General features: G+C 70.4%; 54 protein-coding genes (1 of these 54 cut by a window edge). 24 read left to right on the top strand and 30 right to left on the bottom strand.

Features of this window, described 5'->3' with window-relative positions:
* Nucleotides 1-958 carry the 5' end (the start) of a TonB-dependent siderophore receptor gene (locus CIW48_RS25835; RefSeq protein ID WP_149313307.1) on the bottom strand. The gene continues 1,385 nt to the left of window position 1, outside the view, so 958 of the gene's 2,343 nt are visible here — the first part of the coding sequence; the start codon lies at nt 956-958; its stop codon lies beyond the left edge, outside the window.
* Nucleotides 959-1,544: 586 nt separating this feature from the next.
* On the opposite strand from CIW48_RS25835, the gene CIW48_RS25830 reads away from it, so the two are divergent.
* The 3 genes from CIW48_RS25830 to CIW48_RS25820 all read left to right on the top strand — a co-directional run bounded on the left by CIW48_RS25830 (nt 1,545) and on the right by CIW48_RS25820 (nt 3,259).
* Nucleotides 1,545-2,066 (top strand): VOC family protein, encoded by a 522-nt coding sequence (locus CIW48_RS25830; protein WP_149313306.1) that lies wholly within the window; start codon nt 1,545-1,547, stop codon nt 2,064-2,066.
* A gap of 29 nt (nt 2,067-2,095) precedes the next feature.
* Complete coding sequence (locus tag CIW48_RS25825) at nt 2,096-2,920, top strand: hydratase (RefSeq protein WP_149313305.1); 825 nt, start codon at nt 2,096-2,098, stop codon at nt 2,918-2,920.
* A gap of 102 nt (nt 2,921-3,022) precedes the next feature.
* Nucleotides 3,023-3,259 carry a hypothetical protein gene (locus tag CIW48_RS25820; RefSeq protein WP_149313304.1) on the top strand — a complete coding sequence of 79 codons (237 nt, stop codon included), beginning with the start codon at nt 3,023-3,025 and terminating at the stop codon, nt 3,257-3,259.
* 10 nt (nt 3,260-3,269) lie between these two features.
* On the opposite strand, the gene CIW48_RS25815 is transcribed toward CIW48_RS25820, so the two are convergent.
* A complete protein-coding gene (locus CIW48_RS25815) occupies nt 3,270-3,977 on the bottom strand; it encodes a response regulator (protein ID WP_149313303.1) in 708 nt (235 codons plus the stop codon).
* A complete protein-coding gene (locus CIW48_RS25810) occupies nt 3,974-4,480 on the bottom strand; it encodes a MarR family transcriptional regulator (RefSeq protein WP_246695424.1) in 507 nt (168 codons plus the stop codon). Before CIW48_RS25810 ends, CIW48_RS25815 begins: the two co-directional genes overlap by 4 nt.
* Nucleotides 4,481-4,695: 215 nt before the next feature.
* Between CIW48_RS25810 and CIW48_RS25805 the strand changes: the two genes are divergently transcribed.
* Complete coding sequence (locus CIW48_RS25805; RefSeq protein WP_149313301.1) at nt 4,696-6,063, top strand: 8-oxoguanine deaminase; 1,368 nt, start codon at nt 4,696-4,698, stop codon at nt 6,061-6,063.
* 283 nt (nt 6,064-6,346) lie between these two features.
* Here the strand turns inward: CIW48_RS25805 and CIW48_RS25800 are convergent, their stop codons facing one another.
* From CIW48_RS25800 to CIW48_RS25790, 3 genes are all read right to left on the bottom strand, one after another.
* On the bottom strand, nt 6,347-8,020 hold the full coding sequence (locus CIW48_RS25800; protein WP_149313300.1) for a formate--tetrahydrofolate ligase: 1,674 nt from the start codon (nt 8,018-8,020) through the stop codon (nt 6,347-6,349).
* A 328-nt stretch (nt 8,021-8,348) separates the two neighbouring features.
* Complete coding sequence (locus CIW48_RS25795) at nt 8,349-10,217, bottom strand: tetratricopeptide repeat protein (protein ID WP_149313299.1); 1,869 nt, start codon at nt 10,215-10,217, stop codon at nt 8,349-8,351.
* Nucleotides 10,218-10,434: 217 nt separating this feature from the next.
* Nucleotides 10,435-12,108: an electron transfer flavoprotein-ubiquinone oxidoreductase gene (locus CIW48_RS25790; RefSeq protein ID WP_149313298.1), complete on the bottom strand. Its 1,674-nt coding sequence runs from the start codon at nt 12,106-12,108 to the stop codon at nt 10,435-10,437.
* Between the two features lie 412 nt (nt 12,109-12,520).
* Between CIW48_RS25790 and CIW48_RS25785 the strand changes: the two genes are divergently transcribed.
* A complete protein-coding gene (locus CIW48_RS25785) occupies nt 12,521-13,408 on the top strand; it encodes a uracil-DNA glycosylase (RefSeq protein ID WP_149313297.1) in 888 nt (295 codons plus the stop codon).
* 143 nt (nt 13,409-13,551) lie between these two features.
* Nucleotides 13,552-14,466, top strand: coding sequence for a neutral zinc metallopeptidase (locus CIW48_RS25780; protein WP_149313296.1), 915 nt, complete (start codon nt 13,552-13,554; stop codon nt 14,464-14,466).
* Between the two features lie 147 nt (nt 14,467-14,613).
* Here the strand turns inward: CIW48_RS25780 and CIW48_RS25775 are convergent, their stop codons facing one another.
* The gene (locus CIW48_RS25775) at nt 14,614-14,874 is read right to left on the bottom strand and encodes a hypothetical protein (RefSeq protein ID WP_149313295.1); all 261 of its coding nucleotides are present in this window, start codon (nt 14,872-14,874) and stop codon (nt 14,614-14,616) included.
* Nucleotides 14,875-15,049: 175 nt separating this feature from the next.
* Here CIW48_RS25775 and CIW48_RS25770 point away from each other — a divergent pair, with 175 nt between their 5' ends.
* Together CIW48_RS25770 and CIW48_RS25765 are read left to right on the top strand one after the other, a co-directional pair.
* Entirely contained in the window at nt 15,050-16,672 is a 1,623-nt protein-coding gene (locus CIW48_RS25770) for an ABC-F family ATP-binding cassette domain-containing protein (protein ID WP_149313294.1), read from the top strand.
* 181 nt (nt 16,673-16,853) lie between these two features.
* Nucleotides 16,854-17,333 carry a hypothetical protein gene (locus CIW48_RS25765; RefSeq protein ID WP_149313293.1) on the top strand — a complete coding sequence of 160 codons (480 nt, stop codon included), beginning with the start codon at nt 16,854-16,856 and terminating at the stop codon, nt 17,331-17,333.
* Nucleotides 17,334-17,373: 40 nt separating this feature from the next.
* On the opposite strand, the gene mnmE is transcribed toward CIW48_RS25765, so the two are convergent.
* Nucleotides 17,374-18,699, bottom strand: coding sequence for a tRNA uridine-5-carboxymethylaminomethyl(34) synthesis GTPase MnmE (gene mnmE / locus CIW48_RS25760; RefSeq protein WP_149313292.1), 1,326 nt, complete (start codon nt 18,697-18,699; stop codon nt 17,374-17,376).
* Between the two features lie 123 nt (nt 18,700-18,822).
* Between mnmE and bla the strand changes: the two genes are divergently transcribed.
* The 5 genes from bla (at nt 18,823) to CIW48_RS25735 (ending at nt 23,097) form a co-directional block, all read left to right on the top strand.
* Nucleotides 18,823-19,701, top strand: a complete 879-nt coding sequence (gene bla, locus CIW48_RS25755) for a class A beta-lactamase (protein ID WP_149313291.1) — start codon at nt 18,823-18,825, stop codon at nt 19,699-19,701.
* 11 nt (nt 19,702-19,712) lie between these two features.
* Entirely contained in the window at nt 19,713-20,198 is a 486-nt protein-coding gene (locus CIW48_RS25750) for a YbaK/EbsC family protein (RefSeq protein WP_149313290.1), read from the top strand.
* Nucleotides 20,199-20,264: 66 nt separating this feature from the next.
* Nucleotides 20,265-20,621, top strand: a complete 357-nt coding sequence (locus tag CIW48_RS25745; RefSeq protein WP_149313289.1) for a hypothetical protein — start codon at nt 20,265-20,267, stop codon at nt 20,619-20,621.
* A gap of 132 nt (nt 20,622-20,753) precedes the next feature.
* Entirely contained in the window at nt 20,754-21,602 is an 849-nt protein-coding gene (gene panC, locus CIW48_RS25740; RefSeq protein WP_149313288.1) for a pantoate--beta-alanine ligase, read from the top strand.
* 208 nt (nt 21,603-21,810) lie between these two features.
* Nucleotides 21,811-23,097 carry a porin gene (locus tag CIW48_RS25735; RefSeq protein ID WP_149313287.1) on the top strand — a complete coding sequence of 429 codons (1,287 nt, stop codon included), beginning with the start codon at nt 21,811-21,813 and terminating at the stop codon, nt 23,095-23,097.
* Nucleotides 23,098-23,133: 36 nt separating this feature from the next.
* Here CIW48_RS25735 and CIW48_RS25730 read toward each other — a convergent pair whose 3' ends face one another.
* Complete coding sequence (locus CIW48_RS25730; RefSeq protein WP_149313286.1) at nt 23,134-24,594, bottom strand: EAL domain-containing protein; 1,461 nt, start codon at nt 24,592-24,594, stop codon at nt 23,134-23,136.
* A gap of 279 nt (nt 24,595-24,873) precedes the next feature.
* On the opposite strand from CIW48_RS25730, the gene CIW48_RS25725 reads away from it, so the two are divergent.
* Both CIW48_RS25725 and CIW48_RS25720 read left to right on the top strand, forming a co-directional pair.
* Nucleotides 24,874-25,752, top strand: a complete 879-nt coding sequence (locus tag CIW48_RS25725) for a MipA/OmpV family protein (RefSeq protein WP_149313285.1) — start codon at nt 24,874-24,876, stop codon at nt 25,750-25,752.
* A gap of 69 nt (nt 25,753-25,821) precedes the next feature.
* Nucleotides 25,822-26,043, top strand: a complete 222-nt coding sequence (locus CIW48_RS25720; protein WP_091786813.1) for a heavy-metal-associated domain-containing protein — start codon at nt 25,822-25,824, stop codon at nt 26,041-26,043.
* Between the two features lie 225 nt (nt 26,044-26,268).
* Here CIW48_RS25720 and CIW48_RS33495 read toward each other — a convergent pair whose 3' ends face one another.
* Nucleotides 26,269-26,418, bottom strand: a complete 150-nt coding sequence (locus tag CIW48_RS33495) for a hypothetical protein (RefSeq protein ID WP_164706362.1) — start codon at nt 26,416-26,418, stop codon at nt 26,269-26,271.
* Nucleotides 26,419-26,840: 422 nt separating this feature from the next.
* Between CIW48_RS33495 and mnmG the strand changes: the two genes are divergently transcribed.
* The 4 genes from mnmG to CIW48_RS25700 all read left to right on the top strand — a co-directional run bounded on the left by mnmG (nt 26,841) and on the right by CIW48_RS25700 (nt 31,180).
* Nucleotides 26,841-28,739: a tRNA uridine-5-carboxymethylaminomethyl(34) synthesis enzyme MnmG gene (gene mnmG, locus CIW48_RS25715; protein WP_149313284.1), complete on the top strand. Its 1,899-nt coding sequence runs from the start codon at nt 26,841-26,843 to the stop codon at nt 28,737-28,739.
* Nucleotides 28,736-29,371: a 16S rRNA (guanine(527)-N(7))-methyltransferase RsmG gene (gene rsmG, locus CIW48_RS25710; RefSeq protein ID WP_149313283.1), complete on the top strand. Its 636-nt coding sequence runs from the start codon at nt 28,736-28,738 to the stop codon at nt 29,369-29,371. The genes mnmG and rsmG overlap by 4 nt, the downstream gene beginning before the upstream one ends.
* Complete coding sequence (locus tag CIW48_RS25705; protein WP_149313282.1) at nt 29,368-30,225, top strand: ParA family protein; 858 nt, start codon at nt 29,368-29,370, stop codon at nt 30,223-30,225. The genes rsmG and CIW48_RS25705 overlap by 4 nt, the downstream gene beginning before the upstream one ends.
* Before the next feature lie 61 nt (nt 30,226-30,286).
* Nucleotides 30,287-31,180, top strand: a complete 894-nt coding sequence (locus tag CIW48_RS25700; protein WP_091786816.1) for a ParB/RepB/Spo0J family partition protein — start codon at nt 30,287-30,289, stop codon at nt 31,178-31,180.
* A gap of 669 nt (nt 31,181-31,849) precedes the next feature.
* Here CIW48_RS25700 and CIW48_RS34615 read toward each other — a convergent pair.
* The 10 genes from CIW48_RS34615 to CIW48_RS25655 form a co-directional block, all read right to left on the bottom strand.
* A complete protein-coding gene (locus tag CIW48_RS34615) occupies nt 31,850-31,984 on the bottom strand; it encodes a hypothetical protein (RefSeq protein ID WP_281407391.1) in 135 nt (44 codons plus the stop codon).
* Between the two features lie 347 nt (nt 31,985-32,331).
* On the bottom strand, nt 32,332-33,369 hold the full coding sequence (gene holA / locus CIW48_RS25695; RefSeq protein WP_149313281.1) for a DNA polymerase III subunit delta: 1,038 nt from the start codon (nt 33,367-33,369) through the stop codon (nt 32,332-32,334).
* A gap of 6 nt (nt 33,370-33,375) precedes the next feature.
* Nucleotides 33,376-33,921, bottom strand: coding sequence for an LPS assembly lipoprotein LptE (lptE, locus tag CIW48_RS25690; RefSeq protein WP_149313280.1), 546 nt, complete (start codon nt 33,919-33,921; stop codon nt 33,376-33,378).
* Nucleotides 33,922-34,090: 169 nt separating this feature from the next.
* The gene (locus CIW48_RS25685; RefSeq protein WP_149313279.1) at nt 34,091-35,050 is read right to left on the bottom strand and encodes an AEC family transporter; all 960 of its coding nucleotides are present in this window, start codon (nt 35,048-35,050) and stop codon (nt 34,091-34,093) included.
* A 107-nt stretch (nt 35,051-35,157) separates the two neighbouring features.
* Nucleotides 35,158-37,389, bottom strand: coding sequence for a TonB-dependent siderophore receptor (locus CIW48_RS25680; protein WP_149313278.1), 2,232 nt, complete (start codon nt 37,387-37,389; stop codon nt 35,158-35,160).
* 129 nt (nt 37,390-37,518) lie between these two features.
* Nucleotides 37,519-38,397, bottom strand: a complete 879-nt coding sequence (locus CIW48_RS25675; RefSeq protein ID WP_149313277.1) for a phosphatase PAP2 family protein — start codon at nt 38,395-38,397, stop codon at nt 37,519-37,521.
* Nucleotides 38,398-38,561: 164 nt separating this feature from the next.
* Nucleotides 38,562-39,416 (bottom strand): alpha/beta hydrolase, encoded by an 855-nt coding sequence (locus tag CIW48_RS25670; RefSeq protein WP_149313276.1) that lies wholly within the window; start codon nt 39,414-39,416, stop codon nt 38,562-38,564.
* Nucleotides 39,417-39,441: 25 nt separating this feature from the next.
* Nucleotides 39,442-40,287, bottom strand: coding sequence for a 2,3,4,5-tetrahydropyridine-2,6-dicarboxylate N-succinyltransferase (dapD, locus tag CIW48_RS25665; protein ID WP_091786819.1), 846 nt, complete (start codon nt 40,285-40,287; stop codon nt 39,442-39,444).
* A 51-nt stretch (nt 40,288-40,338) separates the two neighbouring features.
* Nucleotides 40,339-40,830, bottom strand: a complete 492-nt coding sequence (locus CIW48_RS25660) for a Crp/Fnr family transcriptional regulator (RefSeq protein ID WP_149313275.1) — start codon at nt 40,828-40,830, stop codon at nt 40,339-40,341.
* 65 nt (nt 40,831-40,895) lie between these two features.
* Nucleotides 40,896-41,582 carry a response regulator transcription factor gene (locus CIW48_RS25655; protein ID WP_149313320.1) on the bottom strand — a complete coding sequence of 229 codons (687 nt, stop codon included), beginning with the start codon at nt 41,580-41,582 and terminating at the stop codon, nt 40,896-40,898.
* A 382-nt stretch (nt 41,583-41,964) separates the two neighbouring features.
* On the opposite strand from CIW48_RS25655, the gene CIW48_RS25650 reads away from it, so the two are divergent.
* The gene (locus CIW48_RS25650) at nt 41,965-42,522 is read left to right on the top strand and encodes a L,D-transpeptidase family protein (RefSeq protein ID WP_149313274.1); all 558 of its coding nucleotides are present in this window, start codon (nt 41,965-41,967) and stop codon (nt 42,520-42,522) included.
* A 3-nt stretch (nt 42,523-42,525) separates the two neighbouring features.
* On the opposite strand, the gene CIW48_RS25645 is transcribed toward CIW48_RS25650, so the two are convergent.
* Nucleotides 42,526-43,233, bottom strand: a complete 708-nt coding sequence (locus CIW48_RS25645) for a YggS family pyridoxal phosphate-dependent enzyme (protein WP_173009400.1) — start codon at nt 43,231-43,233, stop codon at nt 42,526-42,528.
* 227 nt (nt 43,234-43,460) lie between these two features.
* Here CIW48_RS25645 and leuS point away from each other — a divergent pair, with 227 nt between their 5' ends.
* The gene (gene leuS, locus CIW48_RS25640) at nt 43,461-46,043 is read left to right on the top strand and encodes a leucine--tRNA ligase (protein ID WP_149313273.1); all 2,583 of its coding nucleotides are present in this window, start codon (nt 43,461-43,463) and stop codon (nt 46,041-46,043) included.
* A gap of 188 nt (nt 46,044-46,231) precedes the next feature.
* Here leuS and CIW48_RS25635 read toward each other — a convergent pair whose 3' ends face one another.
* Genes CIW48_RS25635 through CIW48_RS25625 form a run of 3 tightly spaced genes read right to left on the bottom strand, consistent with a single transcriptional unit; the run spans nt 46,232 to nt 48,754 of the window.
* Nucleotides 46,232-47,017: an ABC transporter substrate-binding protein gene (locus CIW48_RS25635; protein ID WP_149313272.1), complete on the bottom strand. Its 786-nt coding sequence runs from the start codon at nt 47,015-47,017 to the stop codon at nt 46,232-46,234.
* Between the two features lie 16 nt (nt 47,018-47,033).
* Nucleotides 47,034-47,804, bottom strand: a complete 771-nt coding sequence (locus CIW48_RS25630) for a TerC family protein (protein WP_149313271.1) — start codon at nt 47,802-47,804, stop codon at nt 47,034-47,036.
* On the bottom strand, nt 47,801-48,754 hold the full coding sequence (locus CIW48_RS25625) for a lipid kinase (protein WP_149313270.1): 954 nt from the start codon (nt 48,752-48,754) through the stop codon (nt 47,801-47,803). Before CIW48_RS25625 ends, CIW48_RS25630 begins: the two co-directional genes overlap by 4 nt.
* Before the next feature lie 293 nt (nt 48,755-49,047).
* Here CIW48_RS25625 and CIW48_RS25620 point away from each other — a divergent pair, with 293 nt between their 5' ends.
* The 3 genes from CIW48_RS25620 to CIW48_RS25610 all read left to right on the top strand — a co-directional run bounded on the left by CIW48_RS25620 (nt 49,048) and on the right by CIW48_RS25610 (nt 52,390).
* Complete coding sequence (locus tag CIW48_RS25620; protein WP_246695421.1) at nt 49,048-49,902, top strand: hypothetical protein; 855 nt, start codon at nt 49,048-49,050, stop codon at nt 49,900-49,902.
* A 171-nt stretch (nt 49,903-50,073) separates the two neighbouring features.
* Nucleotides 50,074-51,345 carry a nuclease gene (locus CIW48_RS25615; protein WP_149313268.1) on the top strand — a complete coding sequence of 424 codons (1,272 nt, stop codon included), beginning with the start codon at nt 50,074-50,076 and terminating at the stop codon, nt 51,343-51,345.
* A 4-nt stretch (nt 51,346-51,349) separates the two neighbouring features.
* Nucleotides 51,350-52,390, top strand: coding sequence for an aldose epimerase family protein (locus CIW48_RS25610; protein WP_149313267.1), 1,041 nt, complete (start codon nt 51,350-51,352; stop codon nt 52,388-52,390).
* 248 nt (nt 52,391-52,638) lie between these two features.
* On the opposite strand, the gene CIW48_RS25605 is transcribed toward CIW48_RS25610, so the two are convergent.
* From CIW48_RS25605 to CIW48_RS25580, 6 genes are all read right to left on the bottom strand, one after another.
* Entirely contained in the window at nt 52,639-53,358 is a 720-nt protein-coding gene (locus CIW48_RS25605) for an NADH dehydrogenase ubiquinone Fe-S protein 4 (protein WP_149313266.1), read from the bottom strand.
* A gap of 24 nt (nt 53,359-53,382) precedes the next feature.
* On the bottom strand, nt 53,383-53,655 hold the full coding sequence (locus CIW48_RS25600) for a hypothetical protein (RefSeq protein ID WP_246695420.1): 273 nt from the start codon (nt 53,653-53,655) through the stop codon (nt 53,383-53,385).
* 87 nt (nt 53,656-53,742) lie between these two features.
* Entirely contained in the window at nt 53,743-54,162 is a 420-nt protein-coding gene (locus tag CIW48_RS25595) for a hypothetical protein (RefSeq protein ID WP_149313264.1), read from the bottom strand.
* 130 nt (nt 54,163-54,292) lie between these two features.
* Nucleotides 54,293-54,811, bottom strand: coding sequence for an Hsp20/alpha crystallin family protein (locus CIW48_RS25590; RefSeq protein WP_149313263.1), 519 nt, complete (start codon nt 54,809-54,811; stop codon nt 54,293-54,295).
* A gap of 118 nt (nt 54,812-54,929) precedes the next feature.
* Nucleotides 54,930-55,424, bottom strand: coding sequence for an Hsp20 family protein (locus CIW48_RS25585; protein ID WP_149313262.1), 495 nt, complete (start codon nt 55,422-55,424; stop codon nt 54,930-54,932).
* Between the two features lie 352 nt (nt 55,425-55,776).
* A partial coding sequence (locus CIW48_RS25580; protein WP_281407390.1) for a DNA translocase FtsK occupies nt 55,777-56,173 on the bottom strand: 397 nt, incomplete at its 5' end.

Here is a 56,173-nt window from a genome sequence, read left to right as displayed (position 1 = left end):
GGCCGAAGACGCCGTTGCCGAAGTTGCGCGGGAACACCGTGCCGACGGCCGGGAAGCCGCCGTAGAAGCCCGAGAACGGGTCGCGCTGGTAGTTGGCGATGATCGTGAGCGACGTGTCGGCGGAGGGCCGCCACGTGAGGCTCGGGTTGATGAAGGCGCGCTCGACCTTCGTGGTCACGGCTGGCCCATCGCCGTTCCAGCCGAGGCCGATGACCCGGTAGGCGAACTGGTCGGCGAGCCCCGGCATGTCGGATTCGATCGGCCCGCCGATATCGAAGCCGCTGCGGACTTCACTGAAGCCGCCGCCCTGGACGAAGATCTCGCCGTGGCGAACGAATTGCGGGACCTTCGAGACGAGGTTGACGAGGCCGCCCGGGCCGGACTGCCCGTAGAGGACCGAGGCCGGCCCCTTGATGATGTCGACCCGCTCCAGGCGGTAGGGATCGACGCTGGGGAAGGCGTCGCGGTTCGCGGGCAGCGCCATGTTGTCGAGGAAGATCGGGGCGGTGAAGCCCCGGATGTAGAACTGCTCCAGGCGCGTCGAGCCGGCGCCGCCCCGCTGCTCGGTGGTGACGCTCGGCGTGTAGCGCAGCGCCTGATTGATGGTCAGCGCGTTCTGATCCTCGATCTGCTGGCGCCCGATGACGGAGACCGACTGCGCCGTCTCGACGATGGGCGTGTCGGTCTTCGTGCCGACCGCGCTGCGGCTGGCGACGTAGCCGGGAACCGGTCCGGTCGGTCCGCCGCGTCCGTAGAGATCACTGTTCAGGCTGCGCCCACGTGCCTCGCCCATGACGCTGAGTTCGGAGAGTTCGATCTCCGTGACCGGCGCGGGTTGGGCGATCGCGGCCGCCCCCAGGGCAAGTAGAGATGTCGACGATATAAACCCGATTCGGATCAGCCTCTCCGCATGATCGGACGCGCAAGACGCGACCCGGCCACCAACATATCTCGACATTACACTGACTCTAAACTGGAATTACTAGGCGAAGATACGTGCCAATCCCCAGCTATCACGGATCCGTGAGCGGTATGTGCCTCTAATGACACATATTACAGAATCGTATCTTGGTATTGATCTAATGAAAATATGTGACGCCAAGCGGGGCCGATCGGTGCAGCCGCCGCGGCGGTCGCTGCCGGTCCAGCATGGTCCTGAGCCTCGTGCCAGGGACAGCCTCGCCGGCCATCGCGGTTCCGCCGCGAGCGATCGGCGATCTGGAAGCCGAGAAATCGCCGATTTCAGCGCCTGGATTCGTACTGTCGATCAAAACGGGACGACACGCGTTGCAGCGCTCGATTTGTTTCGCCCGCGCGACACGCCTGTCCGCAGGGATGATGCGGATCCGGGGCTTCCCCGAGCAGCCGCATCGTCTGCGACTGAGATCAGGGAAGGGCGTCACGCCGCACAGCCGAGATGCCGGCGGCGGATCTCCGCTGTGCGCCTTTGCAGACCCGACGCCTCATGGTTGTATGAGGCGTGCGGCAGCATCTGCAGACCGGTGGCGATGCCCGGTCGCCGGCACGGCAGGGGAGGAGCCGCCATGGCCGCCGAGACCGAGGTCGCGAAGAACGACGTAGCCAAGAACGACGTCGCCAAGAACACGATCTGCCTCTGGTACGACACGGGGGCCGAGGCGGCCGCCCGCTTCTACGTCGCGACCTTTCCGGACAGCACCATGGGCGCGGTTCACCGGGCGCCGGCGGATTACCCGTCGGGCAAGGCGGGAGACGTGCTGACGGTCGCCTTCACGGTGGCCGGCATCCCCTGCATCGGCCTGAACGGCGGCCCCGTCTTCCGGCACAGCGAAGCCTTCTCGTTCCAGATCGCCACCGACGATCAGGCGGAGACGGACCGGCTCTGGAACGCCATCGTCGACAATGGCGGGCAGGCGAGCGCCTGCGGCTGGTGCAAGGATCGCTGGGGCATCGCGTGGCAGATCACGCCGCGCGTGCTCACCGCCGCGCTGGCGGCCGGCGGCGCGGAGGCAAAACGCGCGTTCACCGCGATGATGACCATGGGTAAGATCGATGTCGCCGCGATCGAGGCGGCCCGGCGCGGATGACGCCCCGTCGGATTCGAACCTGATCACGCATGACCGAGTCCCCATCCGCCGCGGCCCACGCCCGCACCATCCTGGCCGCGCACGAGCATCGCCGTCCGATCGCGCCGCTGACCGGCTGGGATCCGACCCTCGACCTGCCGGCGGCCTATCGGGTGGCCGAGGCGATCCGGGCCCTGCGCGCGGAACGCGGCGAGCGGACGGTCGGCTACAAGATCGGCTTCACCAACACGACCCTGTGGGAACGGTACGGCGTCCGGGCGCCGATCTGGGGGCATGTCTACGACACGACCGTACGCGACCGGGCCGCGCTGTCGGGACCGGTGCCCCTCGCGGCCTTCGTCGAGCCCCGGATCGAGCCGGAGATCGTGTTCGGGCTGGCACGCGCGCCGGAGCCCGGCATGGATGCGGAGGCGCTGATTGCATGCCTCGACTGGGCCGCGAGCGGCTTCGAGATCGTGCAATCGCTCTATCCGGGCTGGCGCTTCACAGCGCCCGACACCGTCGCGGCCTTCGGACTGCACGGGATGCTGGTGGTGGGCGAGCGGGTGCCGATTCCGGCGGGCGCGCGGCGCGCCTGGATCGGCGACCTCGCGAACTTCACCGTCGACCTGCTGCGGGACGAGGCCGTCGCAGACCGGGGCGGCGGTCGCAGCGTCCTCGGGACGGGGCCCCTTGCCGCCCTCGCGCACCTTGTCGATGCGCTGGCTAACGATCCGGCGGCTCCGCCGCTCGCGGCCGGCACGATCGTCACCACAGGCACGCTGACGGATGCGCTTCCGGTCGCCTCCGGTCAGCTCTGGCGCACGCGGCTCGACGGGCTCCGGCTTCCCGGCATCGACCTTGCCCTGATCTGAAACGTCCCGCGCGTGTTAACGTGCCGGGATAATGCGGTTTCCCGGACCGGCTCCAGGACTCAGGCATTGGTGATGCTTAGCCGACATGCCAAATGCTGAACCATGCCTGGACGCCTGCGGCGACGCTACACGACCTTCCTCGTCTCCGTCACCGCGCAGGGCTCCGGCCCGTCATCCGGCGCGACGGTCTACGCGGTGATGAAGCCCAGTGCCGAGGATGCGCTGGAGGCCGTCCGCGGCCTGGCCGACCCGTCGGCCACCCTTGCCATCGTGGGCAGCCTGTCTACCCGGATCGCCAAGGCCCTCAAGCTGAAGCCCGACGAGCCGCGGCTGGTCTGAGCCGCTCGGCTCAATCCACCGCGAGCCGGTAGCCGACGCCCCGCACGGTCTGCAGGAAGACCGGGTTGGCGGGATCGACCTCCGTCTTGCGGCGCAGGCGGTTGATCTGGACGTCGACGGTGCGCTCCGCCGCGGCCCCGCCGGGACCGGCGAGCTGCTCGCGCTCGACATTGGCGCCGCCTGCCACGGCCAGGATCGTCAGGATCTCGCGCTCGCGCTCGGTGATGCGGATCAGCTCGTCGTCCCGGCGCAGCTCGCCCCGGTCGACCCGGAATGCGAACGGCCCGAAGGTCACCGCCTCGACGGCCGCGGCGCCGGGCCGCACGCTGCGCTTGATGATGTTGTTGAGCCTCAGGGTCAGCTCGCGGGGCTCGAAGGGCTTCGGCAGGTAATCGTCGGCGCCGATCTCCAGGCCCATCACCCGGTCGTTCGGGTTGGAGCGGGCGGTGAGCATCAGGATCGGCACCCGCGAGGTCTCGCGCACGCTGCGGGCGTAGTCGAAGCCGTTCTCGCCGGGCATCATCACGTCGAGTACCATGGCGTCGAACACGACGCTCTGGGCCCGGGCCCGCGCCTCCGCGGCGCTCGCCGCCGCGGTGACCCGGAAGCCCTGATCGGTGAGGTAGCGGGCCAGCAGCTCGCGCAGGCGGCGATCGTCGTCGACCACGAGGACGTGCGGCGCCTCGTCGGGCAGATCGGCCCGGGCAGCATGGCTCACGCGCGCTCCTCCCCGCCCCCACGCCGCGCCATCAGGCGCTGGACCGCCGGACGGTCCTCCGGCTCGATCATCGCCATCAGGAAATCCTCCGGGGAGCCCCGGGCATCCGGCGCCGCGAGCGCCCGGGCAAGGCGCCGGGCCTGGACCCGCGTGAGGTCGGCCGCGAGGCCGGCGCCGGCCTCGGTGCAGTACAGGAGGCGCTGGCGCCGGTCGCTGGAACCGGGCTTCTGGGCGATGTAGCCCTGCCCGATCAGGTCCTTGAGCACCCGGTTCAGGCTCTGCTTGGTGATGCGCAGAATGTCGAGGAGTTCGGCGATGGTCAGGCCCGGGTAGCGATCGACGAAGTGCAGCACCCGGTGGTGGGCCCGGCCGAAGCCGTAGGCGGCCAGGATCCGGTCGGGATCGCCCACGAAATCCCGATAGGCGAAGAACAGGAGTTCGATCAGGTCGTCACTGCCGAGGGCGGCCGGCGCGGCGCCCGGGACGGGTTTCGCCGCGAAGATCGCCTCGTGCGGGGCTGTCCGTGTCACGGCGCGGCCGCTCCCAACGGTGATAGGTCAGTCCCCGTGACGTTTCTCAAGGCGGCTCCGGCCCGTCAACCCTGGCCGGTCCGGCCGGGGCGTCGACCGCCGGTGATCCGTAAGCGGGATCGAGCGGGATTGCCGGCGGCCCGACCCCTCCGCTACGCAGGATCATCGAGCGACGGGAGCGGACGCGCATGGCCGAGGCAGCTGAACCGGGAGCAAGCCGCCTCTGGATCCGCGATCCGCGCGCCATCCTGGCCGGGGGCGCCGGGGGCGGGATCGTCGTGGCGGGCACCCGGATCGTCGAGTGCGTCGCGGCGGGCGCGAAGCCCGCCGGGCCCGTGGACGAGACCTTCGACGCGTCGCGCCACGTGGTCATCCCGGGGCTGATCAACACCCATCACCATGCCTTCCAGACGCTGACCCGCGCCCATCCGGCGGCGATCAACAAGCCGCTCTTCCCCTGGCTGAAGGCGCTCTACACGGTCTGGGGACGGATCACCCCGGAGGCGTTCCGGCTCGCCACCCGGGTGGCTCTCACCGAGCTGCTCCTCTCGGGCTGCACCACGGCGGGCGACCACCACTACCTGTTCCCCAAGGGGCTGGAAGAGTCGGTGGATATCCAGGTCGCGGAGGCCCGCGACCTCGGGATCCGGGCGGCGATCACCCGCGGCTCCATGAGCCTGTCGGATCGGGAGGGCGGGCTGCCGCCCGAGAGCCTGACGCAGGACGACGACACGATCCTCGCCGATTGCGAGCGGGTGCTGAACCTGTTCCACGATCCCGCCCCCGGCGCGACGGTGCAGATCGGCCTCGCCCCCTGCTCGCCCTTCGCGGTGACCCAGCGCCTGATGCGCGAGAGCGCGGAGCTGGCCGCCCGCCACGGGTGCCGCCTGCACACCCATCTCGGCGAGACGCTGGACGAGGATTCCTACTGTCAGTTGATGTTCGGCTGCCGGCCGGTGGATTACCTGGAGGAGGTCGGCTGGCTGAACGATCGGGTCTGGCTGGCGCACGGTATCCACTTCAACGATGCCGAGGTGGCCCGGCTCGGCAAGGCGGGCGTCGGCATCTGCCACTGCCCGACCTCGAACATGACCCTGGCCTCGGGCCGCTGCCGCACCTGCGAGCTGGAGGCGGCTGGCTCGCCGGTGGGGCTCGGGGTCGACGGCTCGGCCTCGAACGACAGCTCGAACCTGATGGAGGGCGTGCGCCACGCCCTGATGATCAACCGGCTGACCTACGGGGCGGAGGCCGTGACCCATCGCGACGTGCTCCGCTGGGCCACCGAGGGCTCGGCGGCGTGCCTGGGCCGCTCCGATATCGGCCGGATCGAACCGGGCCGCGAGGCGGATCTCGCCCTGTTCACCCTGGAGGAGCTGCGCTTCTCCGGCGCCCACGACCCGCTGGCCGCGCTCGTCCTGTGCGGTGCCACCAGGGCCGACCGGGTGATGGTGGCGGGACGCTGGCGGGTGATCGACGGCCAGCCGCTCGGGGTCGATACGGGGATGCTGCGCGAGGCGCATTCCCGTCTGGCGGTGGATCTGTTCGGAGGAGCGTAGAGAGCTGAGTTCTGCAGGGTGACGGTGAGCCTGACCCGACCCGTCCCGCCCTCGCGAGCGCAGCGATTCAGGGCAGCGGGACATCCGCGAGCGTGGCGTCCCTGGATTTCTTCGCTGCGCTCGCAGAGACGACAGGGCGGCATTCGAAAGCGGTCGCCGAACGGAGGACGCAGTCCCAGGGACGGCGTCCTCCCGTCCGACCCCAACCTGGGCGCCCGTCGCACCGCACGCGCGACGGGCTTGAACATCATGATCCGGTAAGGGCGTGCCAGCGCGACAATTCTCAGAACAGCCCGTCGATCTGCCCGTTGGCGTCGAGGCGGATCGTGTCGGCGGCGGGCACCCGGGGCAAGCCCGGCATGGTCATGATCTCCCCGCAGATCGCCACCACGAAGCCGGCGCCGGCCGAGAGCCGGACGTCGCGCACGCCGACGATATGGCCCTCCGGCGCACCCATCAGGCTCGGATCCGTGGAGAACGAGTATTGGGTCTTGGCCATGCAGATCGGCAGGTGGCCGTAGCCGTCCTTCTCGAACGTGGCGAGCTTGCCCGCCGCCTTCGTCTCGATCTGGATGTCGGCAGCCCCGTAGAGCTTGGTGGCGATCGCCCGGATCTTGTCGGTGAGCGGCGCCTCGGTCTCATAGGCGTGGTGGATCGGCGCCGGCTCGGCCTCGGCGAGCTTCACCACCGCGCGGGCCAGCTCCTCGGCGCCGGCGCCGCCCTCCGCCCAGTGGCGGCAGGTGATCGCCTCGACGTCGAGCCGCTCGCGGCACAGCTCCTTGAGCCGGGCATGCTCGGCATCGGTATCGGCGTGGAAATGGTTGACGCCGACCACCACCGGTAGGCCGAAGCCGCGGAGGTTGGTGACGTGCCGGGCCAGATTCGCGAACCCCTTCTCCAGGGCGTCGATGTTCTCGCCCCCGAGATTCTTCTTGTCGACGCCGCCATGCATCTTGAGGGCGCGGATGGTCGCCACCACCACGACCGCCGAGGGGCTCAGCCCCGCCTGCCGGCACTTGATGTCGAGGAACTTCTCGGCGCCGAGATCGGCACCGAAGCCGGCCTCCGTGACCGTGTAGTCGGCGAGCCGCAGGCCGGCCCGGGTGGCGATCACCGAGTTGCAGCCATGGGCGATGTTGGCGAAGGGGCCGCCGTGGATCAGCGCCGGGTTGCCCTCCAGCGTCTGCACGAGGTTCGGCTGCAGGGCGTCCTTGAGCAGCACCGTCATGGCGCCGGTCGCCTTCACGTCCTTGAGGGTGACGAGCTTGCGGTCGCGGGTCTCGGCGATGACGATCCGGCCGAGGCGCTCCTCCAGGTCGGCGAGGTCCTTGGCGAGGCAGAACACCGCCATCACCTCGGAGGCCACGGTGATGTCGAACCCGTCCTCGCGCGGGAAGCCGTTGGCGACGCCGCCGAGCGATTGGGTGATCTGGCGCAGCGCCCGGTCGTTCATGTCGACGACGCGGCGCCAGTGGATGCGGCGGACGTCGATGTTGAGCTCGTTCGCCCAGTAGACGTGGTTGTCGATCAGCGCGGCCGCGAGGCTGTGGGCCGCCGTGATGGCGTGGAAGTCGCCGGTGAAGTGCAGGTTGATCTGCTCCATCGGCACGACCTGCGCCTTGCCGCCCCCGGCCGCGCCGCCCTTCATGCCGAAGCACGGCCCGAGCGAGGGCTCGCGCAGGCAGATCATGGTCTTCGCGCCGATGCGATTCAGCGCGTCGCCCAGGCCCACCGTGGTGGTGGTCTTGCCCTCGCCCGCGGGCGTCGGCGAGATCGCGGTGACCAGCACGAGCTTGCCGGGCTTCCGGCTCTCCAGCCCGGCGATGTAGCCGTGGTCGATCTTGGCGATGTGCTTGCCGTAATTGTGGAGCGCGTCATCCGGGATGCCGAGTTTCTCGGCGACCTGCGCGATCGGCTTCAGGGTCGCGGCACGGGCGATCTCGATGTCTGACGGCATGGGCCTTCCTCCCTGACTCGCGGGCACGATGCCCGCCCGCCGGCTCTTGCCGTGCGAAACTCTTGCCGTGCGGGCTGCGGCGCGGCCGCCCGCGAACGGCTGCGCACTGTGCGTCAAAGCCCGCGAAAATGCGCGTCGATTTTTATGAGCTGGCCGACAAAATACTCTTGTCGCTCCGGAGAGGGACCCACTCTGCGCCGAAGCTCGAACCCGCCACCGTCCTTGCGAGCGGAGCGAAGCAATCCAGCTGCGCCACGCTCATTGAGGTCGCCCTGACCTGGGTCACGTCGCTGCGCTCGCGATGGCAGGGTGCCACGTGGAAGCCGGCTCAGCCCCCCGATTTCTTGGCCTTGTCGGCGGAGCCCGGCGCCTCGTGCGGCTGAGGGGCACCCTTGGGCAATTCCGGATTCTCGGCGTTGTGCGGGGCGGCGACCGGGGCCGGCACGGTCTCGGCGGTGGCGGTGGGCTTCTCGATGTCGGGCAGCCCGTCCTTCAGCTTCGCGTTGATCTGCGCGAGGTCGTCCGGCTCGGGGTTCAGGTCCTTGGCGTGCTGCCACTGGAACTTGCCCTCGAGGCGGCGGCCCGAGCGCCAGTAGGCGTCGCCCAGGTGGTCGTTGATGGTCGGATCCCCGGGCTTCAGCTCGACCGCCTTCTCCAGCTCGCGCACCGCATCGTCCCAGCGGCCGAGGCGGTAATAGGCCCAGCCGAGGCTGTCGACGATCATGCCGTCCCGGGGGCTCGCGTCGGCAGCCTGCTGCAGCAGCTTGAATGCCTCGTCGATGTTGGTGTTCTGGTCGACCCAGGAATAGCCGAGATAGTTCATGACCTGCGCCTTGGCGGCCGGCTGGCTGGCCGGCACCAGCGACAGGGCCTTCTTCAGGTCGGCCTCGGCCTTCGGCCACTGCTTGGCGCGCTCGTAGGCCGTGCCGCGGAAGTAATAGGTCGTCCAGTAATTGGATTGCGGCCGGTCGCCGATCAGCCCGATGGCGCGGGTGTAGGTGGCCGCCGCCTCCTCGTATTTCTTGCGCGCGCGTTGCACGTTGCCCAGCGCCGTGATCACGTCGATGTCGTCCGGATGGGCCTTCATCGCCGCGTCGAGATGGGCCAGGGCCTCGTCGCCCTTGCCCATCTGCTCCAGGTTCAGCCCGATCTGGATGTCGGCGTTGAGCTTGAGCGGCGAACTGGCCGGGATCTGCGCGTAGGCCTCGTTGGCGCGCTCGGGCTGCTTCATCCGGTCCAGCGTGTCGGCGAGGGTCAGCCGGGCGAGCGCATGGTCGGGGGCGAGATAGAGCGCCAGCCGCAGGTAGATCACCGCGGGCAACTCGTCGCCCTGCGTCGAGCCGGCGGAGCCGAGCCCGTACAGCACCTCGGCGGCGCCTTCCTGGGCGGTGCCGATCAGGCGGGTCAGCGGCTTGCCCTCCTTGAGCTTGTCGAGGGCGTCGCGCACCAGCGGATGGCGGGGCGAGAGCTGGTCGAAGTCGGAATAGGCCTGGATCGCCAGGTCGGTGCGGCCGAGGCTCGCCTCCATCCGGGCATAGGCGTCGACGATGCGCAGGGTGTTGCGGTCGGCCTCGTAGGCCGCCTTGAGGCGTCGCTCGGCCTCGGCATTGTCGCCGGTCACCGACGCGATCAGGCCGGCATGGTAGTCGCGGAAGGTGTTGTAGTAGCGCTCGCCGCGGAGCTTGTTGACCGTCTCCAGCGCCTTCTTGCCGTCGCCCGCCCCCGCGTAGGACCAGGCGGTGAGCAGCGTCGCGGTGAGATCGGTGGCGGCGCCCCGGCCGCTGCGGGAAAAGTTCTGGCGGGCGGCGGCCCACTGGCCGGCCTTGATCTGGCGCACCCCGAGGGAGAGGTTGGCGAGGCCGTTGGTCGGATCGCGGGCGATCAACTTCTCGGCGGTGCGGAACGCGTCCGGCAGGGCGCCGTCGGCGAGCAGCGAGATGAAGGCGCGCTCGACCAGCTCGGCGTTGCGCGGGTCGGCCTTGACGGCCTCGCGGTAGAAGGTCGCCGCCGCCGCCGTGTCCCGGGACGCGCCCGCGATGTAGGCGGAGAGGAAGTTGCCTTCGAGCGAATCCGCGGGCTCGTAGTCGAGCACCGGGGTCGATTCCTTCGGCTGCGCGGCCAGCACGGTCTGCGGGAGCCCGGCGGCGAGCAGCAGGGCGAGCGCCGAAACGCTCCGGCGGGCGCGTGTCATCATCATGAACCGATCGCGGCTCCTGGGCGCCGGCCCGTCAGGGGCCGGGCGCGAGAATGGCGGGGCATCCCCGAAAAAACGCTGGGGACACTGAACCCATCCCGCCAGCCCCGCAAGGCGAAAGGATGGCGCGAAGCGGACGACCGGGTCGGCTGCCCTACCGTCATCGCTCCGCTGCGCTCACGAAGACGGCGCGTCCCGGCTCTTAAGCCGAGACCGGTCCTCACATGTTCGGGTAGTTCGGCCCGCCCGGCCCCTCCGGCGTCACCCAGTCGATGTTCTGGTTCGGATCCTTGATGTCGCAGGTCTTGCAGTGGACGCAGTTCTGGGCGTTGATCTGGTAGCGCACGCCGTCGCTGACGGACGCGTCCTCCACCCACTCGTAGACGCCCGCCGGGCAGTAGCGCCCCGAGGGTCCGCCGTAGACGTCGTGCTCGGAGCGCTTCTGCAGCTCCAGGTCGCGGACCTTGAGGTGGGGCGGCTGGTCCTCCTCGTGGTTGGTGTTCGACAGGTAGACCGAGGAGAGCCGGTCGAAGGTCAGCTTGCCATCGGGCTTCGGGTAGACGATCGGCGTCACCTCGGAGAGCGGCTTGAGGCAGGCGTGATCCGGCTTGCCGTGCTTGAGCGTGCCGAACGGCGAGGCGCCGAGGATGCTGGTCGCCCACATGTCGATGCCGCCGAGCCCGACGCCGACCAGCGTACCGTATTTCGACCAGAGCGGCTTGACGTTGCGCACGGCCTTCAGGTCCTGCCCGATCGGGCTGTCGCGCCAGCCGGCTTCGTAGGCAATGAGCTCATCGCCGGCGCGGCCCGCCTTCAATGCGTCCGCGATGGCGTCGGCCGCCTGCATGCCGGAGAGCACCGCGTTGTGCGAGCCCTTGATCCGCGGCACGTTGACGAACCCCGCCGAGCAGCCGACCAGGCAGCCGCCGGGGAAGACCAGCTTCGGCACCGATTGCCAGCCGCCCTCCATGATGGCGCGCGCGCCGTAGCCGATGCGCTTGGCGCCCTCGAAGGTCTCGGCGATCAGCGGGTGGGTCTTGAAGCGCTGGAACTCCTCGAACGGCGACAGGGTCGGATTCTCGTAGTTCAGGTGCGTGACGAAGCCGACCGAGAGCAGGTTGTCGTCGAAATGGTAGAGCCAGGAGCCGCCGCCGGCCTTGTTGGGCAGCGGCCAGCCCATCGTGTGGCGCACGAGCCCCGGCTCGAACTTGCCGGGCGCGAGCTGCCAGAGCTCCTTCACGCCGAGTCCGTATTTGAAGTGATCGCTGTGCCGGTTGAGGGCGAAGCGCTGGATCAGCCCCTTGGTCAGGTTGCCCCGGGCGCCCTCGCCGAACACGGTGTACTTGGCGCGCAGCTCCATGCCGCGGGTGTAATCCTCGCGGGGCTCGCCGGACTTGCCGATCCCGAGATCGCCCGTGGCGATGCCCGCCACGGCGCCGTCGCCGTCGAACAGCACCTCGGAGGCCGGGAAGCCCGGGTAGATCTCGACGCCGAGCGCCTCGGCCTGGGCGCCGAGATACTTGCAGACGTTCGAGAGCGAGCCGACGAAGTTGCCGTGGTTCGACATGAGCTTGGGGAAGAACAGGTTCGGCAGGGTGATGCCGCTGTTCTTGGTGAGCATCATGAACTCGTCGCGCTGAACTTCCGTCTTGAGCGGGCGCTCCGGATCCTGGCGCCATTCGGGCAGGAGCCGGTCGAGACCGATCGGGTCGATCACCGCACCCGACAGGATGTGGGCGCCGACCTCCGAGCCCTTCTCGACGACGACGACCGAGATCTCCTCGCCGATCTCGGCGGCGCGCTGCTTCAGGCGGATCGCGGTGGCGAGGCCGGCCGGGCCGGCGCCCACCACGACCACGTCAAAATCCATGCTCTCGCGTTCGGGCAGCGCCATCCTCAGCCTCCTTTTCTTGTTCCGGTTCTTCTTCCAGCACCCGCTTCGTCGACGGGCCGGCCTTCCCGATGCCGTCTCAAGCGATTCCAAGCTAGAAAGGCAAGTTGCCGACGCCCAGGGTTATGGCAAAGTTCCCTTTGCCGCACGGCTCGGTTTCACGGGACGAGCCATGCGGGTCATCCCGCCCTCATCCCGAGGTGCCGGAGCGCAGCGGAGGCCTCGAAGGAGGGCTCCAGGGATCTCGGGGTCCGCTGGAGACCTCCTTCGAGGCCCGCTGACGCGGTCACCTCAGGATGAGGGGGTGGGTCGGACGATGGATGTCCCCGCGCCGTGGGCACCGCGCTGTTCGGTCACGCAAGTCCTTGGTGGCGGGCCGCTTTCGAGAGTTGTCCACAGGCCTCGGCCGCCCCACATGCTTGATCCCATGCCGAGCCCCACCGACGCGCAAGCCGACCTGATCGCCTATCTCGACTTCCACGTGGAGGCCGGGGCCGACGCGGCGCTCGACGAGCAGCCGCACGACCGCTTCGGCGAGACGGATTCGCCGGCGCCGACCCTGCGCGTCGCGCGCCGGCCCGCCGTTCAGGCCGATGCGACCGCCAACACGCTCGTTCCGCCGCCCGGATCGCCGCCCGCAGGATCGCCGCCGGCCGCGCCGTCGCGCACCTTCGGCCGCGCCGCCAGCGCCCAGCCCGACGAGGCCGCGAGCGACGCCCGCGCCCGGGCGCGCCAGGCCAAGACGCTCGACGAGCTGGAACAGATCCTGGCCGAGTTCGACGCTTGCCCGCTGCGCTTCACCGCCAAGAACCTCGTCTTCGCCGACGGCAATCCGGAGGCGCGGGTGATGTTTCTCGGCGAGGCGCCCGGCGCCGACGAGGACCGGATCGGCAAGCCGTTCATGGGCCGCTCGGGCCAGCTCCTCGACAAGATGATGAAGGCGGTCGGGCTCGACCGGTCGAGCGCCTATATCGGCAACATCGTGCCCTGGCGGCCGCCGGGCAACCGCAACCCGACCCCCCAGGAGGTGGCGGTGTGCCGGCCCTTCGTCGAGCGCCAGATCGAGCTGGTCGACCCCGACATCATCGTCTGCCTCGGCGCACCCGCGACCCAGACGCTCACCGGCAGCAAGGATGGCATCCTGCGCACCCGCGGCCGGCTGTTCCCATACAGGCTGCCGAACCGCGAGGTGAAGCTGCTGGCAACGCTCCACCCGGCCTTCCTGCTGCGCCAGCCCGTGCAGAAGCGCCTGGCGTGGCGGGATTTCCGCGCCCTGCGGTCGTTGCTGGACGGGAAAGCTTGACCGCGCGGGCGGAACCGGGTCTCCCCTCCCGCCATTAGAGCTTCGTTCCCGCTGCTGGTGCGCCATCGGCCGGACAGAACGACGCATAGCCAATCCCAGCCTGCCCGAGGCGGCCGGCGCAGAATCGATGGCGGGACCCAACCATGCGCTGGGAAGATCTACGCAGCTCCGACAATGTCGAGGATCGCCGCGGCGAAGGCGGTGGTGGCGGCGGCGGCATGGGCTTCCCCGGCGGCGGCGCCGGCGGCCTCGGCATCGGCACGATCGTGGTGCTGCTGATCATCAGCTATTTCACCGGCATCAACCCGGCGATCCTGATCGGCGGCGCCGAGCGGATCGGCGGCGGCCGCGCTCAGCAGGAACAGCCCGCGGACCCGCAGACGCAGGCGAAGCGGCGGCAGGCGCCGACCGACGAGAGCGGGCGGTTCGCCTCCAAGATCCTGGGCAACACCGAGGACGTGTGGAGCCAGATCCTGCCGCAACAGACCGGCAAGCAATACACCCCGACGACGCTGGTGCTCTATACCGGCGGCACCCGCTCCGGCTGCGGCTCGGCTCAGGCCGCCATGGGGCCGTTCTACTGCCCGCTCGACAAGAAGGTCTATCTGGACACGGGCTTCTTCAAGGAGATGGCCTCGAAGTTCGGCGTGAAGGGTGACTTCGCCTACGCCTATGTCATCGCCCATGAGGTCGGCCACCACGTCCAGGACGTGTTGGGCATCCTCGGCAAGGTCCAGGCCCGTCAGCAGCAGGCCTCGAGCAAGACCGAGGCGAACGCCCTGTCGGTGCGGATCGAGCTGATGGCCGATTGCCTCGCCGGCGTCTGGGCCAAGAACTCCAACGACAAGTATGCCGAGCTCGATCAGGGCGACATCGACGAGGCGCTGAACGCCGCCGCCCAGATCGGCGACGACGCCCTCCAGCAGCGCTCGCGCGGGTACGTGGTGCCGGATTCTTTCACGCACGGTTCCTCAGCCCAGCGCCAGCGCTGGTTCATGGCCGGCTACAAGAGCGGCCAGACCAAGGCGTGCGACACGTTCCGGACGGCGAACAACTGAGGCAGAGGCGTCGCGAGCGCGCCGGCTTCCGTCCTTGCGAGCGTCCCGACGCAATCCAAGGGCGCGACGCTGATCCAGGGCGCGCTGCCCTGGGTCGCTGGCCTGCGCTCGCGGTGACGCGGCGGCCCCTCGGTTGGGGCCGCTCCCTTACCCCTGGCTCAACCGCAGCGCGTTGGCCTGGACCTTCCGCCGGTAGCTGCGGATCACCTTGCCGTTCGAAGCCCCCGTGGCCAGCATCATGGCCGCCTCGCCGGCGGCCAGCATCTTCTCGGTCACCATGAGCTGCGCCTCGGCCTGGGCCGCTGGGCCGCCCAGGGCGAACATCGCCATGCGCTGGGCGATCACGCCCTGAGCCTCCAGGCCGAGCATGGCCATATCCATCCCCGTCATCCACCAACCGAACAGCATCGCATTCCTCGTGTTGCGCGGGGTAACGGCCGAGCCTCGGCTTCGGCTCCCCGGGTCTGGCTTCGCCTGCACGCAGCGCAAGCCCGTCCCGCGAGGCCCATCCCGTCTTTGCGCCGTCTCGATCCATGCCGTAAGCGCCCCGGGAGATTCCTTCCGGATACCGCGCCCGCTCTCCATGATACGCCTGGACAAAATCACCAAGCAGAACGGGCGGCAGCTCGTCTTCATCGAGGCCTCGGCCGCCCTGCAGCGGGGCGAGAAGGTCGGGCTCGTCGGCCCGAACGGGGCCGGCAAGACCACCCTGTTCCGGATGATCATCGGCCAGGAGCAGCCCGACGAGGGCCAGGTCGCCGCCGACCGGGGCATCACCATCGGGTATTTCAGCCAGGATGTCGGCGAGATGGCCGGCCGCAGCGTCGTCACCGAGGTGATGGACGGCGCCGGCCCCGTGAGCGCGGTGGCGGCCGAACTCGCCGAACTCGGCGCGGCTCTGGCCGACCCGGACCGCGCCGACGAGATGGAGGCCCTGATCGAGCGCTACGGCGAGGTCCAGGCCCGGTTCGAGGAGCTCGACGGCTACGCCCTGGAGGGCCGGGCCCGCGAGGTGCTCGACGGCCTCAGCTTCAGCCAGGAGATGATGGACGGCGATGTCGGCGCCCTCTCGGGCGGCTGGAAGATGCGCGTGGCGCTCGCCCGCATCCTGCTGATGCGCCCGGACGTGATGCTCCTCGACGAGCCGTCGAACCACCTCGACCTCGAGAGCCTGATCTGGCTCGAATCCTTCCTGAAGGCCTATGACGGCGCCCTGCTGATGACCTCGCACGACCGCGAGTTCATGAACCGCATCGTGACCAAGGTCATCGAGATCGACGGCGGCGCGCTCACCACCTATTCGGGCGACTACGCCTTCTACGAGGGCCAGCGGAAGCTCAACGAGGCGCAGCAGCAGGCCCAGTTCGAGCGCCAGCAGGCGATGCTCGCCAAGGAGATCGCCTTCATCGAGCGCTTCAAGGCCCGGGCCTCCCACGCCGCCCAGGTGCAGAGCCGGGTGAAGAAGCTCGACAAGATCGAGCGCGTCGAGCCGCCCCGGCGGCGGCAATCGGTCGCCTTCGAGTTCCAGCCGGCGCCCCGCTCCGGCGACGATGTCGTGATGCTGAAAGGCGTCCACAAGCGATACGGCAGCCGTACGATCTACGAGGGCCTCGACTTCTCGGTGCGCCGCCGCGAGCGCTGGTGCGTGATGGGGATCAACGGCGCCGGGAAGTCGACGCTGCTGAAGCTCGTCACCGGCACCACCACACCGGACGACGGCTCAGTCACGGTCGGCGGCAGCGTCAAGCTCGGCTACTTCGCCCAGCACGCCATGGATCTGCTCGACGGCGACCGCACTGTCTTTCAGACCCTGGAAGAGGCCTTCCCGCAGGCGGGCCAGGGGTCGCTGCGGGCGCTGGCCGGCTGCTTCGGCTTCTCGGGCGATGACGTCGAGAAACGCTGCCGGGTGCTTTCGGGCGGCGAGAAGGCCCGGCTGGTCATGGCGCTGATGCTCTACGATCCGCCGAACTTCCTGGTGCTCGACGAGCCGACCAACCACCTCGACATGGGCACCAAGGAGATGCTCATCACGGCGCTGGCGAATTACGAGGGTACGATGCTGTTCGTCTCCCACGATCGGCACTTCCTGGCGGCCCTGTCGAACCGGGTGCTTGAGGTGACGCCGGAGGGCATTCACCAATACGGGGGCGGCTACACCGAATACGTGGCCCGCACCGGCCAGGAGGCGCCGGGCCTGCGGGGCTGATGCGCCGTCACCGCGAGGGCGGCGAAGCGACTCCGGCTGCGACGTCTCCAGACCTCGGCACGGGATCGCATCGCGTCGCTCGCAAGGGTGGACGCCGTCCCGACGCCCTGCGACTGGCGCGCCGCTATCTCCCCGGAACGCCCCGCGCTAGGCTTCGCCGAAACGGCCCGGGTGAGACGCCGTGCGACGCCTGCTGAAATTCCTCCACACGATGGGGTCCGCCGGGCTGCTGGGCGCGATGGCGTCCCTGGTGGTCATGCTGAGCCTCGCGCCCGCGCCGTCCGCCCTGGCAGGATACGCGGCGATGCGGGGGGCGATGGGGGCCGTGGCCACCTGGATCTTCCTGCCCGCCCTGGCCATGACGCTGATGTCCGGCCTGCTGGCGATGGCCCTGAACCGCGCCTTCCTGAATGCCGGCTGGGCGTGGCTGAAGCTCGCCACCGGGATCCTGATGTTCGAGGGCGGCCTGGTCTACATACAGGGACCGATGAAGCAGGAGGCCGAGCTGAGCGCCCGCGCGCTGGCCGGTCTCGTCGATCCTGCCCTGCTCGCCGTATCGCTTCCCGGCGAGCGCGGCACGCTCTGGGTACTGCTGGCGGTCGCGACCGCGAATGTCGCGCTCGGCATCTGGCGGCCGCGGATCCTCCGAATCCCGCAATAGGTCAGCACGCCAAGGAATGTCATGTTAGCCGGCAATAGAACTATTTTCCGATACAGAAGCCGCTGAACAGCCGATCGAGCACATCCTCGACGCCGACATGGCCCGCGACCTCGCCCAGCGCCCGGACGGCGAGCCGCAGATCCTCCGCTGCCAGCTCTGGCAGACCACCTGCGCCCTTGAGGAGGCGGTCGAGATGGGTGACGCAGGCTTCGAGCGCGGCCCTGTGGCGAGCGCGGGTGATCAGCGCGTCGCCGGTGCCGAGGCCGGATTCGGCCGCGGCTTGGATGTCATCGAGCAACGTCACCAGCCCTTCGCCCGTTCGGGCCGATACAGCTACAAGGTCCGCGTCTCGCGAGTTTTCTGAGCCGGCAAAAAGATCGGCCTTCGTGTGGACCCATAGGATCGGATTACGGGTTGGCCCAAGCTCGGGGACCGTCCCATCCGGGGGCACCAGCGCGATTACGAGATCGGCCGTGTCGATCCGCGCCCGGGTCCGCGCGATGCCCTCCGCCTCGATCGGCTCCGCGGTCTCGCGGAGGCCGGCCGTGTCAACCAGGAGGACGGGAAGGCCGCCGAGATCGAGCCGAACCTCGATGGCGTCGCGGGTCGTTCCGGGACTGTCCGAGACGATCGCCACGTCCCGTCGACTCAGCGCGTTCAGCAGGGTCGACTTCCCGCTGTTGGGCGCCCCCGCCAAGACCACGGTGAATCCCTCGCGCAGGCGTTCGCCCCTTTGCCCATCATGCAACGTCGCGGCGATTGCCTCCCGAAGGCGCGCGGCGCGGTCGAACAGGGCGGCATCGAGCCCGGCATCGTCCACGTCGCCCTCATCGGCAAAATCCAGCGCGGCCTCCGCGGCGGCGAGGCAATCGATCGCCTCCGCACGCCACGCGGCGACTTGCCGGCTGAGGGCGCCATCGAGCTGGCGCAGGGCCTGGCGGCGCTGACCCTCGGTCTCGGCATCGATCAGGTCGGCGACGGCTTCGGCCTCAGCCAGATCCATTCGACCGTTGAGAACGGCACGGCGCGTGAAGGCCCCCGGCTCGGCCGGGCGGCAGCCCGGAAGCCGGGCGAGGGTGGCGAGAACGCGCATCCGCACCGCTGCGCCGCCATGGAGGTGCAGTTCTCCCATATCCTCGCCGGTATACGTGTCCGGCCCGGGAAACCACGCCACCAGAGCCCGGTCGAGTTCGGCGCCGTCGGACGGATCGCGAAGGCGGCGCAGCGACAGCCGTCGGGGTGTCGGCAGCCTTCCGCCGAGGGTGACCAGCACGTCGTGCGCGGCCGGGCCGCTGATGCGGATCACCGCGACGGCGGCCCGGCCGAAGCCGCTGGCCGGCGCGAAGAGAGTCTCGGTTGCATTCATGGTCCGACAGGGCCGCGCGGTAGGGCAGAGTTTCACGTGAAACAAGCGCTGGTGCCCTATACCATCCCGGCGTCGCGCTGCTGCGCCGGGTCGAGGCGTCGCGACATCGAACCGGGATGCGTCATGCTTTTCAGGACCCGCCGCGCCGTCAGCCTCGGCCTGCTCGCCGCGCCCTTCGCCCTCCCCCTCCGCGCCGCCGAGGCGGAGCCGGATTGGGGCGCCATCGAGCGTCGGCTCGACGGCCGACTGGGGATCTCGGCCGCCACCGCGGACCGCGTCCTCAGCGCCTACCGTGCGGACGAGCGGTTCCCGATGTGCAGCACCTTCAAGGTTCTGGCTGTGGCGGCGGTGCTGGCACGGGTCGATGCCGGCCGCGAGACCCTCGACCGGATCGTCGCCTACGGTCCCGGCGACCTCCTGAGCTATGCGCCGGTGACCCGGACGGCGCTGGAGGCCGGCGCAGGAAGCGGGCAAATGCGGGTCTCGGACCTCTGCTCGGCTGCGATCGTATGGAGCGACAACACTGCCGCCAATCTGCTCCTGGCCAGCCTAGGCGGCCCGGAGGCGCTGACCGCATGGCTCCGTGGGACCGGCGATCCCGTCACGCGCCTGGACCGGACCGAGCCGACCCTCAACACGGCGCTCCCCGGTGACCCGCGCGATACGACCACGCCGGGCGCCATGCGGACGACCCTGGGCCGGATCCTCTTGGGCACCGTTCTGTCATCGGCCTCGCGCGGCCGGCTGGACGCCTGGATGGGCGCCTGCGAGACCGGTCGCAAGCGGTTGCGGGCCGGGCTGCCGTCCGACTGGATCGCGGGCGACAAGACCGGGAGCGGCGATAACGGTTCGGTCAACGACGTGGCGATCCTGCGGCCGCCCGGGCATGCGCCGGTGTTGGTGGCGGTCTATCTCACCGGATCGACGGCCTCCGCGGAAACCATCGCGGCGGCCTACGCGGAGATCGGCCGGATCGTCGCCGCGCGAGTCCATTCCGCCTGACCGGACCAACCATGAAGACGCCCGCCAAGACGACCCGTGCGACGCTCGCCCTCGACAGAGCCGGCATCCGCCACAGCCTCCATGTCTACGCCTACGATCCGGACGCCCCGCGCATCGGCCTGCAGGCCGCGGAGGCGCTCGGGGTCGCGCCCGGACGGGTCCTGAAGACCCTGATGGCCGCCGTGGACGGGCGGACAATCTGCCTGCTCGTGGCCTCCGACAAGGAGGTGTCAATGAAGCGGGTCGCCGCCGCCTTCTCGGGCAAGGCGGCCGCCATGCTCAAGCCCGCCGATGCCGAGCGGCTGACCGGCTACCATGTCGGTGGCATCAGCCCTCTGGGGCAGAAGCGGCCGGTCCCGACTGCGATCGATGCCGGGTCCCTGACGGAGCCGGGGGCCGACATTCATGTCAACGGCGGCGGCCGGGGATTGCAGATCCGCCTGACCGAGGGCGATCTCGTCGCCGTCCTGAAGGCTCTCGTCGTGCCGCTCACGTGACGGCGCGGTAATCGTCCGTTTACCCTGCCGTCGCACGGTGCCGCCTTTCGGCGGAGGTGAGGCGGCATGCGGGCGACGGGGCGCAGGGCGGTCACGGCGCTCGGATTCGTTCTGCTGCTCGCGGGAGCCGGCCACGCGGCGGATCTCGACATCCGCGGCACCGCCGAGATGGGCGTGCGGGCCAGCCCGCGCTTCTTCCCGCGCAATGACGGGCTCGACCGTCGCCCGGTCTACGCCATCCGGTCCCGTGTCGTGCCGGTGGGCTGCACGCCCAGGCGGGTGCCGGTGCCCACCAACGCGCCGGACGATCCGAGCTATGTCGGCTCCGAATACGGCCTCGGGCATCCGAGCTATTACGGCTTCACGCCGCCGCTGGGCGTCGACGATCCGTTCGGGCGCTCCCTCCTGCCCTACTGCCCCTGACGCCGAGACGCGCGGCGCGCCAGATCTCGCGACGCTCCCAGGCCGTACCGCGCAGGCCGTTCCCGGATTGCCGGATTCCACCTGCCCGCATCATGCTCTAGACCGGCCCTGCCCTCCCCCGGAGCCCGTCCCGTGTCCGAGCCGACCCTTCAGTCCTTCCGTGACCTCGCAGCCCTGCGTGGATGCGTGGCCGCGTGGCGCGCGGCGGGCGAACGCATCGTCCTGATCCCGACCATGGGCGCCCTGCATGACGGGCATCTCGCTCTCGTGGCCGAGGCGCGGCGGATCGGCCGGCGGACGGTGGCGAGCATCTTCGTCAATCCGACCCAGTTCGGCCCCAACGAGGATTTCTCCCGCTATCCGCGCGATCTGGAGACCGATCTGGCCCTGCTGGCGCAGGCGGGTGCGGATGCAGCCTGGACGCCCGGCATGGAGACCATGTACCCGCCGGGCTTCGCCACCCGGATCGAGGTCGCGGGCCTGACCGAGGGATTGTGCGGACCGTTCCGGCCCGGCCATTTCGCCGGCGTCGCCACGGTGGTGACCAAGCTCCTCAACCAGGTCCGGCCGGATGTCGCCCTGTTCGGCGAGAAGGATTTCCAGCAGCTTCGCGTGATCCAGCAGGCCGTGGCGGATCTCGACCTCGCGGTGGAGATCCGCGGCGTGCCGACGGTGCGGGAGCCCGACGGTCTCGCCCTGTCGTCGCGCAACCGCTACCTGTCGGCCGAGGAGCGTGCCGTCGCGCCGAAGCTTCAGGCCGTGCTGGCTGAGATCGCGGCCGCCTCCCGCAACGGCACCCCCGTGGCCGGCCGGATCGCCGCCGGACGGGCCGCGCTCGAGGCGGCAGGGTTCCGGGTCCAGTATCTTGCGGTCTGCGACGCCCGGACCTTGGCGCCGGTGGAGCGGGTGGACGGCCCGGCCCGCGTGGTCGCCGCCGCCTTCCTGGGTCGGACCCGGCTGATCGATAATCTTGCCGTGTAGGCCGGCCGGGCCCGGACCGGACAGGCAGGGCCGGCCCAACCATGCCCGGGCATGATTGCGCCTCAGCCCTCGACCCGCTCGTCAACCACCTCCGTCATCCGGCCGCTCACCGGAGGTTGTGGCCGCCGGGTCACGGCGCCCCGGCGTTTCGGATTTTGCTACGTCATGTGATTGGCGCCGCCCCGCCGACCTGCTCTCTGCTGGTGCCGTGATCGGAACGCGCACCGCACCGGCCGTCCTGGCCGCATCCCTCGCCTTGGCGGTCCCCGCCGGCGCCGGGGAGGACGCGTTCGAGGGCATGGCCGGTCCTTACGGCGAGCGCCTGCGCTACGACGCGAAGGGGCTGACCCTCACTTTCCCCGAACCGGACGTGGAGCTCCAGATCGGTGGCCGGCTGCACATCGACGGCGGCACCGCCGGTTTCAGCCGGCCGAACCTGCCCGAGGCCTTTCCCGACAACGTCGCCGTGCGCCGCGCCTGGATCGAGCCGACGCTCACCATCGGCCGCGACTGGGTCATCGCCTTCCAGTACGATTTCGCCGACCCGATGCTGCCGATCAACGATGCGTTGGTCGCCTGGAAGGGACTGCCGGACACGATCCTGACCCTCGGCAACATGAAGGAGCCGTTCAGCCTGGAATGGCTGCAGAGCAACAACGACATCCTGTTCGTCGAGCGTTCGGTTGCCAATGCTCTCGTACCGGAGCGCCGATTCGGCGTCGCGGCCGGGCATCACGGGCAGGCCTGGACCGCGGTGGCCGGCGTGTTCGGCAACGCCGCCAGCAGCGGCATCGCCGGGGACGGCGTCGCGGTGGCGGCCCGCGCCACCGTCGCGCCGATCATGACCGCCGACGAGACCCTCCATCTCGGCCTCGCCGGGATCGTCCGCAGTCGGTCGCGGTCCGACGGCGCCTTCAGCTTCTCAAGTCCCGCCGGAGCCTTCCTGTTCACACGCCCCCTGGTGGATACCGGCGATCTCCCCGACGCCGCCACGGTATCGCGGGTCGGCGCCGAATTGGCCTATCGCCGCGGTCCGTTGCTGGTGCAGGCGGAGTATGTCCGCGCCGCGTTGCAGCCATTCCGCGGCCCCGGCCAATCCGGCTCCGGGCTCGACTTCCAGGGCGGCTATATCGAGGCGGCCCTGGTGCTGAATGGCGAAGGCCGCGGCTACGCGCTGACGCCTCAGAGCGGCACGACCTACGCGACCTTCAGGGGCGTAACGGTCCCGGAGGCGCAGCGGGTCTCCCGGGGCGGGATCGGCGTGTTCGAACTGGCCGCGCGCTACAGCGCCGTCGACCTGAACGCCCGCGGCTTCCGCGGAGGCCGCGAGCGCGACGTGACCCTCGGCCTGAGCTGGTATCCCGAGCCGAATCTGCGGCTGATCGGGAACATCGTCCACGGGCGCGTGCAACCGGGAGAGGCCCAATCCGAGACCCTGGGCACGGCTCCGTTCTCGGTCGACACGGTGATCGCGCGCCTGCAGATCTACTGGTGAGGGGCGAACGGCCGGCCGCTTCCTCGTCCGATGGCCTTACACGGCGCGGCGCAGAACCGATCGGAACGGGCGCCGCTCGGGCTCCGGGGGTGGCGTCGGCTCCTCGGACGGCGGAGTCGCCAGGACCTCCGCTCGCACCGGACGCGGTGCCGCGAAGGCCGTTCCCTGCGCGAACGGCACGTCGAGGTCGATCAGGTCCGGAACGTCGGCCTCGTCGGCGACGCCGGTGGCGACGACGCGGATCCCGGCCCGGCCGAGGGCCGGTGCGGTGTCCTCGATGGCGATGTCCGACAGGCGGCCCCGGTTCGCGCCCGGCCGCAGCAGCATCTCCGCCGGCACCTTGACCTGACCGATGCCGAGCGCCGCGAGTTCGGCCGCTTCAAAGCGCAGGTCGTCCGGGCGGTCGAGGCTGAACCCGATCCGGCCCTGCAGGGGCGCGAGCAGGCCCCGCTGGCCGGCGTCGAGGCGGCGCCAGCTCTCCTGCGGCAGGGCGATGGTCAACCCCGCCAGGGCCGGATCGTCGGCGGCCGTGCGGGCCAATTCGCGCAGGAGGCCGGGCTCGAACAGCGACAGCGGCGACAAGCTGTAGGTCAGCAGGGTCTCGCTGCCCCGCCGGGCGAGGTGACGCGCCACGATGGAGGCGCGCTGGAGCATGCGGCGATCGAGTTCGGTGGTACGGCCGTAGCGCTCAAGCACCGGCAGGAAGGCGTCGGGTTCGGCCGGCGGCGTCCCAGGACCTCCGATCCGCAGCCGGGCCAGCGCCTCGTAGGCCACGACCTTGCGCTGGGGCAGGGTGACGACGGGCTGCAGGTGGATTTCCAGGCCCTCCCCTTCGAAGGCCGCGATGATCGCGGCGTCGTCGAGCGGGGTCGCGGTGAGCCGGGGCGGGATCGGGCGCGGCGGGATCGGGCGCGGCGAGATGGACGGCGCCGGATCCCGGACGGTTTGCCGGTCCGTCGCGGCCGGCTGCGGCACCGACGGGATGCGCTCGGGCAGAGCGGCCGGCGCCTGCGGATGCGCCGGCGCTTCTGGGAGATCCGCGGCGGGCATCGGATCGGGCTGATGCCGGAGCGCCTGCGCCGGCGCGATCTCGCGCGGAGCCTTGAGGCTCGCGATCTCGGAATCCTGGTTGCTCACCACCGTGGTGAGGTCCCGCACGATGCCGCTGAGGAGCCCGAACTCGACGGTCAGTTCCTCGATCTGCGCCCGAAGGGTGGCCTCGGCGACCTCGGGCCGCGGCTGAGCCGCCGCGGCGGCCGCCGCCGTCTCGACCTTGAGCAGGCGCCGGGACAGCAGATCGACCTCGCCGGACAGCTTCTCGCAGCGCGCCTTCAAGGTGGCGATACGGGTCAGGGCGAGAGAGCCGGCCGCGGCGGCCGCGGCGCCGAGCGTCAAGGCGCTCCAGAGCGGCAGGAACACCGCGAACGGCCCGAACACGACGAGCCCGAGTAGGCCGACCGTCAACAGCCCCGCGTACCGGCCGAGGACCGGGACCATCGTCTGAACACCTGCCAGGAACGCGCGCCGGCCGCCGGGGAATATCCCGAGCGAACCCCACCGGGCGCGAACCGAATCGCAGGATCATTGGCCGGGCACACCCCGGCCGGCAAGGCTCAGGGAGGGTGATGGTGCGATGCCGCCTGTTAATTTCGGGGGGTGTGACGCCGGCGCCCGCTGGAACGTTGCGGAATCATCACGGCGGGTCCGATTGCGAGGCCCTCCGGGGAGGGTTGCGCGGCTTGCGAATGCGGCGGGGATGAAAAAGGATCATAAAGCGTGGCCATGACGTCCGTCCCCCTGCGTACTCCCCGATTTCGCGCTGTTCTCGGCGCCGGCACGCTGCTCGCAGCCTTCGGCACGACAGCGCTGCAGGCCGCAGATCTCGGCGCGGACCTTGCGCGCCCGACGCCGACCTTCGCGATGGTCGATCCAAACACTTGGATCGTCACGCTGAGCGGCTCGATCCAGGCCGTGCCGCGCTATCCGGGCGCCAGCGACTACACCGCCGTCGGCTATCCCTCGATCGACATCCGGCGGGTGGGCGAGCCGCGCCGCTTCTCGACGCCAGATGACGGTTTCAGCTTCTCGCTGTTCGACTCCGAGTCGTTCCGGATCGGTCCGACCGCGCGCTTCGTGCCCGGGCGCTATTACGGCGACGACCGGCGCCACCTGTACGGCTTCCGCGACGCACGCTTCGCGGTCGAGCCGGGCGTGTTCGCGGAATTCTATCCGGTCTCCTTCATCCGGACCCGCGTCGAGGCCCGCCAGGGCGTTTACGGCCATCACGGCACCGTCGGCTCGGTGGCAGCCGACTACCTGATCCCGGCAGATAAGCTCCTGTTCTCCATCGGGCCGCGCTTCAACATCGGCGATGCCAGCTACGCCCGGAAGTATTTCGGGGTCTCCCCGATCGAGGCGGCGCTGAACGGGCGCGTCACCCCCTACGACCCGCGCAGCTTCTACTCGGCGGGCGTACTCGGCGGCGTCACCTACACGCAGAGCGAGACATGGGCCTATACGGCCTATGCCGGCTACACCCGGATCCTCGGCGCCTCCGGCGACAGCCCGCTGGTGCGCCGCCCCTTCGGCAACCCCAATCAGTACCAGTTCGGCCTGCGCATCGATTACGCCTTCCGGATGCCGGCGCCGTTCTAGGCCGCCGCGGCGGCTTGCACGGGTCCCACCGGCTCCCGACATTGCGGCGACACGGATATGGAGGCCCGGATGGACGAGACGCGCGCCGACCTGCTGATGCGGGTGGAGGGCATGACCTGTGACGGCTGCGCCGCCGCGGTGACCCGCGCGGTGAAGCGGATTGATCCCGCGGCGGATGTACAGGTCGACCGGGACGGCGCACGGGTGGCGATCCGCACCGACGCGCAGGCGCTCACCATCGCCGAGGCCCTGACTCAGGCCGGCTACACCGCGACGGCCATGACCGGCTGAGACGGCCGGGATCGGCTGAAGTCGCTCAGTCTCCGGATCTGGGCCGGCAGGCTGCGGCAGCTAATGTCGCGGCGCCCCACATCGGTGCAAGGAGCGCGAGCAACGCGGGCACGCGCGACGCTTGTGCGCGTAGCGCAACTGGGTTGCTGCGCCCCGCTCGCAGGGACGGCGACCTTGCTGGGCTGGATTCGGGACGATGGTTGCCGCCGTGCCGAGAAGGACCGCTCAGGAGCGGCTCAGGAACATCCCGGTGAGCAGCAGGGCGAAGCCCGCGAGGCCGAACAGGCCCTCCTTGCGCTGGGTCCTGTCGAGGAAATGAGCGGCGGCGCCGGCCGCACAACAGGCGGCCCCCAGGCCGATTGTCAGCGAGGACATCTCGAGTCTCCTCATCCCGCGTCGCCCCGCGACGCGGCGAAACAGCCCCCCTCATGGGCCTGCCGGACGGCGCTGTCCGTTCAGGATGGAGTCACGGCGCAAGATTTGCACGGTCCGGCGAGACTGGCAAGCGATCATCATTAAGTTCTCGCCGATCCTTCGAGAGCAATGCTTGAGGGAACGATAGATCTTTGCGGTGCGGTCGCGCTGAATACCGTATTCACATTCACCGCATCGCGCGACGGCCGCGCGCGGGATGCCGATCCGGTGCGGCTGCGGACGGAATGCGTTGACCGCCGCGCCCGCGCCCGCTTAGACCACCCGGCGGACCCATGGGCCCACGGGTCCCTCCCGCAGGGAACGCGGGTGCGCACCGACCCGCAGCTGCGGCGGGACTTCTGCGAGAGGCTGCTCGTCACCCCATGCTCACCACCTCCCCCGTCCGGTTCGACGTTGCGGTCGTCGGCGGCGGCCATGCCGGCGTCGAAGCCGCCGCCGCGGCCGCACGCTGCGGCGCGCGCACCGTGCTGGTCACGCACGATCCGACGACGATCGGGGCGATGTCTTGCAACCCGGCTATCGGCGGCCTCGGCAAGGGCCATCTCGTGCGCGAGGTCGATGCCCTGGACGGCCTGATGGGTCGGGTCGCGGACGCCGCCGGAATCCAGTTCCGCCTGCTCAACCGCCGCAAGGGCCCGGCGGTACGCGGCCCCCGGACCCAGGCCGACCGCAAGCTCTACGCGGCCGCCATGCAGGAAGCGGTGGCCGAGACCGACGGGCTCACGGTGATTGCGGGCGCCTGCGAGGATCTCACCTTCGGCGCGGAGGGCCGCGTCAGCGGCCTCGTCCTGGCGGATGGGCGCACCCTCGCCTGCGGGGCCGTGGTGCTGACCACCGGCACCTTCCTGCGCGGGCTGATCCACATCGGCGAGCGGCAGATCCCGGCGGGTCGCGTCGGCGAGGCGCCGGCGATCGGACTGGCCCAGACCCTCGACCGCCTGGGCCTCCGGCTCGGTCGCCTGAAGACCGGCACGCCCCCGCGTCTTGACGGACGGACCATCGATTGGGCCGGCCTGGAGATGCAGGAGGCCGATGCCGAGCCGGTGCCGTTCTCGACCCTGACCGAGCGGATCACGACGCCGCAGATCCGCTGCGGCATCACCCGGACGAGCCAGGCCGTCCACGACCTGATCCGCGCCAACCTGCACCGCTCGCCGATGTATTCCGGTGGAATCGCCAGCCGGGGGCCGCGCTACTGCCCGTCGATCGAGGACAAGGTGGTGCGCTTCGGCGACCGGGAGGGGCACCAGATCTTCCTGGAGCCCGAGGGCCTGGACGACCCGACGATCTACCCGAACGGCATCTCCACGGCCCTGCCGGAAGAGGTGCAGCATGCTCTCGTCCGTCTGATCCCCGGGCTGGAGCGGGCCACGATCCTGCGCCCGGGCTACGCCATCGAGTACGACTACGTCGATCCGCGGGAACTCGATATCGGCCTTCAGGTGAAGCGCCTGCCGGGCCTGTTCCTGGCCGGCCAGATCAACGGCACGACGGGCTACGAGGAGGCTGCCGGCCAAGGGCTGGTGGCCGGGCTCAACGCCGCCCGGCACGCGGGTGGACTCGGCATCGCGGGCTTCGATCGGGCCGAGTCGTATCTCGGCGTGATGATCGACGACCTTGTGACCCAGGGGGTCAGCGAGCCCTACCGGATGTTCACCTCGCGCTCGGAGTACCGGCTGTCCCTGCGGGTCGACAATGCGGATGCCCGCCTCACGCCGCGCGGGATCGCGCTGGGCTGCGTCGGGGGATATCGGGCAACCCGTTTCGCGGCCGGGCAGGCGGCCCTGGACGCGGCCCGCGCCCGCCTCGAATCCGTGAGCCTGACGCCGAGCCAGGCCGCTTCCCATGGGATCAACCTGAACCGCGATGGCATCCGCCGCACCGGCTTCCAGCTGCTGGCCTATCCGGAGATTGCGTGGTCTACCCTGGCGGCGGTCTGGCCGGATCTCGCCGATGTCGCTCCACGGATCGCCGATCGGATGAAGACCGACGCGACCTATGCGGTCTATCTCGACCGGCAGAACGCCGACATCGCAGCCTTCCGCCGCGACGAGGCGGTGCGCCTGCCCGCGAGTCTGGATTACGCGGCGATCAGCGGCCTCTCCAATGAGATGCGGGTGAAGCTCGAGACCGTGCGCCCCGGGACCCTGGGACAGGCAGCACGGATCGAGGGCGTGACCCCGGCCGCGCTGACCCTGCTCGCCGCGCATGCGCGGCGCGGCGCGCGGTCGGCGCCGGCCCTGGATCAGCTGTCGGCATGAATGACCCGGATCGCGCCCGCATCCTGGCGGCCTCCCGTGTTTCACGTGAAACAGCCGAGCGGCTGGACCTCTACGTGGCACAGCTGCGCCGCTGGCAGCCGATCAAGAACCTCGTCGGCCCGGCGACCCTGACGGAGGTCTGGAGCCGCCATATCGACGACGCATTGCAGCTGCTCGATCTGGCACCCGGCGCCCGCACCTGGCTCGACCTCGGCTCCGGAGCGGGCATTCCGGGCCTGATCCTGGCCATCGCCGGCCGGGAACGCGGCATCCGGGTCGACCTCGTGGAGAGCAACGCGCGCAAATGCGCCTTCCTCACCGAGACGGCTCGCCTCACCGGGGCCCCGGCCCGGGTGCGCAACACCCGGATCGAGGCCGTGATCGACGAGTACGTCGGCACCGAGGTCGTCTGCGCCCGCGCCCTCGCGCCGATGGCACAGCTCCTCGCCTGGACCGAGCCTCTGTTGAAAACGGGCACCACCGGCCTGTTTCCGAAGGGCCGGGACGTACAAGCCGAATTGACCCAGGCCGGCGCGCAGTGGACAGTCGTTAACGACCTCGTGCCGAGCCGGACCGATTCCGATGCCCGGATCGTGCGCGTCACTGCCCTCGCCGCCCCGAGCCACCGATGAGCGAAGCGATCCTCGGCGATCCCGCCGACCGGTCCATGGATTCATCCATGCGACGCCCTCTGCGCGTTCTGGCGCTCGCCAACCAGAAGGGCGGCGTCGGCAAGACCACGACGGCGATCAACCTCGGCACCGCCCTGGCGGCGATCGGCGAGGACGTGCTGGTGATCGATCTCGATCCGCAGGGCAATGCGTCAACGGGTCTGGGCATCGACCGCGCCAAGCGCAAGGTGTCGACCTACGAAGTCATGGCGGGCGAGGCCTCCCTGGCGCAGGCCGTGGTCCCGACGGCGGTGCCCCGGCTGTCGCTGGCGCCCTCGACCATGGACCTCCTCGGCCTGGAGCTGGAACTGGCCACCCTGCCCGACCGCGCGCACCGGCTGCGCGGCGTCCTGAAGAGCCTCACCCAGGCGCCGAGCCTGAGCCGGATCAGCTACGTGCTGATCGACTGCCCGCCCTCGCTCAACCTGCTGACCATCAATGCGCTGGCGGCCGCCGACGCGGTGCTGGTGCCGCTGCAATGCGAGTTCTTCGCCCTGGAGGGGCTCAGCCAGCTTCTGCGCACCGTCGAGCAGGTCCGCGGCGCCCTGAACCCGAAGCTGACGATCCAGGGCATCGTGCTGACGATGTTCGACCCGCGCAACAACCTCTCCGCCCAGGTCGTGGCGGATGTGCGCGGGTTCATGGGCGACAAGGTCTACGAGACCGTGATCCCCCGCAACGTCCGGATCTCCGAGGCGCCCTCGCACGGAAAGCCGGCCTTGCTGTACGACCTGAAATGCGCCGGCAGCCAGGCCTACCTGCGCCTCGCCTCGGAAGTGATCCAGCGCGAGGGCCGGGTTCCGGCCGCGGCCTGATTGATTTGAGCCCCCTCCGGTTCGAAGAGGGGGGATGTGGAGCGTGACACGGGTGGCGATCATGGCGGAGGAGGGGGCGAAGCCTCGACTGGGGCGCGGGCTCGCGGCGCTGATCGGCGATTTCAACGAGGCCGGCCGCGCGTCGGCCAAGGCCGAGGAGCAGCGCAAGGTTCCGGTCGAGTTCCTGCGTGCCAACCCGCGCAACCCGCGCCGGAGCTTCGCCGAGACGGAACTGTCCGAACTGGCGGCCTCGATCGGCCAGCGGGGCATCATCCAGCCGATCGTGGTCCGCCCGATCGGCGACGTGCCCGGGACCTTCGAGATCGTGGCCGGCGAGCGGCGCTGGCGGGCCGCCCAGCGCGCCGGCCTCGACGAGGTGCCGGTGGTGGTGGTCGAGATCGACGACCGCGGCTCCCTGGAATTCGCCATCTTGGAGAACGTCCAGCGCACCGATCTCAACGCGATCGAGGAGGCGTCCGGCTACGAGCGCCTGATGAAGGATTTCTCGTACACGCAGAAGGAGTTGGCCGAGATCCTGGGCAAGAGCCGCAGCCATCTGGCCAATACGCTCCGGCTGCTCAACCTGCCGCTCTCCGTGCAGGAGCGGGTCTCCGCCGGCGAGCTGACCGCCGGACACGCCCGCGCCCTGCTGGCCGTGCGCGATCCCGAGGCGCTGGCGCGCCGCGTCGTGGCCGAGGGCCTGTCGGTCCGGGATGTGGAGGCCATCGCGTCCGCGGAGGCTGCCCCGGCCGAGACGCCCCGTCCCGGTCGCCCGCGCCTCTCGGCCGAGCGCCCCGCGACTGTGCGCGATCTGGAACTCCGGATCCACCGGGCGCTCGGCGTCCCGGTCTCCTACAAGCCCAAGGATGCCGATTCGGGCGAGATCCGCATCCGCTACGAGTCCCAGGACGAGCTGCAGGCCCTGCTCAACCGGTTCAAGGTCTCGGACGCCTGAGGCCGGCTCCGGCCGCACGGTCGGGTCTCGCGGGCTGTGCGAACGGTGTGACGCGACCCGGACATGGCGGGCGCGATCCGGGATTGGGACGGCTCTCCGGATCGCCTTGCCGCGCGATGATGCGGAAGGCTGCCGGGTAGTCCCCCTCAGTGCGCCCGGCGCAGGTCCGGCACAAAGGCGGCGAGCCGGTCCCGAAGGGCAGGTACCCGCGGCGGCGGCGCCGGAGGCCAGCTCAATCCGAGCGGCCCCGGGGCTGACCGCCGGGCCCCCGTCCCGCTTCGACCCGGCTGCCGTCAACCCCGAGCACCAGAGTGGCGCGGTGCCGGTCGCCCTCTCCTGTACGGCGCAAAAGGCCCGCCGGCTGGGAGACTGGGCCGCCGCAAGGGCCTCGCTGCTGTTGATCACGATCCGCGCGCCGCTGCGGCCCCCATAGGCCGGGACCTGCGTGTCGAGGAACTCGCTCAGCGCGTTGGGAAAGTAGATCTGCCCGGTGAGCATCGTGCGCCCGTCGAGGAACGCCTTGACGTGGATATGCTTGGCGCGACCCACGTACCAGCCGGGATAGATCGTCTCGAACCGGACCCGCCCCGTCATGTCGGTCGTCTGGCTGTCGCGCAAGCAGGTCCGACCGCGTATCGACGTTCCCCGCCCCCTGCCCCGCGTAGCCGACTACCGGCCCTCGGCGTCGCAGTGCCAGACGTCGATCCGTCTCCCCGGCAAGGGCGCGCAGTTCGCTGCCTCGACCACCCGCCGGGCGAGCAACAGCGGGATGCCGGGGCGATCCTGCCGGATATCGGCGGGCACGAGCCTCAAGTCCCGGCAGAACGGGCCTTCAACGGCCTGCGGGATCAGAAGGCGGGCGTAGGATCCCGCCCCGGACGCGCCGGCACACGGCACATCGCGGAGGCACCGAGAACAGCCGGCAGGCTGCGGCGCGAGGCGGGAAAGGGTATGGCGGCGCGATCAGGAGGGTGGTCCAGATCGGGCGATAGAGGGCCGAAATCTCGCGATTGTGTCCGTCCGCCTGTCGACACCGGCGCCTTCCGTCGCGGACCGAAGAAGGCGTGCCGTGCGTATGGTGCACGGCTCCGGGCCATTGTCGCTCCGGTATCCTCCGCCGCGGAGAGGCCTCCGCTGCCGCAGACAATGCTCTACCGCCGCCGCCGCGCCCCCGCCTCCGCGACCCGCAGAAGGGCCGCCGAGGCCAGCGCATGGGCCAGGTCAGGCTCGGCCCTCCGGCAGGCAAGGACGGCCTCCTGCAGGGCCGCGACGGCCTGCCGGAGGGTGCCGGGCGGCCAGGCGCCGAGCTGGCCCTCGATGCTACCCTTGCGCTTGAAATGCAGGCCCCGCCACGTCGCGACCATCATGGCGGGTGTCTTGTCGGGATTGTCGAGGCGGGTGGTGAGCAGCGTCAGGGCGTGCCGCAGCGCCGAGCCCAGCACCACCCCCGGGTCGAGGCCCTCGTGGCGGAAGCGCCGGTAGTCGCGCTCCACCGCGTCGCGGCGGCCGTCGAAGGCGGCGTCGATCAGGGTGTTGAGCACGCTCGCCGCGACGTCGCTGGTGACGGCCTCGACATGGTCGAGGGTCACGGTCTTGCCACCCTCCCCCGCGGCGTAGAGGGCGAGCTTCTCGATCTCCATCAGGCTCGCCCGGCGGTCGCCGCCGAGGCTGCGGGCCAAGACCTCGCGGGCGGCCCGATCAATGCGCAGGCCGCGCTCCTGAAGGGTCCGCTCGATCAGGTCCGAGAGGGTCCGCTCGTCGTCGGCATAGCAGGGGATCGCGAGCGCCTTGGGAGAGCGTTCGCACAGGGTGCGCAGCGGATTGTTTCTGGCGAGGTCGCCGGCCTCCACGACGATGCGGGCGTCGGCGACGGTCGCGCCGAGCACCGCCTCCACGGCGGGCGCGTAGTTGCGGGTGCCGGGCCGGACCCAGATCGATCGGCGGCCGCCGAACAGGCCCATCGTCCCGGCCTCGTCGCACAGCCGGCCCGGATCGGCCGCCAGGGTGTCACCGTCGATCCGCACCAGTGCGAAAGGATCGGCCGGATCGTCGACGAAATCCTCGGCGAGCTTCCGAGCCCGCTCGGTGACCAGACCGGTATCCGGCCCGAACACGAGGATGACGGGGATGCGCGGATCGGGACCGCGCCGGATCAGCCCCTCGATTTCACCGGCCTTGACCGCCGTCACGTCGGATTACGGCTTCGTCGAGAGCACGGCGGCGAGGCGGCTCTTGATCTGATCGGACAGCACGCCGGCCAGACGGATCTCGGCGTCGCGCGCGGCCCGCTGGCTGGCGAAGCGCTGGACCGAGCGGTCGTAGGTGGCGGTCGAGGTGGCGACGCCCTCGGTGTAGACCTTGGTGCCGCTCATATCCTCGAGGCTGTACTTGATGTTGGCCACAAGGGTACCGGCCTCGGCGCGGCCGGTGGTGGAGGAGACGATCGGGGTTTGCACGATCTCGGAGCCGGAGAGCTTCAGCCGGTAGCGCTTGGTTGCCGGATGGCCGGACCCGTCGAGGTCGAAGACCAGCTCGCTGCGCAGGTAATGGCCGAGGCGCTCCTGGCCCTGGGCCATCGCCACGTCGTCGACCTGGACCGAGGCGAGCAGCGCCTGGACGGATTCTCCCGAGGCGGTCGGCCCGTAGAGCGGCCGGAAGCAGGCCGAGAGGCTCAGCGCCAAGCCGGTCGCACAGGCGAGGCGGGCGATCCGCCCCGCGATGGAAACTCCCGAACCCACCATACGCCGTCGTTCCGCCCCTGCATGTCGGATCGTTCTAGCGCGGACACGGCGTTCCGCGCCACGACGCTACGGATCAAACGTTACGATTCCTCTGCGGCAAGAGCGTGGTCGTCCTGTTTCCGAACGCCGGGCTGCCCCGGGACGGAGCGCCGAGGATCGGTCGCGACGCCTAGGCGATCGCCGCGAGGTAGGCCGAGACCGTGACGACGGCCAGGACCGTCGAGACCAGCACCACCGTGGCGGTCAGGTCGGCCTCGCGCCGGTAGAACTCCGCCAGCATGAACGGCCCGGTGCCGGTGGGGAGGGCCGCCATGAGCACGGCGGTGTGCAGCAGGAGCGGCGGCAGGTCGAACACGTAGCGGCCGAGGCCGAAGGCCAGCAGCGGATGGAGCGCGAGCTTGAGGCCGACGAGCAGCGCGGCGGTGCGCCCCTGCCCGCCCCCGCTGTGGCGGGGCTGGGCCAGGAACAGGCCGAGCGCCACCAGGGCGCAGGGCGCCGCCGCGCCGCCGAGGAGCTTCAGGAACGTGGCCACCGCCTCCGGCACGGTCAGCCCGGCACTCGGCACCAGGGCGCCCAGCGCCGGCGCCACCAGCAGCGGGTTGCGCACGAGGGAGCGCACGACCGTCCACCAGACGGGCTGGCGGGCCCCGCCGCTCCGGCCTGTCGCGGCCGCCTCGCGCCGCAGCCCGGTCTCGATCAGCACGATCGCCACCGCGAACACGCCGCAGACCGTGAGGATCGCCGCCACCGTAGTGGGCGCGAGCGCCTCCGGCCCGAAGGCGACCAGCGCCAGGGGGAAGCCCATGAAGCCGGTATTGGCATAGCCGGCGTTGAGCCCGTCCACCGCGGCATCGGCCAGCGGCCGCCCCTCCCCGCGCCGGATCAGCACCGTGAGGGCGAAGACCGCGAGGCTGCTGAGGCCGAAGGCACCGATGAAGCCGGGCCTCCAGATGGCAGCCCAATGGGCGTGGGCGGTCACGTCGAACAGGAGCGCCGGCAGAGCCAGGAAGACCACGAACCGGTTGAGTTCGGTGGTCGCGGCGGCCCCGAGCACACCGATCCTCCGGGCCAGCCAGCCGGCGAAGATCAGCGCGAAGATCGGCAGCACGACCAGAAGGGTCGAGAGCATGGCGGGCCCGGATCGAAGGACGACGTCCGGGCCTTAGGACGGTTTTCGATCCCGGCTCCAGTGTCGGGGGCGGGGACCTGCCATGCCGCCGCCCCCGCGCAAGGCGGCTACCAGCGATAGATCAGGCTGCCGATGACCGTCGCGGGCGCACCGCGAAAGCAATTGCCGAACGCGCAGGTGTTATAGGTCCGGTCGAAGATATTGTAGGCGTTGATCTGCGCGCGGAGACCTTGATACTTCGGGTCGATCGCCGCGAAATCATAGGCGACCAGGGCGTCGTAGAGTGTCACGGTCGGATTGCGAACCGTGTTGTCGTCATCGGCGAAGCTCGTGCCGATGTAGCGGATGCCACCACCGACCGTCAGCCCGCGCAACGGTGAGGAGGTCGGGAACGCGTAGGTCAGGAACGACGTGTAGGTGTCGCTGGGAATACCCGACACACGATTTCCATCCTGCGTCGCTCCCGTGAACGAGGTCTGGCTCAGGAACCGGAAATCCAAGTGCGTATAGGCGATGGTCAGGTTGGTGCCCGGCGCGAGATTGGCCGTGGCCTCGGCCTCGAAGCCGCGGGAGCGCACGGAGCCGGTGGCCGCCTGGAAGGCGATATTGGTCGAGTCCGTCCGCAGGATGCTCGACTGCACGATGTCAAACCCCGCGAAGGCCGTCTGGATGTTGGTCCCGGGGATCAGGTACTTCACGCCCGCCTCGATCTGGTCGCCCGTCGCCGGCTTGAAGGCTTGGCCGCGCACATCCGTGCCCACCTGCGGCGTGAAGGTCGTGGCGTAGCTGGCATAGGGCACGAGGCCGGGGGCCAGGAGGTAGTTCAGACCGACACGGCCGGTGAAGGCGGAATTGTCCTGGCTCGTCACTGCGCTGACGGGCGAGGTCCGGTTGTCCTGGAAGACCCAGTCGTGACGGCCGTTCAGCGTCAGCACGAAGTCGCCGAACCTGGCCTGATCCTGCAGGTAGACGCCGATCTGGTCCTGGGCTTGGCGCGTCGGGCTCGCGAGGACCGGGGTCGGGATGAATTGCTGGCCGTAATTCTGAGTGATCAGGTTGAGGGCGGGTGCGGGCCCGGCGCCGAACCGGTTGCTCAGGCCGTAATGGGCGTAGTCCACACCCGCCACCAGGGTATGGGCGATCGGGCCGGTGGTGACATGCGCTTCGATCTGGTTGTCCAGGGTCTGCTGAACCAGCCCCTCGCGGATGTAGCCGGTAGAGCGGGCACCCAAGGTGCGCGCCTCATTGATCGAATCGATCCCGGTGTACTTCGCGCTCAGGAAGACGCCGTAATGCCGGAAATTCTGGCGGACGATCAGGTCGTCCGAGAAGCGGTGCTCGAAGGCGTAGCCGACGCGGTACTGCGTCTGGTCGAGACCAGCGAAGCGGGGGTCGCCGCTATAATACTTGGTCACGCGGAAACCGGGATCATTGTAATAAAACACAGTCGCCGGCGTATTTCGGACCTGAAACTCGCTGAGGAAGGTGAGGGTCGTATCGGCCGAGGGCTTCCACGTGAAAGCGGGGGCAATGTTGAGTTGGTCGTCGTTCGTGCCCCGGCCGATGAAGGTCCCCGCCTCCCGACGCACGCCGGTCAGGCGGTAAGCCATGGTGCCGTCCGTTCCCGCGATCGGGCCGCCGAGATCGAAATTGCCCTGGAAGCGGTCGAAGCTTCCCGACTGAAACCAGACCTCGCCGAACGGCGCGAAGACCGGCCGCTTCGACGTGACGTCGAGAATGCCGCCCGGTGAGCCGAGACCATACAGGCCGGAAGACGGGCCCCGCAGGACGGTGACGGCCTCCAGACCGTAGGGCTCGATGCGCGGGAAGATGAAGCCGCTCCCGATCTGACGCAGGCCATCGCGATAGATGCCCTGGTTGGAGAGCACGTCGAAGCCGCGGATGAAGACCTGATCGAAGCGTGGGTCGAAGCCCGAAACGTTGATGGTCGCGCCCGGCACGTAGGCGAGGGCGTCGCTGAAGCTCTGGACGTTGCGGTCGTTGAGCTGCTCCCGGGTGACCACCGAGACCGATTGCGGCGTCTCGATCAGGGGCGTGTTGGTCTTCGTGGCGGTGGGGCTCACCCGTGCCACGTAGCCGGTGACGCCGGAGGGGCCGCCGCCGCCGCCGCTGGTGGCCGAACTGTTGCCGTCACCGCCGCTGATATTGCCGCCGCCGCCGAGGGCGGTCGGAGCCGCAGCGGCCGGACGGGTAGCCTCGACGGAGATCTCGTGGAGCTGCACGGCAGCGCCCTGCGCGGCAGCCGACTGGACGAGGGCGATGCTGGTCAGAGCCGTGGTGGCAAGAAGCAGTCCGGGCGGTGCGGAATGAAACGACATTGGAGCCCCAGAAACACGCCTCAGACGGCGCCTAAGGCTCCGGTAGCACCATTCACAGCCACTTGATCAGGCCAAAAACGTGTTGAATATCACACACTTAGAAGTCTTCAAATCTGGAACGGTTCGCGCCTAGAACTCGAGCGGCGGCTCCCGCAGAGCGTCGGTCTCGCGGGTGCAGGCGGCCTGATCGGGCGCGGTGACGGGGGCCGCCATGGCGCTGCGGAGTTCGGCCCGGGCCTTGTCGAGATCTGCCCGGAAGGCCGCATCCCCCATCAAGGCGGCAAAAACCGCAGTGCCGGTGAGGCGGCCCGCCGCCACGTCGCTGAGCCAGTGCACGCCGCAGACGATCCGGCTCTCGCCGTAGGCCCGGCCACGGACCAGGATCGGGGTCGCCTTCTCAGGGACCAGGGAGGCGAGGATCAGCGCATAGGCCCAGCCCTGGGTGGCGTGGCCGGAGGGATAGCTGAAGCTGTCGGCCAGGGCCTGGCTGCGCTGCACGCAGATCGGTGCCTCGTTGCCCACGAAGGGGCGCAGGCGGCGGTAATGGACCTTGGGGGCCCGCGTTGCCCGGGCGAGGTCGAGGCGGGCGCGCTCCAGAAGGTTGATCACCGCCGGCACCCGCGCCTGATCGATCCGGGTGCCGAGCACGCAGGCGAAATTCTCGAGCACCGCAGCGGCGCCCTCGGCCACGTCGTTCGCGGCCAGGTCCCAGCGGGGGGTCCCCTTGAGCACGCGGGTGCTGTTGAAGGCCGCCCGATCGGCCTTGTCGAGGGGTGCGTCGTGGGCCGGCGGGGAGGGCAGGATCTGGACGGCGTCGGGCAGGGCCGCGTCCGCCAGGTAGGGCTTCACGGCCGGCTTGCCCGGCTTCAGCGTATCGGCGCCGAGAGACGGGGCCGCTTGGGTCCCCGGGGACACTGGGCGGGGCGCGTCCTCGGCGCGGACCGCGACGGACAGGAGGAGGGCGAGGGCTGCCGGGGCGAGGAGAGGCAGGGTCGGCGTGCGCAGCATCGGATCCGGGGCTCTATCGGACGGAATCTGCGGGACGCGCCCGCTGCCGGACCAACGGTTCAGCCGGCCCATCCAGTCCCTGCACAGGCGCGCGAATCTGTCCAGGGTGACGGGGCCGGTTCCCGCCGCCTGCCACGCGCGGTCCGGTGCCCTTCCCGCCCCGGTCAGGCCCCCAGGATCGCGGCGGCCACGGCGCCCGGATATTCCTCGTGGGGGCTCAGGGCGCCAGGGATCGTGGCGCCGGTCACGCGGCCGCCCGCGATGAGGGCGTCCATCTCGGCTCCCGAACGCCGAGGTGCATGTTCCGGGCGCAGAACCAGGGTCGGCGGCAGGCCGTCGCCGAACAGAGCCAGGAACGCGTCGCGGCTGCCCACCGGGTCGAGGCCACCGGTGACGAAGGCGGCGGTGCCGAAGCGGCCGTTGCGCTGCCGGGTGATCGCGTGCTTGTCGCGGATCAGCGCCGGCGTGATCCGGGCGGGATCCGCAAAGACATGGGCCCGCATCATCCGGCCGATGATCGGCGGGCTGATGTTGATCCGGTAGAGCGCCTCGCCGAGGATCGGCGCCTCCACGGCCCGGCGGATGCGCGGGAACCAGTGCGCCCGCCCCGGCATCGCGGTGGGCAGCGGTCCCCGCCAGGTCGGTGCCACCAAGACCAGCCGCCCGAAGGCCTGCGGATGGCGTCGCGCCGCCGCCATGAGGTAGCCGGCGGCATGACCGGCCGCGATGCCGAGGGCGTAGGGGCCCGGCGCGGCGGCCAGCAGGGCGTCCAGGAAGGCGTGGAAGGTCTCCGGAGCCAGCGAAACCCGGTTCCGCGGGCGGGCGCCGAACCCCGGCCAGTCGGGGATGAGGCAGCGATACTCGGTCCCCAGAAAACCGGCGAGGTCCCGCATCTCGGCCCGCGCCGAGATGGTCGACAGGGCGGGGAGCAAGAGCGCGTCCGGTCCCGCCCCGATCCTGTCGCAGGGGGTCGGCACCGTCCGGCCCGCCACCGTGAGGTTCAGCTCCGGCGTCTCCATCGCGCTCCCGCCAAGTCCCCAAAAATCAGGTGCGCAGCAGTTCGTTGATCGCGGTCTTGGACCGCGTGCCGGCATCGACGCGCTTGACGATCACTGCGCAGTAGAGGCCCGGGCCGGGCGAGCCGTCCGGCAGCGCCTTGCCGGGCATCGTGCCCGACACGACCACGGAGTAGGGCGGAACCCGACCGTACATCACCTCGCCGGTGGTCCGGTCCACGATCTTGGTGGAGGCGCCGATATAGACGCCCATGGACAGGACGCTGCCCTGGCCGACGATGACGCCCTCCGCCACCTCGGCACGCGCCCCGATGAAGCAATCATCCTCGATGATCACCGGGTTGGCCTGGAGCGGCTCCAGCACGCCCGCGATACCGGCGCCGCCGGAGATGTGGCAGTTCTTCCCCACCTGCGCGCAGGAGCCGATCGTCACCCAGGTATCGACCATGGTGCCTTCGCCGACATGGGCGCCGAGATTGACGAAGCTCGGCATCAGCACGGCCCCGGGGGCGATGTAGGAGCCACGGCGGACGAAGCAGCCCGGCACCGCCCGCAGACCCGCGGCGCGGAATTCGGCCTCGCCCCAGCCGGCGAACTTGGAGGCGACCTTGTCCCACCAGGGCGCGCCGCCCGGGCCACCCTCGATCGTCGCCATGTCGTTGAGGCGGAAGGAGAGCAGAACCGCCTTCTTCAGCCACTGATTGACCACCCAATCGTGGTTGCCGGACTTCTCGGCGACGCGGGCCTTGCCCGAATCGAGCAGGTCCAGAGCCGCCTCGACCGCCTCGCGCACCGCACCCGTGGTGGCGGTCGAGATGGTGGCACGGTCTTCCCAGGCGGCTTCGATGGTCTGGGCGAGATCGGAATGGGGCAGGCCGGCCTGGGACATGGAACGGGTCAGAACTCTTGCAGCGGGAGCCCGTGCTTACAAGCGGCCACCGGAGCTGTCACCTGAGGAGATACCGTCGATGACCTCGAGGAGTTCGCGCACCTGATCGAGATCGGTCACCAGCCCGACGAGGTCGTCCGCCAGGGTGTCGTGGACGGCCTGCGCGGCGGCGGGGAACTCCTCCAGCACGCGGCGCATCAGCATCGGGGTGATCCGCATCACCGCGGCGCTCCCCTCGGCCCGGGCCTCGGTCGGCCGTGTGCCGCGCACGAACAGGGCGAGCTGGCCGATCAGCGCGGAGCGCCCGGCCCGCACCGTCTCGGCTCCCTGAACCCGGGGCGCGAGCCGGATCGTCCCCGCCATCACCACGAAGCCGCCATCGGCCGGATCGCCGCGCGCGAACAGCAGGTCGCCGTCCGCGAGATCGCGGCGCTCCGCCGCGAAGGTCAGCAGACGGAGGGCGTCGCGGTCGAGAAAGCCGAACAGCGGTGCGGCCGCGAGGATCGCGATGTCGTCGTCGAGCCCCAAGAACGCCTCACCACCCTGCGCATACGCGAACCCGCCGGATCGCCTACACGTAAAGCTTCAATTCGTCAGGGCAGCAACTTGTATCCGCCGCCCTCCGTCACGAGGATCGCGGCGGTGGCGGGATTCGGTTCGATTTTCTGGCGCAACCGGTAGATATGCGTCTCCAGTGTGTGCGTGGTCACCTGGGCGTTGTAGCCCCAGACCTCGGCCAGCAGGGTGTCGCGGTTCACTACGGCGCGGCCCGCCCGGTATAGGAAGCGCAGGATCGCGGTCTCCTTCTCGGTCAGCTTGAGCTTCGAGCCGCGCTCGCCGACGAGCAGCTTGGCCCCCGGCTTGAACGTGTAGGGACCGATCTGGAACACCGCGTCCTCGGAGGCCTCGTGGCTGCGCAGATGCGCGCGGATCCGGGCCAGCAGGATACCGAACTTGAACGGCTTGGTGACGTAGTCGTTGGCGCCGGCCTCCAGCCCCTCGACATGGTCCGCCTCGGAATCCTGGGCGGTGAGCATGATGACCGGGCCGCGGAAGCCGCCGGCGCGCATCCGGCGCACGGCCTCGCGCCCGTCGAGGTCCGGCAGACCGACATCCATCACCGCGAGGTCGATGCGCTCGGCGGCCACTCGCCGGATCGCGTCCATGGCGTTCGCCTCGGTGAAGACCGTGAATTCGTCGCAGAGATCGAGCTGTTCGGTCAGGGTATCGCGCAGGATCGCGTCGTCGTCGCAGATCAGCAGGCGGTAGGCGTTCGGCATCGTCCGGGGCCCCAGTGCGTGCTGCGGGAGGGGCGATGGGCCGCCTGTCGGGTGCAGCATGCGATAATGTCGGATCTCGGCAGGATCGCGCGACGATCCTACCCAGGCTTGTGTTTCCGCATCCTTTCGCCGACGCGACAAGCACGCCGGCCAGCGGGTTGCGGGATCGAGGCGCGCCAATCCGGGATCGCGGGTTCGGTCCCCGCGGCGAGGCGGGGGGCTGGCACATTCCCGAATCCCGGCTCGGCGGCCCAGGTTCGACCAAGAGATAGGGCGCGCTTTGTGGCCGGAAGTTGCCTTGCGCGCAATTTTTCACCGCTTCGAAGTATGGATCTCGGGCATAAGGCCCGCCGGACCGGACGGATTCGGGAGGACGGACATCATGCGGCGGCCGAGTAGGGGACCCGTCCGTCTGACCCTGAGGGAGATCCGCGTGCGGGCGCTGGTCACCGACCGCCGGCGCGGCCAGCTCCTCGTCGGCCCGGCCGTGATCCCCTGTGCCCTCGGATCCGGCGGCATGGTCTGCGACAAGCGCGAGGGCGACGGCGGCTCGCCGCGCGGCCGCTTCCGCCTGCGCGACGGCGCCTACCGGCCCGACCATCTCGGGATCCGGCCGCGCACGGCGCTGTCCTTGCGGGCCACCCGGCCCGATGACGGCTGGTGCGACGATCGCCGGGACCGCCGCTACAACCGGCCGATCCGCCTGCCGGCGCCGGGCGTCAGCGCCGAATCGATGTGGCGCGGCGACGGGCTCTATGACGTGGTGATCGACCTCGACTACAATCGCGGCCCGATCCGGAAGGGGCGCGGCTCGGCGATCTTCCTGCACATCGCCCGGGATGGCTACCGCCCCACGGAGGGCTGTGTCGCGCTGGCCCGGGCCGACCTGCTGCGGCTGCTCCGGCGCCTCGGGCCGCGGACACATCTGCGGATCGGCTGAGGCTCACGCCTTCCGGGTCCGGGCTCCGAAGATCGCGGTCCCGACCCGGACATGGGTGGCGCCAAGCTGGATCGCCGCCGGGAAATCCGCGCTCATCCCCATGGAGAGGATCGGCAGGTTGTGCGCCTTCGCCAGCCGGGCCAGCAGGGCGAAATGCGCGGAGGGCGGATCCTCGGCCGGGGGGATGCACATCAGGCCCTGGATCGCGAGCCCATGGGTCTCGCGGCACTCGGAAAGCAGGGTTTCGAGCTGGTCCGGCAGGACCCCGCCCTTCTGGGGCTCTGCCCCGGTATTGACCTGGATCAGCAGCTTCGGGGTCCGGCCGGACCGCTCGATCTCCTTGGCGAGCGCCGCCGCGAGCGACAGGCGGTCGAGGGAGTGGATCACGTCGAACAGAGCCACCGCCTCCCGGGCCTTATTGGATTGCAGCGGCCCGACGAGGTGCAGCTCCACATCGGGGTAGCGGGCCCGCAGGTCCGGCCATTTCGCCATGGATTCCTGGACGTAGTTCTCGCCGAAGACCCGCTGCCCGGCCTTGAGGGCCGGCAGGATGCCCTCGGCCGGCACGGTCTTGGAGACCGCCACGAGCTGGACCTCGGCCGGATCGCGGTCCGAATCCTCGGCCGCCTGGGCGATCGCCGCCCGGACCTCGGCGAGCCCGGCCGCGACATCGGCCTGTCCGACGGGGAGCTTCTCGGTCTTGCGACCCATCCCGTCCGTGTGCGGGGCATTCGGGTCGGTGATCGCGTCGTCCATCATGGGCCTGTCCTGTCGCTGGCGGGGGCCGCGGCTCCCCCGTCGACCTATGCCCTCACGCGCGCCGCGCAAGCCCGAATCGCGCCTTCCGTTGACCGGCTGCGGCGCAGATATGCTACGGGGGCGCAACCGTGCCGCGGCTCCCTCCAGCCGGCCGCCGAGCCCCTGACCCAGCCGGATCCATGACCAGCACCGCCCCCCAACCCGTCGAGCGCTACAACGCCAAGGATGCCGAGCCGCGCTGGCAGGAAGCCTGGGCCGCGCAGCGGCTGTTCGAGACGGACAACAGCGACCCGCGCCCGAAATACTACGTGCTGGAGATGTTCCCCTATCCATCGGGGCGCATCCATATGGGCCATGTCCGCAACTACGCGATGGGCGACGTGGTCGCCCGCTACAAGCGCGCTCGCGGCTTCAACGTGCTCCACCCGATGGGCTGGGACGCCTTCGGCTTGCCGGCCGAGAACGCCGCCATGGAACGCAAGGTCAACCCGCGGGACTGGACCTACGCCAATATCGCCTCCATGCGCGACCAGCTGAAGGCCATGGGCCTGTCGCTCGACTGGAGCCGGGAGATCGCGACCTGCGATCCGGGCTATTACAAGCACCAGCAGCGCATGTTCCTGGACTTCCTGGCAAAGGGCCTCGTCACCCGCCGCACCGCCAAGGTGAACTGGGACCCGGTGGATCACACGGTCCTGGCCAATGAGCAGGTGATCGACGGCCGCGGCTGGCGTTCCGGCGCCCTGGTGGAGCAGCGCGAGCTGACCCAGTGGTTCTTCAAGATCACCGATTTCGCCGAGGACCTGCTGACCGCCCTCGACGGGCTGGACCGCTGGCCGGAAAAGGTCCGGCTGATGCAGAAGAACTGGATCGGCCGCTCGGAAGGCCTGGAGGTTCTTTTCGCACTGGCCCGACCGCCAGCCGGCGCGCCCGAATCGGTAACCGTCTACACGACCCGGCCCGACACGCTGTTCGGCGCCAAGTTCCTGGCGATCGCGGCCGACCATCCCCTGGCGGCCGCCCTCGCCGCGGACCGGCCGGACCTGCAGACCTTCATCGAGGAGTGCCGCCGCACCGGCACCGCGCAGGCCGCGATCGACACCGCCGAGAAGCACGGCTTCGACACCGGCCTCACGGTCCGCCATCCCCTGGACCCGTCCTGGGAGCTGCCGGTCTACGTGGCGAACTTCGTGCTCATGGAATACGGTACCGGCGCGGTGTTCGGCTGCCCGGCACACGACCAGCGCGACCTCGATTTCGCGAACAAGTACGGGCTCGGCAACACGCCGGTGGTCTGCCCTGAGGGTCAGGATCCGGCGAGCTTCGTGATCACCGACACCGCCTATGTCGAGGACGGGCGGATGATCAACTCGCGCTTCCTCGACGGGATGAGCACCGACGGGGCCTTCGAGGCTGTGGCACAGCGCCTGGAAGGGGAGGGGGTCGCCCAGCGGAAGGTACAGTTCCGCCTGCGCGACTGGGGCGTCTCCCGACAGCGCTACTGGGGCTGCCCGATCCCGATCATCCACTGCGAATCCTGCGGTCCGGTCCCGGTGCCGGTGGCGGACCTGCCGGTGAAGCTCCCCGAGGACGTGTCCTTCGATCAGCCCGGCAACCCGCTGGAGCGGGACGCCGCGTGGCGCAACGTGACCTGCCCGCAATGCGGCGCGCCGGCCCGGCGCGAGACCGACACGATGGACACGTTCGTCGATTCGTCCTGGTACTACGCCCGGTTCACCGCGCCCTGGCTGGCGGACGCGCCCACCGACCGGGCCGTGGTCGATCGCTGGCTGGCGGTGGACCAGTACATCGGCGGCATCGAGCACGCGATCCTGCACCTGCTCTACGCCCGGTTCTTCATGCGGGCGATGCGCGAGACCGGCTGGGCCGGCACGTCCGAGCCCTTCGCCGGCCTGTTCACGCAGGGCATGGTCGTCCACGAGACCTACAAGGACGCGGCCGGCGCCTGGGTGCCGCCGGCCGAGATCCGTTTCGCCACCGAGGAGGGCGAGCGCCGCGCGTTTCACGTGAAAACTCAGGCACCGATCACGATCGGCCCGATCGAGAAGATGTCGAAGTCGAAGAAGAACGTGGTCGACCCCGACGACATCATCGCGAGCTACGGGGCCGATACGGCACGCTGGTTCATGCTGTCCGATTCGCCGCCCGAGCGCGACGTGATCTGGACCGAGGAGGGCGTGCAGGGCGCGGCCCGGTTCGTCCAGAAGGTCTGGCGCCTGGTGAACGCCGCCGCTCAGGCGACCGGCGACGGCGCTGCGGATCTGCCGCTGCGCAAGGCCGCCCACCGGGCGCTCGCATCCGTCCAGGACGATATCGAACGCCTGCGCTTCAACCGCTGCGTCGCCCACATCTACACCCTGGCCAACGCCCTGGAGGACGGGTTGCGCGGTCCGGTCTCGGCGAGCGCCGCGCGGGAAGCCGCCGGCATCCTGGTGCAGCTGATCGCCCCGATGATGCCGCACCTCGCCGAGGAATGCTGGTCGGTCCTCGGCCGCGGCAACCTCGTCGCCCAGGCGCCCTGGCCGGAAGCCGAAGCGGGGCTCCTCGTCGAGGACGAGATCACCCTGCCGGTCCAGATCAACGGCAAGAAGCGGGCGGACGTCACCGTGCCGCGCGACGCCGACGCCAAGACGGTCGAGGCCGCCACCCTGGCGCTGGAGGCGGTCCAGAAGATCCTGGAGGGCAGGGCGCCGCGGAAGGTGATCGTCGTGCCGGGGCGGATCGTGAACCTGGTGGTGTAAGCCTCGGGCGGCGACGTCTCGCCGCCAGCGTCCTGCCAACCGCCCCCTCATTGAGATACCCGCGTCGGTGGGCCTCGAAGGAGGGCCCCGGGGGAGCGCGGCGATGACTGGATGGCTCCTTCGGGGCCTCCGCAGCGCTCCGGCACCTCAGGATGAGGGGGAGAATAGGAACACCGCCGCTCGATCCGTTACGGCGCCGCCAGTTCCGGGTCCTGCCCGCTGGCGGCCAGGCCGCGTCGGACAAGCCCGTCCTGCTTCGCCTGCGCGATGAAAGCCGCAAGGTAGGCTGCCCCCGCCGGGCGTCCGACCGGCAAGCCCATCGCCTGCGGGATCTCCATGAAATGCCCCGGCAGAAGCCGTACCTCCGGATGCGCCGCCGCGTAGGCGGCGAGCGGCTGGTACACTCCCGCCGCCACGTCGAGCCCGTCGCGCGCGAAGGCCGCCACCGCCTCGGCCGAGGTCGGTGCCCGCACCAGGGTTGCGCGCGTCAGGGCGCGGCTGAGGAACAGGTCGTAGGCGCTGCGGCGCCCCACCGAGACACGCACGCCGTCGCGGTCGACCGCCTCCCGGCTCCGGATCGGTGACACAGCCGGCACGAGGTAGCTGCCGGCGATCAGCACGTACGGCTCCGTAAAGCGGATCCCCTCGGCGCGCTTCGGATCGATTGCCAGGAAGCAGATGTCCCAAGCCCCCGCTCCCGCCGAGCCCGAGACTGCGCCCGCCCCCGGATAGGTCACGAGCGCCACCGGCACGCCGAGCCGTGCTGCCAAGGCCCGGGCAAGATCCACCGACACCCCGATGGGCCCGTCCGGGCCCGGCTGGGCGAGCACCGGGTTGCCGAGATTGATCGCCGCCCGGAGCGTCCCGGTGGGAACGAGATCGTGCAGCACTGTCCCGTCGGGAGGCATCGGTACCGTCTGCGCGTGAGCCACGGTGGACAGGGTGAGCAGGCCGAAGGCCGCGACGAGTCGCATGGCGGATCGCCGCGGCTCAGGCCCGCCGCGCCTGCCCGGCGGGCGCCCGCGCCGCACCCTGGGCGGGCCGCCGGCGCCGCCGAGCCAGCATGTTGAGGCCTTCGACGCCGGCCGAGAAGGCCATGGCCGTGTAGATGTAGCCCTTCGGCACGTGGGCGCCGAACCCCTCGGCGATCAGCGTCATGCCGATCATGATCAGGAAGCCCAGGGCCAGCATCACAACGGTCGGGTTCCGGGCGATGAAGGCCGAGAGCGGTTCGGCGGCGGCCAGCATCACGACCACGGCGACCACCACCGCGACCATCATCACCGGCACGTGCTCGGTCATGCCGACCGCCGTGATGATCGAATCGATGGAGAAGACGAGGTCGAGGAGCAGGATCTGGCCGATCGCCGCGCCGAAGCCGATCGTCCCGCCGGCCGACCCCTCCGCCTCGGGCTCGGGATCCACCGTGTGGTGGATCTCCTTGGTGGCCTTCCAGAGCAGGAACAGGCCGCCGCCGATCAGGATCAGGTCGCGCCACGAGAAGGCCTGTCCGAACACCGAGAAGACCGGCTCGGTCAGGTGCACGATGAACGCCACGGTTCCGAGCAGCCCCAGCCGCAGGATCAGCGCCAGCCCGATCCCGATGCGCCGCGCCCGGGTCTGCTGATCGGCCGGCAGTTTGTTGGTCAGGATCGAGATGAAGATCAGGTTGTCGATACCGAGCACCACCTCCATCACCACCAGAGTGGCGAGGGCAGCCCAGACGGCGGGCTGACTGGCGAGCTGGATCAGGTCGGTCACAGGCGGGATGCCTCGCTGGTCGGGAACAGACGGCTGCCGAGGGCCGTGAGGTCGAAGGAGTTCGGGCCGCGGACCGGCTCGGGCGCCAGGACCTGCAGGATCTTCGGGAAGACCTTGAAATGGGCGGGCGTGTGCGTGGTCAGCTCGCCGTCGGTGTTCACCGGGCGAGGCCTGCGCGTCGAGAGCCGGATCTCCTGGGCGTGGAACGCCCGCACGTCGGCCGCCCGACCCTGGGTGCCTCGCCGCAGGGCGGGCAGCAGCGCCAGGAGCCGCCACCAGTGCTTGATCTCCAGGCTGTAGAAATCGAGCTTGCCGTCATCCACCGCGGCACGCTCCGCCACGGTCATGCCGCCGCCGTAGTGCCGGCCGTTGCCCACCGAGACCTGGATGGTCGTGACCCTCTCGACGAGGCCGTCATGCTCGATCGTGACCGTGAAAGGCCGCACCCGGCGCAGCACCCGGACGGCCGCCACCGTGTAGCCGAGCACGCCCCAGGTCTTCTTCGATTCGGCCGTCAGCTCGCCCGCGAGTTCCGCCGAGAAGCCGATGCTCGCCACGTTGAAATAGTAGTGGCCGTTGACCCAGCCGAGATCCACCGGCCGTGCCTCGGCAGTCGGGATGAAGCGGGCCGCCGCCAGGGGATCCAGCGGCAGGTTGAGGGAGCGGGCGAGGTCGTTGGCCGTGCCGAGCGGCAGGATCGCGAAGGGCAGGCCGCTCGCCACCAGGGCCGGCGCGGCGTAGTTCATGGTGCCGTCGCCGCCGCCCAGGATCACGAGGTCGACCGCGTCGGCCCGGTCGCGGATCACGTCCCGGCAATCGGCTTCCGGCGGCGGTTCCTCCGGCTCGATGCCGCCCGCCCGCAGGATGGCTCGCACCTCGTCGAGATCCAGGGCGCCGTTGCGCGCCTTGGCGTTGCAGAGCAGCAGGGCCCGGCGCTGGCGGGGGCTCATTGCGCGCTCCCGGGAAGCGGGCCGGAGGGCGACTCGGTCTCAGGTCGGGCCAAGGGATCCTCGGTGCGCGGCAGGGAGCAGGCTGTATGGAAACTCGGGAACGGCCAAAGGCCAAGACTGTCCCCGACTTGGTACCCAAACGCACGAACGCAACCCCATCATCCCCGCAATCCCGGGCTGGTCGCCGCCGCGGAGTTCGGCAGGATGTAGGCGCGCCCGAAACCCTCGTGGGACCCCGCACCCGCGCGGGCGCATTCTCCATGATGTCCGCCCCGGCCGCCAGGAAGGCACCGATGTCCGCCTCACGTCCCGCCCGTTTCCAGGCCCTCGCTCTCGGTGTGGTGCTGCCGCTCGCCTGCATGGGCACCGCCGCAGCCCAGAGCGCCTGGGTGGACCCGCCACCACGGGCTGCCGCGCCCGCCCCGGGCGCCGTGAAGGAATCAATCAAGGCCTCCGGTCCGCAGGCGCCGCAAGACGCCGCCGCCGCGCAGGCGAAGGCCCAGCCCGACAGTGCGCGCCGCGCCGAGCCGGTCCGGCAGGCCGCCAAACCCGAACCGGGTGAGGAGGCGCTGCCGAAGGCCGCGGCGACGCGGGTGTCGGGCCCGAAGCGGGCGGCCGCGCTGGAGCGTCCGCCGGTCCGGGAGACTCTGCACCGCCCCGTGCGCCATCAGCACCGGCTTGCCGAGACGCCGGCCGCAATCGGCCCGGTGCCGGTCGTATCGGCCGAGCGCGCCGCCGCCGCGCGGGCGCTGACGGCGAGCTACCTCGCCACGGTCTCGGGTTCGAGCGACACCATGGTCGGGGCCGCGACCCAGCTCTACGCGACCCGCGTGCGTTTCTACGGCCGGCCGATCACCACGGCGGCGCTCGTCGCCGAGAAGCGCAGCTTCGTCGAGCGCTGGCCGGAGCGACGCTACGCGCCGCGGGGGATGCACACTGCCTGCGATGCCGAGACCTGCACGATCCGCACGATCATCGATTTCCGCACCGCCAATCCGGGGCGGGGCGCCGTCTCCAGCGGCGAGGCCGAATTGATCCTGGAGGTGGGCTTCGCGGGCACGCGGCCTTACATCCTCGGCGAGAGCGGTCGCGTCTTGTGGCGGAGCATCCAGGCCGGAACCCTGGCCGCCTCGCCCGGCAAGGCGTAAGAGCCCCGCATCGCGTCCCTAGGTCCGGTGGCGGGCAGGGGTATACAAGCGGGCGTATCGTGGGATCGGTCCCGATGGTCGGGCGTTCCGTGAAGCGCCCGCGCGGCTTCGTCAGGGGGTTGCGGTCGGGCCTCCTTCACGCCGCGCGTCGGTGATGCCGGGATCGGGTGTATGACGTCTTCAACGGTGGTGGCGAAACAGGAGGCGGAGCCGGCCCGTCCGGCCCTCGACAGTCCCGGCCGCCTCGTCCTGCGCGAGGCGCTCCGGGCCGAGATCGCGCGCGCGCGCCCGCGCCCCGTGGCGTTCCGGACCCTCGAACTCCTGGCCGAGGCCGCCTGCGTACCCGACGAGACAGGCACCGGCCTGCGCGTTCTCGACCGCCAGGGTGCCGTGCGTCGGCGGGACGGCACATCCGAGCCGATGACCCTCGCCGACCTCGTCGCCGAACTGCGCGCGCGGCATCCGGCCCTGTTCCTGCCGCCGGAGCCCGAGCCCGACCTGGCACCGCAGGCCGCCGAAGACGCCCGCGACTCGTCCCTGCTGAGCGGCGCCTACGAGATGAAGGCGGCCACCGCCCGCTTCGTCGGGACCCAGTCCGAACGGGCCCGCACCCTGGCCGAGCGCTCCTCTGAGCAGGGCCGGGTGCTGGCGCAGAGCGCCGCCGGCCGGTTCGCCATCTTGCGAACGAGCCTGCGCGGCCAATTTGCCCGTCCTGCGGCCACCAGCGTCGACACGGGCACCGGGGTGCCTCCGGAGGTCGATCCCGCGACGGCCTGGAATACCCGCCCCGGGCGCTTCGGCGAGACGTTTCGCGACGGCTTCGGCCGTCTGCGCGACCGGCTCGGCCTCGGCGGAGACGGCACGGATGAGGGCGCACGCCGCCAACGCCGCCTGCTCCTGGGCGCCGGTGTCAGTACCCTTGTGGCAATCATCGCCGCAGGGCTCGTCCTGGAGGGCCAAGCGCCCGATCCCACGCGTCCCACCGCTCCGGCCACGTCCCGGACGGAGGTCGCGAACGGGGCCTCCCCGAACAGCCCCGCCTCGAACCCGCCGGCGGCAGCCCCCGACACGGTCACCCCGCCTCCCGAGGCCGGCGGCGAGTCCGAGCCCGACACGCCGCTGCCGCCGAATGCCGTGACGGGACAGACCCAGGTCATCGATACCGCGACCCTGAAGGTCGGCGGCAAGGTCGTGCATCTGTTCGGTGTCGAATGGGTGCGCGGCGGCCAGGCAGAGGAACTGGCCCGCTACATCGGCAACCGGCCGGTGACCTGCCAGCCCGCCCCCGGCAGCACGACCATGAACTGCCTCGTGGACGGACGCGACCTCTCCGAGGTGGTGCTGTTCAACGGCGGCGGTCGCGCCTCTCCGGAAGCGAGTCCCGAACTGGTCGCGGCCGAGGATCACGCCCGGAGCGAGCGGCTCGGCGTCTGGAAGCGCTAGACGGATGCCGACCGAGATGTTCGGCACCACGGCGGACGGCCGGCCGGTCAGCCGCCACGTGCTGAACCGGGGCGGTCTGCGCGTCGCCATCATCGATTTCGGCGCGGCTGTCACGGCCATCGAGGTGCCCGACCGGGCCGGTCACCCGGCCAACGTCGTGCTCGGCCTCGACACCCTGGCGGGCTACGAGACCGTAAGCCCGAGCTTCGGCGCCCTCGTCGGCCGCTACGCGAACCGCATCGCGGGCGGGCGCTTCAGCCTCGACGGGCACATCTATCGCCTGCCGGTGAACGAGGCGCCCAACACCCTCCACGGCGGCCCGGACAATTTCGGCAAGCGCCTGTGGCGGGCGGATCGCTCCGAGGCGACGCGCCTCGTCCTGAGCCGCCGCTCGCCGGACGGGGAGGAGGGGTTTCCGGGCAATCTCGACGTCCGGGTGACCTACACTCTGCCCGAGGACGGCGTGCTGCGCATCGACTACGCCGCGGTGACCGACCGGCCCACAATCCTGAACCTCACGAACCACAGCTACTTCAACCTGGCCGGGGAGGGGACGGGCAGCGTCCTCGGCCACATCGTCCAGGTCGAAGCGGACGCCTTCGCGCCGACGGATGCGACCCAGATCCCCACCGGCGCGATCCAGCCGGTCGCTGGGACGCCGTTCGACTTCCGCGCGCCCCGGGCCTTGGAGGCGCGGATCCGCGTCGGCGATCCGCAGCTTGCCTATGCCAAGGGCTACGACCACACCTTCGTCCTGCGCGGTCCCGTCGGGACGCTGCGGCCGGCCGCCACCTGCATCGATCCAGGAAGCGGGCGCCGGCTCGACGTCTGGACCACGCAGCCGGCGCTGCAGCTCTACAGCGGCAACAATCTCGACGGGCGGCTGATCGGGTCGTCGGGACGCATCTACCGCTCCGGCGACGGCGTCTGCTTCGAGACGCAGGGCTTCCCGGATGCGCCGAACCAGCCGGGCTTCCCCTCGGCGGTGCTGCGGCCGGGCGAGACCTTCGCGGCGGCCACGGAGTTCCGGTTCTCGGTCGTGTGAGGGCGCCACGCGCCGGCAACTTGGCCTGTGCGGCCGGGGAAACCCCTGCGGTCCGCCGGCGCGCCTACCGGCGGGCTCGCCGGCCCGCCGGAGACCGCAGGGCGGCAGACCGACTGCGCGCAGGGCTGGGTCCGGCGTTCCGCGACCACCCGCGCCGCGCAGGTCACGCCCAGGGGCGGAGCGCCCTGCAGCCCGAACTGGAGTCCAATCCGGGGCGGTCCGAAGCGGGCCGACCGCCGGTCACGGCCTCACGCCGCCCGCTCGCGCGCCTGCAGGGCCGGAATCGCGGCGGCCGGCGCCGCGGGATGGGGACGCCACGTCTCGCCGAGCACCAGAAGGGCAATCTTCACGGCGTCGAGCCGCGACGGCTCGCCCTCCGCCATGCCCTCGGTGGCGGCGACCTCCTTCAGATACTCGTCCCAGGCCCAGCGCCGCAGGATCTCCCGCTTGCAGCTCGGCAGCAGCCGGGGGTGATCGAGCACGGCGGCCGGCGTGGCGAAGACCGCGGCCGGGTTGACCAGGGCCCGCTCCAGATCGGGCAGGAAGGCAGGCACCGGATCGTCCACGGATCGATCCTGCGCCGTCGCGCGGACCTGCATAGGCGTCGCGTCCCGGTTCGAGCGCCAGACCCGCAAGGTGCTCGGCCGAACCCGGCCGGCCGGGTCGGGCGTGATCCTGTAGGCGAGTCCCTGGCGCTCCGCATAGGCCACCGCCTGCGCGCGGGTCGGGAAGGTCAGCGCCACCTCCGTGGTGAGCGGGCCGGCCCCGCCGGTCCGGCCCATCGGCGGCTCGATCTCCGCGGGCGTCTCCCGCTCAAAGGTCAGGACCCACCGTTCGGCCCGGGCGCGGCCGGACACGCCGGCGGAGCGCGCGCGGCGGCGGATCAGCGCCCGACGGCCATCGAGCCACGGTGCGCCTGCCGAAGCGGGCGGGTTGTTGTATCCGAGTCCGATCGTACCATCCTGCATGGTTGCCTCCCTGAACGGGCACGCTCAGCCGCCGAAAAGGCCGAGGCGCGCCGCCGATTGCACGCCGAAGCTCGCCGCAAAGGAGAGCAGCGCGGCGTCCCAGGCTGTCGGATGCGGGGCATCGGCCGGCGGCCCGGCCTGCGTGATCGCGCGGCCCAGCCAGACGAAGCCCGACAGGCTCAGCAGGGCGGCCAGCACCCAGGGCAGGGCCGGCACCGGGCAGGGCGCGGCCAGAGCGAGGCACAGCGCGGTGGACAGGATCCAGTTGCCCAGCACAGCCCCGTCGGTGTCCCGCACCGGCCATCCGCGGCGGCCCCGCCGAAGCCGAGACCGGATGCGGTGCCCGCCCCTCAGGTCGAAGGTTGCCATTGCGCGCCTCCCAGCTCAGTTCAGCACCGGCTCCGGTCCGGCCGGAAGGCGGCGCCAGCGTCGGCTGAAGGCCGCGGGGAAGAGCGGCTTTCGGGGCGCCGGGGATGCGGGCGGTGCCGAGCCTTCGTCAAGCGCCTGAAGGGCAGCCAGGATCGTGTCGATCGGCACCGGCTCGGCCCGGCAGCCCGGCAGGCAGCGCAGCGTCGGACAGGAATCGACCGTGCGCGCGTCCGAGGCCCAGGAGGCCAGGATCGCCCGCTTCTCGGCCCGCGACAGGCCCGGATAGCTCAGCACCTCGCGGGGATGCCGGAAGACGTCGCCCGGCGCCACGAAGGCCTCGAACGGCTCGACCGCAGGCGCCCTCAGGCTGGCAGTCGCCACCGGGCCGAGACGCTCGATCTCAGGTTGGATGGATTTCGTATCGATCTGCTGCATGCAAACCCTCCTCGTCGTGAGCAAAGGCTGAGGCGGCCGGCCCGCCCAATCGGGCGGCCCGGCCGCGGCGTCATGCGCTCAGTTCCGCGGCGGCCGAAGCCGCCGCGCTCGGACCCAGCGCAATGCTGGCTCAGTGCTTGGCAGCCGAGGCGCCGATGCCGTTGATCGCGATGCGTCGACGGCGTTCCGGCGCCTCGGCGGCGCGCGGCAGCGTCACGGTGAGCACGCCGTTGCGGAAGGTCGCCTCGGCCTTGTCCTCCATCACCGGCACCGGGAGGGCGATCGACCGCTCGAAGCGGCCGTAGCTGCGCTCGGAATAGCCACGGGCCTTGTCGGCGGTCTCCGCGCGCTTCTCGCCCTTCAGGGTCAGGACGCCGTCCGCGATGAGGAGTTCGACGTCCTTCTCGTCCAGGCCGGGAAGCTCGGCGGAGACGCGGAGCGCCCCATCAGCCTCCACCAGTTCGACATGCGGCCAGCCGAAGCTGCGGCTCGCCAAGCTTGGTACGCCGCCGAACCCGCTGAACACGTCGTCGAACAGGCGGTTCATCTCGCGGTGCAGCGTCAGGAAAGGGCTGCCCGGCTCCTGGGACAGCGCGGCCGGCGCCGGAGCAGTGTTGCGGTTCCAGGGAATCAGATCTCTCACGCTCATGGTCCTATCTCCATCGAATGCTAGGCAGTCGCGGGAACAGGCCCGCGGGTCCGCGGACCCGTGAGGGATGTCATTCATGTCGGCACGGGGGTGCCGGGCAGACGAGTCGGGTCGCCAGTCAGGCGGCCAGTCCGGCAGCCTTGGCCTCGCGGGCGATCTGGGTCGGAGCATTGTCCTGACCCGATGCGGCTGTCGTGCCGCCGATGGCGATGCGACGAGGCTTAAGCGCCTCCGGCACCTCGCGCTTGAGTTCGACGGTGAGCAGGCCGTTCTCCAGGGATGCGCCCACGACCTTCACATGCTCGGCCAGATTGAAGGTCTGGCGGAAGGTGCGGGCCGCGATGCCACGGTGGAGGTAGTGCTTCTCGCCCTCCTGGGTGGCCTTCTGACCCGAAACCAGAAGTGTGGTGTCCTGCTGAGTCAGGTCGATCTCGTCAGGCGTGAAGCCGGCGACCGCCATGGTGATGCGGTACTGGTCCTCGGCGACCTTCTCGATGTTGTAGGGCGGCCAAGCGGCCGAGGCCTCGACGCGATCGGCTTGGTTGAGCAGCTCGAACAGACGGTCGAACCCGACGGACGACCGGAACAGGGGCGAAACGTCGTAAGTCCTCATAACCACATCCTCCAACGAGCAACGTGACTACAAGCGACGCCAGACACCGTGTCCGGCGCCCTCGCGGCGAGCCCGTTTCCAGGCCTCGCACGCGCGTAACGTGCGGATCGCGGAGAGGTTCCGGGCTCGATGCAGTTTTTTGGCAGCTCTGCCGCGAAGGACGCGACGGGGCACTCCAACCCGCACACCTCAATCCCGAGGCGCGGCGGCGTCTCGAAGGAGGGCTCCAGGGATCGCGCGGCGGGCTGGAGGGCTCCTTCGAGGCCTCCGCTGCGCTCCGGCACCTCAGGATGAGGGCGTAGATGGGACCCGGGCCGCCGTTAGGATCTCGGGGTGCTCGACACCCGAGACGTCAGCCGACTGCCTCATCCACCAGGATCTCGCGCTTGCCGGCGTGGTTGGCCGGGCCGACGATCCCCTCGATCTCCATCCGCTCCATGAGCGAGGCGGCGCGGTTGTAGCCGATCTGCAGGCGGCGCTGGATGTAGCTGGTCGACGCCTTCTGGTCGCGCAGCACCACCTGAACGGCCTGATCGTAGAGGTCGCCGCCGGCCTCGCCGAAGGAGCCCTGGTCGAACACCGCGCCGTCGAGTTCGAGTTCCGCCGCGCCGGCCTTGCCCTTCGCGCCCTTCTCGGCCGCGCCCTCCTCGTCGTCGGCGGTGACGGCGTCGAGGTAGCTGGGCCGGCCCTGGCGCTTGAGGTGGGCGACCACGGTCTCGACCTCGCTGTCGGAGCAGAACGGCCCGTGC

This window comes from Methylobacterium sp. P1-11, assembly GCF_008329595.1.
In the GTDB taxonomy this organism is placed as follows: domain Bacteria; phylum Pseudomonadota; class Alphaproteobacteria; order Rhizobiales; family Beijerinckiaceae; genus Methylobacterium.
Note: the sequence above shows the minus strand (reverse complement) of the source record. Positions and strands in the feature narration are given on the sequence as shown.

Bases quoted from the DNA above. Each gene is read 5' to 3' on its own strand.
- CIW48_RS25830 (WP_149313306.1), top strand. From the start codon at position 1,545: ATGGCCGCCGAGACCGAGGTCGCGAAGAACGACGTAGCCAAGAACGAC.
- CIW48_RS25825 (WP_149313305.1), top strand. From the start codon at position 2,096: ATGACCGAGTCCCCATCCGCCGCGGCCCACGCCCGCACCATCCTGGCC.
- CIW48_RS25820 (WP_149313304.1), top strand. From the start codon at position 3,023: ATGCCTGGACGCCTGCGGCGACGCTACACGACCTTCCTCGTCTCCGTC.
- CIW48_RS25805 (WP_149313301.1), top strand. From the start codon at position 4,696: ATGGCCGAGGCAGCTGAACCGGGAGCAAGCCGCCTCTGGATCCGCGAT.
- CIW48_RS25800 (WP_149313300.1), bottom strand. From the start codon at position 8,020: ATGCCGTCAGACATCGAGATCGCCCGTGCCGCGACCCTGAAGCCGATC.
- CIW48_RS25795 (WP_149313299.1), bottom strand. From the start codon at position 10,217: ATGATGATGACACGCGCCCGCCGGAGCGTTTCGGCGCTCGCCCTGCTG.
- CIW48_RS25790 (WP_149313298.1), bottom strand. From the start codon at position 12,108: ATGGCGCTGCCCGAACGCGAGAGCATGGATTTTGACGTGGTCGTGGTG.
- CIW48_RS25785 (WP_149313297.1), top strand. From the start codon at position 12,521: ATGCTTGATCCCATGCCGAGCCCCACCGACGCGCAAGCCGACCTGATC.
- CIW48_RS25780 (WP_149313296.1), top strand. From the start codon at position 13,552: ATGCGCTGGGAAGATCTACGCAGCTCCGACAATGTCGAGGATCGCCGC.
- CIW48_RS25775 (WP_149313295.1), bottom strand. From the start codon at position 14,874: ATGCTGTTCGGTTGGTGGATGACGGGGATGGATATGGCCATGCTCGGC.
- CIW48_RS25770 (WP_149313294.1), top strand. From the start codon at position 15,050: ATGATACGCCTGGACAAAATCACCAAGCAGAACGGGCGGCAGCTCGTC.
- mnmE (WP_149313292.1), bottom strand. From the start codon at position 18,699: ATGAATGCAACCGAGACTCTCTTCGCGCCGGCCAGCGGCTTCGGCCGG.
- bla (WP_149313291.1), top strand. From the start codon at position 18,823: ATGCTTTTCAGGACCCGCCGCGCCGTCAGCCTCGGCCTGCTCGCCGCG.
- CIW48_RS25750 (WP_149313290.1), top strand. From the start codon at position 19,713: ATGAAGACGCCCGCCAAGACGACCCGTGCGACGCTCGCCCTCGACAGA.
- CIW48_RS25745 (WP_149313289.1), top strand. From the start codon at position 20,265: ATGCGGGCGACGGGGCGCAGGGCGGTCACGGCGCTCGGATTCGTTCTG.
- CIW48_RS25730 (WP_149313286.1), bottom strand. From the start codon at position 24,594: ATGGTCCCGGTCCTCGGCCGGTACGCGGGGCTGTTGACGGTCGGCCTA.
- CIW48_RS25720 (WP_091786813.1), top strand. From the start codon at position 25,822: ATGGACGAGACGCGCGCCGACCTGCTGATGCGGGTGGAGGGCATGACC.
- CIW48_RS33495 (WP_164706362.1), bottom strand. From the start codon at position 26,418: ATGTCCTCGCTGACAATCGGCCTGGGGGCCGCCTGTTGTGCGGCCGGC.
- mnmG (WP_149313284.1), top strand. From the start codon at position 26,841: ATGCTCACCACCTCCCCCGTCCGGTTCGACGTTGCGGTCGTCGGCGGC.
- rsmG (WP_149313283.1), top strand. From the start codon at position 28,736: ATGAATGACCCGGATCGCGCCCGCATCCTGGCGGCCTCCCGTGTTTCA.
- CIW48_RS25705 (WP_149313282.1), top strand. From the start codon at position 29,368: ATGAGCGAAGCGATCCTCGGCGATCCCGCCGACCGGTCCATGGATTCA.
- CIW48_RS25700 (WP_091786816.1), top strand. From the start codon at position 30,287: ATGGCGGAGGAGGGGGCGAAGCCTCGACTGGGGCGCGGGCTCGCGGCG.
- lptE (WP_149313280.1), bottom strand. From the start codon at position 33,921: ATGGTGGGTTCGGGAGTTTCCATCGCGGGGCGGATCGCCCGCCTCGCC.
- CIW48_RS25685 (WP_149313279.1), bottom strand. From the start codon at position 35,050: ATGCTCTCGACCCTTCTGGTCGTGCTGCCGATCTTCGCGCTGATCTTC.
- CIW48_RS25680 (WP_149313278.1), bottom strand. From the start codon at position 37,389: ATGTCGTTTCATTCCGCACCGCCCGGACTGCTTCTTGCCACCACGGCT.
- CIW48_RS25675 (WP_149313277.1), bottom strand. From the start codon at position 38,397: ATGCTGCGCACGCCGACCCTGCCTCTCCTCGCCCCGGCAGCCCTCGCC.
- CIW48_RS25670 (WP_149313276.1), bottom strand. From the start codon at position 39,416: ATGGAGACGCCGGAGCTGAACCTCACGGTGGCGGGCCGGACGGTGCCG.
- CIW48_RS25655 (WP_149313320.1), bottom strand. From the start codon at position 41,582: ATGCCGAACGCCTACCGCCTGCTGATCTGCGACGACGACGCGATCCTG.
- CIW48_RS25650 (WP_149313274.1), top strand. From the start codon at position 41,965: ATGCGGCGGCCGAGTAGGGGACCCGTCCGTCTGACCCTGAGGGAGATC.
- CIW48_RS25645 (WP_173009400.1), bottom strand. From the start codon at position 43,233: ATGGGTCGCAAGACCGAGAAGCTCCCCGTCGGACAGGCCGATGTCGCG.
- leuS (WP_149313273.1), top strand. From the start codon at position 43,461: ATGACCAGCACCGCCCCCCAACCCGTCGAGCGCTACAACGCCAAGGAT.
- CIW48_RS25635 (WP_149313272.1), bottom strand. From the start codon at position 47,017: ATGCGACTCGTCGCGGCCTTCGGCCTGCTCACCCTGTCCACCGTGGCT.
- CIW48_RS25625 (WP_149313270.1), bottom strand. From the start codon at position 48,754: ATGAGCCCCCGCCAGCGCCGGGCCCTGCTGCTCTGCAACGCCAAGGCG.
- CIW48_RS25620 (WP_246695421.1), top strand. From the start codon at position 49,048: ATGTCCGCCTCACGTCCCGCCCGTTTCCAGGCCCTCGCTCTCGGTGTG.
- CIW48_RS25615 (WP_149313268.1), top strand. From the start codon at position 50,074: ATGACGTCTTCAACGGTGGTGGCGAAACAGGAGGCGGAGCCGGCCCGT.
- CIW48_RS25610 (WP_149313267.1), top strand. From the start codon at position 51,350: ATGCCGACCGAGATGTTCGGCACCACGGCGGACGGCCGGCCGGTCAGC.
- CIW48_RS25605 (WP_149313266.1), bottom strand. From the start codon at position 53,358: ATGCAGGATGGTACGATCGGACTCGGATACAACAACCCGCCCGCTTCG.
- CIW48_RS25595 (WP_149313264.1), bottom strand. From the start codon at position 54,162: ATGCAGCAGATCGATACGAAATCCATCCAACCTGAGATCGAGCGTCTC.
- CIW48_RS25590 (WP_149313263.1), bottom strand. From the start codon at position 54,811: ATGAGCGTGAGAGATCTGATTCCCTGGAACCGCAACACTGCTCCGGCG.
- CIW48_RS25585 (WP_149313262.1), bottom strand. From the start codon at position 55,424: ATGAGGACTTACGACGTTTCGCCCCTGTTCCGGTCGTCCGTCGGGTTC.